Source organism: Kovacikia sp. CALU 1929 (genome assembly GCF_056784235.1).
Genome location: NZ_JBXBCF010000092.1, coordinates 1 through 47,544, shown reverse-complemented (window position 1 = coordinate 47,544; position 47,544 = coordinate 1). Strand labels below are relative to the sequence as shown.

Below are 47,544 nucleotides of genomic sequence, written 5' to 3'. Positions count from 1 at the left end.
AATCGTGTGACTAATTTTGATGACCGTTCGATGTTGACCGCAACGGGGCTATGGAACTTCTATTTGATGGCGGCTTAACTTCGATGGAACTGACAAGGGAAGAATTTCCCTTAAAAATTCTTATTCCGCAACAAGTCTATTTTTTAGCAAGTGGACGATCGCACATCGACTGAGGTTATCTTCAGCAGAAGCGTAAGCTTCAAATAACAAATCAGATAATTTGCGTTTAGTCTTTGAACGCTCATTTTTGTCGTTTTCATCACTACTGTTCTTGTGATCTACTTTTTGGGTTGTAGTATCCTGTGTTCCCTGTGAGCGAAGTTGAGCAACTGTTTTAGCCAAAATTTCGTTTGCTCTAACCTGAATTTGGCAAGGCGAGCTTCGTAGAAGATTTTGACGGTGGCTTTGTCGTCTACGGCTCGTTGGATGTCGTAGATGTCGATATAGTCGCCAAAGATTTGTTTGGTGTTCTTATCGGTGGCTTCGATCGGAGTTCCGGTAAAGCCGATGAAGGAGGCGTTGGGCAGGGCATCGCGCAGATATTTGGCGAACCCATAGGCGGTGTATGCTCCCTGTTCCCCAGTTTCCTTGTCTTTGGTTTTGATGACTCGTGCCGATAGCCCGTACTGGGAACGGTGGGCTTCGTCGGCAATGAAGACGATGTTGCGGCGAGGGGAGATGACTTCGTATGCGCCACCGGGTTTGTCTGGGGCAAATTTCTGGATGGTGGTAAAGACGACTCCACCGGAGGCGACGTTGAGTTTGTCTTTGAGGTCAGCCCGGTCTACTGCCTGGACAGGTTGCTGGCGCAGCAGTTCGTGGCATTTGGAGAAGGTGGTGAAAAGCTGCTCGTCGAGGTCGTTGCGATCGGTCAGCACAACCAGGGTGGGGTTTGCCATTGCCGGATGCTAGATGATTTTTCCGGCATAGAATGCCATCGATAAGCTTTTACCAGACCCCTGGGTATGCCAGATGATGCCTACCTTCTTATCGCCTTCGGGGGCGGTGGCTGTGACGGTTTCGGTAACGGCTTTGTTGACGGCGTGGTATTGGTGATAGCCTGCCATCTTTTTGACTAGAGCTTAGCCATCCACTTCAAACACGACAAAGTAGCGGATCAGGTCGAGAAAGTGCGATCGCTCAAACACATCGCTGATTAGAACTTCCAGTTCAGGCGCATTGGGTGAAACGCTGACGGCATAGGTTCCACCAGATTCAGCGGCTTTGGGTTGGGAGGGAAAAGGCAAAACTTCTGCCTGAGAACGGGGTGGAATGCGCCAGGGCATGAAGCGATCGCGATCGCTCGTAAGGGAGCCAATGCGGGCGGTAATGCCATCGGAAACCACCAGCATTTCGTTAGTGGTGAAGAGGCTGGGAATGTTACTTTTGTAGGTCTGGAGTTGGTTAAAGGCTTTGTCGATGTCGGCGTTTTCGTCTGCGGCGTTTTTGAGTTCGATGACGGCGAGGGGGAGTCCGTTGACAAAGACCACGACATCGGGGCGATGATGGCTGTTTTGGCGACCAGCGTGGTTTTCGATGACGGTGAACTGGTTAACGACGAGCCAGTCGTTATGGTCAGGGTTGTTCCAGTCGATCAGCCATACCTGGTCGTGTTGAGTGCGTCCATCTATGCCAGGGTAGGAAACGGGAACGCCTTCGGTCAGGAGCCGATGGAAGCGTTGGTTGTTGTCGTAGAGGTTGTGAGTTTCGGGGCGGAGGACTTGCTGAATCGCCGATTGGATTTCGTCGGGTGGGACTTGAGGGTTGAGCCGAATCAGGGCAGAGCGGAGGCGATCGACCAGCACGACATCGGCATAGCTGCTTTGTTCGGTACAGGGTTCACCAGGGGCAATATCAGGACCACCCAGAACGGTATAGCTCAACTGATCAAAGTAATAGAGGGCAGCTTCTTCAACGTCTGATTCGGTAAACTTGCTCATGTGCCGTCCTGGTGAACCTATTTCTTTCTACAAGGATTCCCATATCTTCCAGCACGGTTCTAAACGATCGCCCAGTTGTCAGCAATTGGGAATTTATCGGACTTGCAGCCAACCAATCAGTTGTTCCAGAGGCTAGACCCTGTCCTTTTGAAAGTTTCATTAGGTTTGAGTTTGAGCGTATACGGGTAAAGGTCGCTGGGCAACAAGGGCATACAACACATCTGGATCGAGGTCTGCGCCGTTTTCCCAGCAGATAGTGCCGAGTTCTGGGTTGACGGTGACTTGGGCAAAGTAAGCTGGATTGCTGAGCGGTTCAAAGACACCTGTAAACTAGATCAACTCAGAAATGTCAACCACCCCTTCAACGTCATCTTCAAATTTCAAATAGAGTTTGTAGTCTTCTAAAGGATTGACCGCAACAATATCATTCAACATGGCATCAAAATCCAAATATCATGCGATTTGGGGTAGGGGAGCATAGTAGAGTTGCATTAACTGCTGGGCATTTAGGGTTTCTAAAGCATAGGTTTTGCCCTTGAGGTCAACAAATTCGACTTCAAAGACGTTAGGTTCATAGACTTCGACGATCGTACCCACCTGCCCCTTGTATAGGTTGAGATCGGGTAAATCTTCGGTTAGAGCAACTGCGTCTAGGAGCTTCATTCTATGATGCCTGAGCTAAGCGACGGATTGACAAAATATCGTTGGGTTGCAGGGCATCCAGGCTGGAAACAGGAACCGTGACCACTGAAACAGATTCTCCCAGAGCATTGAATATCTCCAAAACGGCTCCTTCTTCACCCCCTGATGGATGGGGCACATAGTCAATTAGAGTGGCAATATCACCCCGATGTAAGTTGTATTCAGAAAAGTCTCGATTGAGGGCAATTTCCTGGTATAGCTCTAGTTTCATGAATCTGCCTCCTTGTTGGGAATCAGGGTAATGAATTGAAATTGCTGGTCTATCATCCGTTGTAGCCAAACTGTGACGACATTGAGAGAAATACCATTAGCACCTTGCAAAATGCCTTTAACTTGATAGTAAGTGCCATATTCATCAGTACGGTCTTCCAACGCATCATTCAATCGTATGAGTTGGCGCAATGCCGCCATCAGGTCTTGAGGGTTTTCGGCGGTAAATCCTGCTTGAGCCAAAAATTTAGACTTGTCATTACGAGGACGCAGCACCAGCAAATAGCGGGTCAGCTTGGCAGCAGGAATGATGGCATTCTCTGGAATCTTCACGCCACCTCCTCGACAACTTTCTCAGCATCCTTGACGCGGATCTCGCCAGAGAGCAGTTTTGGCAGTAGGGCATCACGGATTGAAGTAAGAGTTAATGTTTGGTGCTCTTGGTTCTCTATACGTTGATCTAGCAGAAATGCTGATTGCTCGAATGCACTTATGATTACTGCTGGAGGAATAAAGCAAGGAATGGAAAGAAAGTCTTTTTTATTCATTGAGCCAAACACAGTTCCCTCTGCTTCAAAACGGGCAAAGTGTTCATTGAGTCCGTGCATTGTGTAGTAGGTGTAGGATCGGCTACCCTGTTTGTGCCTAGCCGCAGCAACTCCCCGACCAATAGAGCACTTCTCATTTGCCATATTGATACTTCCAACCGGGGCACGAACACTAATTAAGGTATCTCCTGAATCTGCAAAGCGTGTCGGAGCATTGCAATAAACTCGAACCGACGGATAGCGAAAGCCAAAATCTGTACACCCTTGATAAAAAGGCAATCCATCAGTTTCTTTGTTGTAGGTTGAGCCTGGAGGCGACTGCCCCATTGTGATTTGGAACTCATCCTCCATCACTCCAACCTTCCAACCCTTCGGGATTTTGCCGATCGCTGAATCCTCAAACTCATCAGGAAATAGAGAAGCAGTTTCAGCATCCATGCCATAGGGTTGTCGTCCATCTATCTTGGCGCGGACGAGATCAAAGTCGATGAACCAGGATTTGAAGAGGGCACGGGCAATGCTCTCTAGCGTGTGGTTCATCTGCTGGTTGAGTTCGATTTTGTCGTCGAGGGTGCCGAGAATGTGGGCGATCGCCTTCTGCTCATCAAGTGGTGGCAGTAGGATCTCTAACTTTTGAATCGCATCAGTCGCTAACCGTCCAGTACCATGACTCGCCTCATCTACAAATCCCAAAATTTCCTCAGCCTTTGCTCTTAAAACATTTGCCAAGAAAAGCGGGTCAACACCGTCTTTTGCAACCAGTGCTTTGCAATCTTGCCCAAATGCCATTGGACGACGAGTGATGCCCACACGGAATTCTGTTTTAAGACTCATGCCTCGAACTACAAACAGAATCGTATCTTTAGGCATTAAGCGAGTACCATTAGCCATACCCAAAGATGTTATACGGCGCTCAGAATCCTTGATGTAGAAGTCGTGTAGGCTGCTTGCTGTGATCCAAGGAATATCACCATTCCAGTACTCTACAACTGAAGTACTTGGAGTTCCCCCAGAATACCAATCAGCGCAATCCTTTAGTGTTGTGACTGACCAGTTATCGTCTCTACCTGCGATATCTTAACCTTCCCAGGTTCAGACGAATTTCTTTCTCCAGTCGTGATGACTCCCTAAACTGCTCCTCCAACTTTGCTGTTAACCGCTGCATCTTCTCCTCACGCGCCCCCAAACTCCTGAACCATCCTTTCCACTGTCGCCTTCAACGCTGGCAAATTATTCTGCACGATCGCCCAGATTAAATTCAGCGATACCCGGAAATATTCATGCACCACAATATTTCTAAACGCTACAATCTGCGCCCACGGCACCTCTGCGTACTGATTCATCAAGTCAGCCGATAACGAATTTGCCGCTTCTCCAATGATTTGGAGATGATGCACCACCCAAACCTGAATCAACTCTTGCTCATCAAACGCCTGCCGTCCCTGACTGGTCTATCGCTCGATCGCCTCGATGGCATCCAACATGTCTTGCAGCCGTTCCGCCTCACGCCTCATAGCGCCACAGCCTCACCCAACACGCGATCGCGAATCCGCTCCTTCAACATATCCACCGTCGCGATATCCACCTTGCGGTTTAGGAGCTGTTCTAAATCCAGCAACAACCCACCCGGAAACCAGGGCGTGATTTTCTCCAAATCATAATCCACCAAAAAATCAATATCGCTTTCCTCTGTCGCTTCCCCCCGTGCTACCGAGCCAAACACCCGCACATTGTAAGCACCATGCTTGGCAGCGATCGCTAGAATCTGCTCCCGCTTGGGCTTGACTAAATCATCCATTCCCAGGTCAACTTGAGCTTCCATCTTCTCAGGCTGCCTGTAACGTTTGCGGTTGGGGTAAAGCTCTCCCTTCCACCTGGTAGCTTTCAATCAGCAATTCCAGCACCTCTTGAGCATTCTGAAGAGCTTCCTCGTAGGTATCGCCATCAGTAAAATAGCGCTGAATTTCAGTCGCAAATTCAGGCAACTCCACCAGGTAAGCCTGATCTGTCTCAGACCAAATAATATTCATCCGATACTTAAGTTGACTCATCTTCTTCCTGCTCCTTGGCTTCTAGCTGTTGCAACGCATCATTCACTAGCTTTTCTAGATAAGGCTTAGCATCCTTCCCATCTTTACCCGCCAGCGTAACTGGTAATTCTGGCAACTTCGGATGAACCCACCTTCATGACTGCCTCGAATGCGAACACATTCAAAGCCTACCTTCCGCAGCATTGCCTTCAACTCTCTCACTTTTTTAGGCATTCTTGCTCCAGCTTTACAGGCTCCTCCTACATCCCCAACGCTTTCAGGTTTTGTCGGATGGCTGCTTCTAGTCTGGCACTCTCAGCAAACTGCTCCTCTAACTTCTGCGTCAACCGTTGCATCTTCTCTTCAAACGGCTCATCGTCATCCTCCACTTCCTCCGCCCCCACATAACGCCCTGGAGTCAGCACATACCCGTGCGACTGGATCTCCTTCAACGTCGCACTCTTGCAGAACCCCGGCACATCTGCATACTCACCCGATCCCGCTTCCCCACGCCATGCATGATAGGTGTTTGCAATCCGGGCAATCTCGCCTCCATCAGGCTTATCTGTCAACTCCCGGTGGGTGCGATCGACCAGATAACCCAGCTTTCGGGCATCAATAAACAGCGTCTCACCCCGGCGATCGCGCAAAGTGGTAAAGCCCTTTGTCCCCACCATTCCCTTCTTATTGCGCGTCACAAACCACAAACACGCGGGAATCTGCGTCGTGTAAAACAATTGCCCCGGCAGCGCAATCATGCAATCCACCAGATCTGCCTCCGCGATCGCCCTGCGGATTTCCCCCTCTCCTGACTGGTTAGAACTCATCGAGCCATTCGCCAACACAAACCCGGCAATTCCATTCGGCGCGAGGTGATGGATCATGTGCTCCACCCAGCCATAGTTGGCGTTACCCTTGGGCGGTGTGCCATACTGCCAGCGCACATCGTCGGAGAGCGAGTTATTCCACCAATCGCTGATGTTAAACGGCGGATTTGCCAGAATGTAGTCTGCCTTCAAGTCCTTGTGCAGGTCATTGATGAAGCTGTCTGCTTGGCGATCGCCAATGTTGCCATCAATCCCCCGAATTGCCAGGTTCATCAAACACAGTCGCCGCGTGGTCGGATTCGACTCCTGTCCATAGATGGCAATATCACCCTTGCGTCCGCCGTGCGCCTCCACAAACTTCTCCGACTGCACAAACATACCACCTGAACCACAGCAGGGGTCATAGATCCGTCCCTTGTACGGCTCAATCATGGCGACCAGCAGCTTCACTACCGACTGAGGCGTATAGAACTCTCCACCGCCCTTGCCTTCCTTCTCAGCAAACTGCCCCAGGAAATACTCATATACCCGTCCCAGAATGTCCTTCGATCGACTAGAAGAATCTCCCAAAGCAATCTTGCTGATCAGGTCAATCAGTTCCCCCAACCGCTGCTTATCCAGATCCGGTCGGGCATACTGAATCGGCAACACTCCCTTGAGTCGCGGGTTCTCCTTCTCGATCGCCAGCATCGCCTCATCAATCAACTTGCCGATCGTCGGTTGCTTCGCGTTCGCCTGAATGTGCGACCACCGCGCCTCCTTCGGCACCCAGAAAACATTCACCCCCAGATACTCATCCCGATCTTCCGGGTCGGTGTAGTCCGTCTCCTGCCGCGCCGCTAGGTCATCGTAGAGTTCCTGGAACGCATCCGAGATGTACTTGAGGAAAATCAGCCCCAGGGCAACGTGCTTGTATTCCGCAGCATCCATGTGACCGCGCATCTTGTCTGCTGCTGCCCACAAGGTTTGCTCAAACCCCAGGTTTGCCCCATTGCCGTTCTTACCGTTGGTCTCGTTTTTTTTTCGTGCCATGCTTCCGGTTCACACTCTCAGACTGCTGCCTGTTTCCAGTTTGAATACCTGGCTCCTGCCGCAACCAGAGATTATAGTTGTTCCATAGCGTAACTCACTCATCTTTACAGAATGCCCCGCCTTGGCAAACGCTACATCGAATATTTAAACGTCAGGGTGCCGACTTTAGAGATGGCACTCCTCAGACAGTACTGCGAAGCAACTCATCGCTCTCAGTCAGATGTGATTCGCGAATTTATTCGGAGCCTGAAGGCGGCAGTGCCAACGGCATCGGAGCAACCCTAACAACGTCGATGTGGCAACTCAAGCGAGGAGATGAAGAACATGACCTTTGCCGAATCCCGTAGCGAAACTGTGCCGGTGCAGCTTCCCAATGGAGCAATCGTCAAAGTTGAGGTGACAAATACCGGGCGAGAGGATGTCAGTTTTGACACGAAGCAATTTCAGCCGGTTGCCGATGCGATCGAGGGTGTGGTGCAGATGATTGCTGCCCCGATTCAAAAGGTGAGACCGAAGAAGGCGACAGTAAAGTTTGGCATGGAACTGGCGATCGAGGCGGGGCAACTGACCGCAATTATTGTCAAAGGCTCCGGTAAAGCCAACCTGGAAATTACGTTGGAATGGGAAACCCAGCCGAAGCCTGAACCATGAGTCAGCTAGAGGATTTACTACAACAGTGCACAGTGAAGCTTTCCGTGTCCGGCCGCATGGGCTGGGGCACGGGCTTCTTTGTGGCTCCTAGCTGGATTCTCACCTGTGCTCATGTGGTGCAGGAGGCAAAAGGTGAGTCTGTTCAGGTGTGGTGGCAGAAGGAGGAACTGGAAGCAGTAGTGGAGCGATCGCTACCGAACCCCTACGATTTAGCACTGTTGCAAGTAGCCCGTCCGTCCGATGTCAATGCCCCTTGTGTCTACCTGGATGAAGAAATTCGCTCTCGTGACCCGCTGTATCTGTTTGGCTATCCAGATGAAGGCGATCGCCAGGGAGAGCCGCGCACGTTTAACTGCGATGGCATTACGGGTAGTGAGATTGCCTCGATTTTGTTTAACCTGGGGCAGGTGCGACCGGGGATGAGTGGGTCGCCCCTGCTGAACCAACGGACGGGTAAGGTTTGTGGGATTGTGAAATTTACCCGCGATCGCTCTTTTGACTTGGGTGGAGGTGCGATTCCGACTCGTGTGATCCTGGAGCAGTTTCCTGAATTGCGATCGCTCCAGCAGGCGTTTCATGGGGGCGATCGGCGCTGGGTCAATCTGATTAACAAGCAACCTGAAATTGACGTTCAGCCCTACTTGAATTCCATCGCCACCACCTACGCAAAGTGGCAGCGATATTACACGCTGACCGATGCGGAAGGCAAGCAACGGCAGGTAGAGGAATCAGCCCCGCTGTTTGACTTTGTTGGGTTGATGGTGCAGACGGTGCCAAAGCAGGAGCGAGAACAGCCGCAACAAGAGCAGCCAGCGCAAGAAAAGGTCGAACGGTTTTCGGTATTGGACGGGTTGCGGAAGTATGCGCTGGGGGAGAAGCCGGAGTCTGTGTTGTTGGTTGGGCGACCGGGTTCGGGCAAGTCTACCGCCTTAGCAAAGCTGCTGTTAGAAGAAGCGCGTTCCCAGACCTCGGAGGTTTCCAAAACCTCCGAGGTCTTAACCCACTCGCCTCGCATCCCGGTGTTGGTGGAATTGCGTTATTGGCAAGGATCGATCGCCGACCTGATTCACAATGCCATTGCCCGCCACGACCCGACCCTCAAGGCTGTGCCCCTGGATCGGTTGCTGACCCATGCGTTGCTTCTGTTTGATGGGGTGAATGAATTGCCCTCAGAACCAGCGCGAACCGAACTGATCGCCTTTCGCCACAACCATCCCAAACTCCCAATGATCTTCACCACGCGGGATTTGAGCTTGGGCGGCGATCTGGGGATTGAGCGCAAGCTGGAAATGTTGCCGCTGACGGAACCGCAGATGCAAGCGTTCATCCGAGCCTATATTCCAGCGCAGGCGGAGGCGATGCTGCGGCAATTCAAGGATCGGTTGCGGGAGTTTGGGCAAACACCGCTTTTGCTATGGATGTTATGTGAAGTCTTTAAGCAATCGCCCGTACAGCAGTTACCCAATAATTTGGGTGGCATATTTCAAGTTTTTACTCGTACCTATGAAGAGAGCAGTGTGCGGAAGCACGAAGTCGCAGCCCTAAAGGGAGACGTTAAACCACTGACAGATCGCCGCCTGTGGAAAAAAGCATTGATGGCGATCGCAGCCATTATGATGCAGGGAAAAACACCCGTTGATTTTCGAGTGGCAATTCACCGAGATGAAGTCGAAAGCGAACTCAGCCGAGTCTTTCCAAATGAGCCATTCCCAGTTCGAGACATCTTGGATGACTTGCTCAAATATCACCTACTGCAAAATCAAACCACCGACCAAATCGAGTTTCGTCACCAACTGCTTCAGGAATATTACGCGGCGGAATCTCTCCTCAAGTTATTGCCAACCCTGACCGATGAGCAACTGAAGCGAGACTACCTCAACTACCTGAAGTGGACAGAACCCATTTCATTAATGCTGGCGTTGGTGGATGAGGAAAACCAAGCCCTGCGCGTAGACAAGCTGGCAATGGACGAAGTGGACTTGATGCTGGGGGCAAGGTTAGCAGGGGAAGTAAAACCCACTTGGCAAGCTACCACCGTCGGCTGGATTGATGCGAAACTCCTACCCATCAACCTTAAAGTTCAATGCTGGGAAACCAGTCATTCTGATAAAGCTGTGGCGGGGTTGCTCACTGCTCTTCAAAACTCAGACTACCAGGTGCGTAAGAGGGCAGCAAAGGCGTTGGGGACAATCGGCAGTGACCAAGCCGTGGAGGGATTGCTCCGTGCCCTACAAGACTCAAACGACTCTGTGCGTCAGAGTGTAGCAGATGCATTGAGAGCAATCGGCAGTGACCAAGCCGTGGATGGGTTGCTCCGTGCCCTACAAGACTCAGACAAATTTGTGCGTGAGAAGGCATTCTGGCGTGTGCGTGAGAGGGCAGCAGGCCATGTGCGTGAGAGGGCAGCAGGGGCGTTGGGGGCAATCGGCAGTGACCCAACCGTGGCAGGATTGCTCCGTGCCCTCCAGCACTCAAATTACGATGTGCGTAGGAGGGCAGCAGAGGCTTTGGGGAAAATCGGCAGTGAACAAGCTGTAACGGGGTTACTCACTGCTCTCCAGGATTCAGATTACCGTGTGCGTGGGAGTGCAGCAGATGCGTTGAGGGTAATCGACAATAAACAAACCATAGCAGAGTTACTCACTGCTCTCCGGGATTCAGATTACCGTGTGCGTGAGAGTGCAGCAACGGCGTTGGGGAACATCGGCAGTGAAAACGCCGTAACGGGTTTGCTCACTACCCTCCAAGACTCAAACGACTCTGTGCGTGAGAGTGCAGCAACGGCGTTGGGGGAAATTGGCAGTGAAAACGCCGTGGCGGGTTTGCTCACTGCCCTCCAAGACTCAAATTACCATGTGCGTTGGAGAGCAGCAGATGCGCTGGGGAACATCGGTAGTGATCAAGCCGTGGTAGGGCTACTCACTGCCCTCCAAGACCCAGACACTGCTGTGCGTTGGAGTGCAGCAGATGCGCTAGGGAACATTGGTAGTGAACAAGCTGTGGTAGGGCTACTCACTGCTCTCCAAGACTTAGATGACTTTGTGCGTGAGAGTACAGCAGAGATGTTGGGGAACATCGGTGGTGAACAAGCTGTGGCGGGTTTGCTCACTGCCCTCCAAGATTCAGACAACTCTGTACGTAGAAAGGCAGCAGAGGCTTTGGGGAACATCGGCAGTGAACAAGCCGTGGCAGGGCTGCTTGATGCCCTCCAGGACTCAGACACTGCTGTGCGTGAGAGGGCAGCAGAGGCTTTGGGGAACATCGGCAGTGAACAAGCTGTAGCGGGGTTGCTCGCTGCTCTCCAGGACTCAGGCATATCGGTGCCTGAGAGGGTCGCAGAGGCTTTGGGAAATATTGGTGGTGAACAAGCTGTGGAGGGTTTGCTCGCTACCCTCCACGATTCAAGCGGGGTTAGGCGTTTTTGTGCAGCAAAGGCGGTGAGCAAAATCGGCAATCCCCTATCATTGGCTGATCTGTGGCAATTATGTCACCAGCATGGCGAGGATTATTTTTGGAATGCTATTTCTGCTATCCAAAACCGTTGCAAGTTCTACAACTACGAAATCTTTCAAGCTCATCTAGCAGCACAGAAAGCCGATCGCCCAACCCACCCAAACCGCGATCGCCCCGACCAATCCAATTATCTATGATCTAAGAGGAGCCGCGATCGCCAACCTTGCCCATACAGTCCACGGCAACCAAATTACCCAACCAGAGGAACTCTCATGAAGATCCCCCTCCCCGAAGACCTGGAACACCGTTTTCAGTCCCATCTCCCCCAACTCTGCCAACGTGCCCTCGAAGCGATCGCGATCGAAGCCTACACAAATCGCCTCATGAGTGCTGCCGAAGTCCAAGCTCTGCTGCAACTTCCCTCCCATCTTGCTACCGATGCCTTTCTCAAACAGCACGGAGTCATTCGCTCTCTCACCTTAGAAGACGTTCAGCAAGAGATTCAAACCCTCGATCAAGTTCTCCATGATCGTTCTTTGTGACACCTCTCCGATTTGCTATCTCATTCTCATTGGTCAGATTGACCTACTCCCGCAACTCTTTCGATCAGTCACCATTCCAGTTGCAGTGTGTAATGAGCTTTTGAATGAAGAGGCTGGCGACTCCATTCATGAGTGGATTATGAATCCTCCTACATGGTTGAATATTCAGACTGTTCCTCAACCCCTGCTCTCATTGCCCAATTATCTCGGTGCTGGAGAATGCGAAGCAATCTCTCTCGCAGTCTTACTTCAAGCCGATTTAGTCATCATCGACGATCTGGATGCTCGAACTGCCGCTCAACAACTCAATCTCCCGATCATTGGCACACTTGGCATTCTATACCGTGCCGGAATTACGGGACTGATCGACTTTCCGACAGCGATCGCTCAACTTCAACAAACCTCCTTTCACGTTTCCCAAACTCTCGTCCAGCAACTTCTTCAAGACTATTACCGCAATGTCCAACGCCCCTAAATTTGATCTCCGTGGTGCAAACATTGGCAACCTTGCCGAAACCGTTCAAGGCGACCAGATTGCTCACCTTCAAAATGTGTCTGAGCAAAATCTTGAGATTCTATTGACAGACTACAAGCAATTTATTGAGCAACTTCAGCAGAAATACCCCACCCTGGCAGATGCGACCACCGTTCCGCAAATAATTGAAGTCGAAGCAAAACTGCTCGAAGCCCAAGATCAACAGCGGTGGCAAAATTTCCTCAATCTCAAACGACTTTGGCACAGCAGCAAGAAAGCAGGCATCAAAGTTGGCGAACACTTTGCTGAAAACAATGTCTGGGCAAAAGGTGCGTTGGCGTTCGCCTGTGCGGTAGCACGTATCGCCTTTCTCGAAGGTGTCAGTGAAGATGGGAAGTAACAACCATTGAACTAAGCAAACTCAAACTATGCAAATCACGATCGACCTTCCTGATGAATATGTTTAGCGTCTAGAGCCAACTCTGGCTAATTTCCCCCAGCGATGCCGACCTGCAAATCCAACTCGGCAACCACCTTAATCTGCTAGAACAGCAAAAATTATTACCAGTTGGCACCACCGCCAAATCCTTCCCGGCGACGAACGCGCTCAGGTCATCAACGATCGCCTCAACAGCGCCGACATTATATTGCTACTCATCAGTGCCGACTCGATCGCTGACCACACCTGCTACAACATCGAAATTAACCGGGCAATGGAACGCCATCAAGCAGGCGAAGCCCGCGTCATCCCGATTTTGCTGCGTCCGGTAGATTGGCAAGGTGCGCCCTTTAGCCAGTTGCCTGTGTTACCCAGGAATCATCAGTCTGTGACCAGTTGGGGCGATCGTGATGCCGCTTTTCAAGAGATTGCGGAAGGGATTCGAGCAGTGGCGATCGAGTTGAGACGAACGAAAAGTGCTGGAGCTTAAGCCTCATCCTCATCCTCCAAAAGCTTGCCAAGATTGTGCGTCTCCATTAAACCCTTATAGCGCTGAGGCAGACCGTCCCTGAGCGTGTCCTCAACAATACTGCTGACCGTTTGATCACTCAGACCAGAGAGCGTCTTCAGCAGCCGATCCAGGTTAGGCGTGACGTACAGGCGCAATTCGGTTTTCTTTTTTCTAGCCATCAAACGTTCTTGGTGCCTGCTCAGCTTCAGCGACCTAGCGATCGTAACCAGCTTTTAGGCTAATTCTTAAATTTTGGTAATTCTATATTGTACGAATTGCCGAATTTATCCCATATTGAAGTCACCTTGAAAACACTCAGATTCTCTAAGGCTTCTGCGTTGGCTTCCCATGCAACTTCAACATCCTATAAACAGTTCGCTCAGTTGGCGGAGTCCCACAACCCTTGCGGTACTCAAAACTATCGATCTCACCTGAATCAATGAGCCTAAGCTTCTCTTGGTATCTTGCCTCTTTACGCTCTTTGTAAGGTAACCCAGCACACGATTCAATTAGCTCAGGTCTTTTTTGCTTTAGCTCTTTCTCAAACAATTCATCGTCACGTGTTTCAACCTGAATTGCGACCTGGCGTCGCGTACGACGCTTTCCCTCTTTAGTAACTTGCTTGTATTGATTGAGGACAAATTCTTGCCAATAATCACTAACACGTGTTTTACCTTTATCTACACGATTTCTGTAAAAGCAGCGATGCCCTTCTCTTCCCAATCCTTCACCTTGCGCTCAATGGTCTTCAGACTGGCACCAAATTGTTTAGCGATTGCCCTCTTCCTCTGACCATAGGTTTTGCGATCGCATGGCTCACGCAATTTCGTAATCGCCTCCACCCAACGTCTCGACTCTTGTGAAAGCTCAAGATGGATAACATTGGATTCACGGGGCGTATCTACCAGTTCTTCAGAACTATGATCTTCTGGCGACTCTGATAACTCCTCTTCTAAGGAAGGCTTTAAGGACATGATAAGCAGTACAAAATTACTATAAACCTCTAATAAACGGCAGTCAACTTGGCAAACTTAGTTGAGAGGAACTGGTTGGCAGAGTTCTAAAAAACGTCACCAAACGTGACAAAAATTTGATAGGCGACAACCACTGTGTCAAACTTTTTCAGAGCGAAAATTCAGCTAAAATCGCTAGAAACCTTGTGATACAAGCGAAACGAGCCTCAGTTGATTGAACGACAAAGTTCTGTCAAAACGACAATTACTGAGTCAAATGACAAAATCAGTAAAGGCACAGTGGGAGGCTGGCAATGCTCGGCTTTGTTGCCTTAATTGCACTTGAAATTCTGACTGGGCATGGAATGTTGGATATTTTGGCAAACCTTTAAGCTTTTAGGTTAAAAGTTTCTCGGCTAAGACGCAGTTAGGAAAGTGAAAGCTCCAGTCCATCACCGAACTGGAGCTTTCACTTTTTCAGATCCCCAGAATCTTGAAAATTCTAATGGTCTGTCAAAAATTATTTTTTGGGTTGAAAATCCCAAGATAATCACCCTTTTCCTATCCCAGACTCACAAACACAAAAAGTCTGTGGAGGCTGTGGGGGCAGACTTTACTTGTGCAGGCGTGTTTAACCGCCGGAAACACTCTTTATAACATCCTCTTAAACCAGGAAGATTGGAGAATAAGGGTGATACCGAGTTAAACGAATTCGTAGGCACATCAAAGTTCAGGAGGGGCTTGGCAGTGCCAAGCCCGTAACGGGATCTGTTGTGGTTGCAATTCAAATTGGTATGAGTTAAGGGAGGAGTAGGAGATGAAATTGAGCCTTTGCATGATTGTGAAGGATGAGGAAGAAGCACTACCCCAATGCCTGGAAAGCGTTCAGGAAGTTGTGGATGAAATAGTGGTCGTTGATACTGGCTCCACCGATCGCACCGTTGAAGTTGCCAGCCATTACGGAGCCAGGGTTTATTCATTTACCTGGGGCAACGACTTTGCGGCTGCCCGGAATGAGTCCCTGCAATACGTCAAAGGTGAATGGGTGCTGGTTCTGGATGCCGACGAGATCTTAGAACCGGGGATGGGTTCTCGATTAAAACAGGCGATTGAGCACAAAGATGCACTGGTCGTTACTCTCCTCAGGCGGGAGGTCGGCAACCATCCCAATTCGCTGATTTCACGGGTATTTCGCAATCGTCCCGATATCCGATTTTCTCGCCCTTATCACGAGTTGATCGATGACAGCGTGGCAACCATTTTAAACCAGGAACCCCACTGGCAGGTGGTGGAACTACCAGGAGTGGCGATCGCCCATACGGGTTACGGCACTGATGCAATTACCCATCGTCGTAAGCTAGACCGTGCCCGCACCACAATGGAACACTATCTCACTACTCATCCAGATGATGCCTATATTTGCAACAAACTGGGAGCGCTGTATCTTGACTGCGGTAACTTCTCCCAGGGACTAAAACTGCTGGAACAGGGGTTGGCATCCTCTCTGGTTGAACCTCCGGTTCTGTGTGAGTTGCATTATCATCTCGGCAGTGCCTACCGTCAGTTGCAAGCAATGCCCCAAGCAGAACACCACTACCGGATGGCAACCGAGCAACCCGTTTCGCCCCGTTTAAAGTTAGGAGCATACACCAACTGGGGCAGCTTGCGTCAGGAGCAGGGAGATTCCGCTGGTGCCACAGCCCTTTTTCAACAGGCTGTAGACATTGACCCATCATTTGCCATTGGACAGTTCAATCTGGGGTTGGCACTAAAAGCAACCGGAGATCTGGAGGGAGCGATCGCCCGTTACCAGCAGGCAATTGCTCTGAATCCCAGCTATGCCGATGCCTATCAAAACCTGGGTGTGGTGCTATTGAAAATTGGCAGGGTAGGAGAAAGTGTCAAAGCCTTTCAACAGGCGATCGCGCTTCATGCCCAGCAGAGTTCCCCTGAAGCAGAACGGTTACGGCAGACTCTCAAGGGAATGGGGATTCTGTGAGGGGTGAGGGGTGAGGGGTAAGTAGTGGGGGAAGGGGGAAGGGAAGAGTTAAAAACTCCTAACTCTCAACTCTCAACTTTCAACTCTCAACGTTCCCTGCCCCTACTCTGGTGGCAATTCGAGGGCGATCGCGCCTAAAGTACCTTTGCGAAAGTCATGGAGAAATTCGCGGGCAGTGCGTTCTACATTCCCCTGATGGCGAACTTCTGCCAGACTGTGCAGGTAATCTTCGCCGGTCATAGATGTAGCATCCAGTTGATAACGGTTCTGCAATAGGGAGGAAACTTGAAGCTCCTTCAATAGATCGACAAGCGCAGCGGCAACTCGCTGATTGTCGTAGCCCGCCTCGCCGATGTCGTCACAAATGGCTAGTTTTATTGCGGCTTGCTGGTCATCCAAGCGAGAAGGCAAAACACCAGGGGCATCCAGCAATTCAATCTGCTCAGAAATTCTGACCCATCGTAGTTGGCGGGTCACACCCGCACGGCGGGCACTTTCCACCACGCGCCGCTTGAGTAATCGATTAATCAGGGCAGATTTGCCCACATTGGGAAAGCCAATCACCACAGCACGGACAGGACGGGGCAGCATCCCGCGATCGTGCCGCCGCTGATTCATCTGTAACCCCGCTGCTTGCGCGGCTTTCGTGACAGCTTCGATCCCCTTGCCATGCTGGGCATCGGTGAAATAGGGTTCTTCTCCCTGCGCCCTAAACCAGGTAGTCCATTGCTCCCGCACTGGTACCGGAATCATATCCAGCCGGTTCAGAACCAGTACCCGTTCTTTACTGCCAAGCCATTCCTTAACCTGAGGGTGCTCAGTCGATAACGGAATGCGGGCATCTCGCACTTCCAGCACGACATCAACCAGCTTAAGCTGCTCCCGTAGAGCCTTCTCAGCCTTGGCAATGTGACCGGGATACCACTGAATTGGAGGGGAAGACATTAGAAATAGGGGAAGGGGAAGGGGGAAGAGTTGAGAGTGGAGAGTTTTGAGTTGAGGGTTGGGCGTTATACCAATTTCATTTCAGGATGAGCAGAATTAACCTATGTCAGGCAAGGGGCTTAAGCCTCTTGTTCAGTGGAGCCGCATAAAGAATTGGTATTAGGTGCAGGTAACCAAGTAGTGGGGGTAAAGAGTTAAAAGTAAACGCGCTGTGTTACTGACCGTTTGGCTGAGGCTCACAGCCAAGCCATAACTATAGACATTAACACCAGACATCGAACACCTCCCTTCTGCAACAACCAACAACTGGCATTTCTCTCCCCTACGACCCACGATCTACCACCCTAAAAGCCTATCCGAAAACTTCCTGGGGTTTAGTGTTGGGCTTTAGCGGTTAAGGCTTTTTGGATAGGCTTTAAGGCACAATCAACACTGGACAGGGAGATAGGTTAATCACCCGGTTGGTCACGCTATCGGAAACCCCTTCGTCCGTTAGCCCCAACCCCCGACAGCCCATCACAATTAAATCGGCTTCAACTTCATCCGCAACGTCGCAAATGGTGAAGGCGGGTTTGCCTTCGCGTTCAACCGCTTCAGCTTCAAGCCCTTGTTGGGAAAAAAGAGTTTTGGCACTTTCCAGGAGTTCAGCGATCGCCTCTGGCGAGGTCATCACATCCCCCGGCACCTCCCCATCCGGCACCTCTACAACCGACAGTAAAATCAGACGGCTACCGTGGATTTTGGCAAGCTTGGCAACTGTTTCAGCCGCCTGCCGCGACTCACGGCTCTGATCAATCGGAAAAAGAATGGTCTTAAACATCAGCGATCGCTCCTTGGTTGTTGGTCACTTGGCGCTAGTTGTTAGTTTTTAGTGGTTGATTGTTCTATAACACCTGACACCCGACCCTGCTCCCCCTAACAAATGACCCATAACCAAAATGACAAATTTTGTTAAGTTCATGAGAAGATGACAATAGGTAAAAAAACTTATTAATTCAGTTAGGAGGTTGGTCCGGTGCCCAAAAAGACTGTAGCAAATTTATCGTCCTCTGATTTATCAGGTAAGCGGGTTTTGGTCAGGGTTGATTTTAATGTGCCGCTGGACGATCAGGGCAGCATTACAGACGATACGCGCATTCGGGCTGCCCTGCCAACAATTCAAGAGCTTACGTCCAAGGGTGCAAAGGTCATTTTAACCAGTCACTTTGGGCGTCCCAAGGGTGATGACTTTGCTGCCCGTTCCCAGGATAAGTTTCGTTTAACTCCCGTTGCAAAGCGGCTCTCAGAACTATTGGGTAAGCCGGTTGCAAAACCCAGCGATTGTATTGGGGATGAGGTGACAACAGCGGTCTCGGCGTTGCAAAACGGGGATGTGCTTTTGTTAGAAAATGTCCGTTTCCATCCTGGGGAAGAAAAGAATGATCCGGCATTTGCCAAACAGTTGGCATCGGTGGCTGATCTATATGTCAATGATGCGTTTGGCACCGCCCACCGCGCCCACGCCTCCACAGAAGGGGTGACTCATTACCTTAGCCCGTCGGTGGCTGGCTTTCTAATTGAGAAAGAACTGAAATATTTGCAGGCGGCGATCGATAATCCGCAGCGTCCCCTGGCAGCAATCATTGGTGGTTCCAAAGTTTCCAGCAAGATTACCGTAATTGAGAGCCTGCTGGAAAAGGTAGACAAACTGCTGATCGGCGGTGGCATGATCTTCACCTTCTACAAAGCTCGTGGTCTGAGTGTGGGTAAATCCCTGGTTGAGGATGAATTCCTGGATCTGGCGAAGTCGCTGGAAGCAAAGGCGAAGGAAAAAGGCGTAGCCCTTCTGCTACCGACGGATGTCGTTGTAGCTGACAACTTCTCTCCCGATGCCAATGCCCAGACGGTCAGTGTCGAAAGCATTCCCGATGGTTGGATGGGTCTGGATATCGGTCCTGACTCAATCAAGGTTTTCCAGCAAGCATTGGCAGACTGCAAATCAGTGATCTGGAATGGACCAATGGGCGTGTTTGAGTTTGATAAATTTGCGGCAGGGACAGAGGCGATCGCCCATACCCTGGCAGACTTGACCAAAACCGGAACCACGACCATCATTGGGGGTGGAGATTCTGTCGCAGCAGTTGAAAAGGTCGGTGTTGCCGATCAAATGAGCCACATTTCTACCGGCGGTGGTGCCAGCCTGGAACTGCTGGAAGGCAAAGAACTTCCCGGCATTGCAGCCCTGAACGACGCTTAGGGTTTTGCCTTTTGCCTTGCCCCTTCCTCACACCCTCAGCCCTCACCCTTTCTCCCTTGTTTGGGGAGTCGATAATTCGGGTGGGGGTGTTTTTTTCCAAACTCCGCCCAAGTTCTCTAGAAGCTAACAGGGCTACCTCACCAAAAACTTAAGCAGAACAACGTTCCTAATCACCCGCCGCACATAGACCTGAGATCTAACCGATAACCTCTCGGCGGTCGGGTGCATTGGGGTTTATGTTATGCTTCCATCGCTTCTCTACAAGCTCAAGGCAAGGGAATTCCTGCGGAACGAATAGCCAATTTAACAGCCCCTTTGACGACATCACTCACTGTTGCATCCCCCAATGATTGCCCCCACTTTAACAACTTTGCTTTGACTGTCGAATTTGTTTGGGACTGAGTTGCGATGTCTTCCGCTACTTGCTCTTGAGCCACATCGACTGTCACACCTCTCTTTTGCAACTGCTCAATCAAGTCTTGAATTTGCATTGCTGCGCTGCTTAAGTCGTTACTCATATTAATGTAATTACCCTGAACATATGTCCCGGTGTTAGATTCAATATAATTGCCACCACCTGTATCGATGTGTCGGTCTCCACACACTATCTGATTCTCCACTGTTGCCTTTGTTTCCACATTAATTGGTCTACTCGCCATTAGTCTGGCAATCTCCATCAAATTAGCATTTTGGTATCGATAAGCTTCGATTTCCCGATCTTTCGCCTGTAGTTGATACCGATATTTTTCGCTGATAGACTTGAGAGCTGTTTCATATTTCTGTTTCAGAGATTTTTCTAATTTTGCTTTATCTGCTCCTAGGGGCACATTCACTCGAACGACAAATGCCCCATCTTTTTTATTTTCAATCGCCTGAATTGATAACTCCCTGCCTTCTGCTTCAACTCTTAGTTTCTCTAAAGAAATCAGTAAGGCATTCCAATCTACTCCACTTCTGAAAATTAGATCGACTGTACCTAAAGCTTTTTGGAAAAGCTTGTTGAAATCACCGGGAGCAAAAGCTCCACTACTGGGACGGCGCTCTTGATTTCCCGATTTCAAATAGACATACTGGCAATCAGTATCATCTAAAATAGTGCCGGTATTGATATTCCAATCTTCTAAACAAGTAGCTGTAAAAATTGCTCCTGTGAAATCTGTTCCTAATGCTTGAGTTCTGCTTAAGTTGGCACCAGTCAGATCAGCATTAACAAAGTCAGAATCATTAATATTAGCTCCACTTAAATTAGTTTGGCGTAGGTTTGCTCCGCTAAGGGTGGCGTCACTTAAATTTACTCCTCGTAAAATAGTTCTACTAAGATCAGCTTGACTTAGAATACTTTTGTTTAAATTTGCTTCACCCAAATTAGCTCCTCTAAGATTAGCGCCGAAAAGAACTGCCTTACTTAAAATCGCTCCAATCAAAACCACTCCACTGAGATCAGCACCTGTGAAATCAGCTTCACTTAAAATTACTCCACTTAGAATTGCTCCATTAAGGTTACTACCAAAAAAATTCGCTTTACTTAAAACTGCCCCGCTTAAAATTACGCCACTTAAATCAGGCACAATGTTTGGATTTTCACCTGTCCAGTCATTCCAAATTTCAATACCCTGGCTAAGAATTTCTAAGTGTTCCTCGTTCGCCATCACAGATTTCCTTAAGGGTTTATCAACTGGCGAAGTGATAACTCTAATGAAACAAGGTCTTCTTGAATCGTGTGCCAGATGATAGATAGATTCACCTGAAAATATTCATGAATCACAATATTTCGCATTCCACGTGCATCGTCCCAGGGAATTTCAGGGTGTGAAGCCTCCACATCGGGTGGTATGCTACGAACTGCTTCACCAATGATTGCAAGGTTATACAAGACTGCCCTGATCGTTTTTCGATCGCCTTGAAACTCCTCAAAGGTTATTTCGTTTGTGAAGTCCCGAATCTCCGCGATCCCGGCGAGCACGTCTCTTACTCTATTCTGCCAATCTCTAGAAGGCACGAATCGCCTCCCGGAAAACGGGTTCTTGTAGATAAGGTTTGAGGGAGTCGGGCGTACCCAGATCAACCGAACTTTCTAAAATTTCCTCTAGGTAACGTTTTAAGCGTACAAACGTGAACAACCCAACCGGACGATCAAACTCTACTAGCAGATCGACATCGCTGTCTTTTCGCGCTTCATCCCTTGCCACGGAGCCAAATAGGATCAAAGACTTCACGCCAAAAGTCTTCAGCGTGTTCTGATGGTTTGTTAGTACTGCAAGGGCTTCCTGTTGCCTCATTACTCAACCTGTAACGCAAAGAAGAACCTATTGGGGATTGTATCTCACCAATCACCTCCCAATTACTTCTCCACGAAAGATTCATAGCGATTTGGTCATCGCACCCCACCAGACAGGTTTCCGCTTGCGCCCCCACCGATATTTAAAGCTACATAACGTTCCCAATCACCCGCCGCCAGTAACCTTCAACGCTCCGCAGCTAGCCTCTCGGCGATCGGTGTGCATTGGGGTTGTTATGCAGCCATGATCAATATGTTGTCTACTTGCGAAACTCAGACGATTTGATTCCTCTACAGCACGGGTCATCGCTCATCCATGGCGTGTCCCCTTGAACGATAGTTTCATCAATACCGTAAGGTTGACTATCTTTGTAACTCAGGACAATTGACCAACAATCTTGACATAGATTTGCGATTTTACTCACAAAAGTATTGTATGTAGGGGTAGATGAAGGAGTTGAGACATACTTCGAGGGATTGGACTTAACAACTGAAACCAAACTTTCCGTATACATCGTTAAGCTAATTCGATCTGATTTAGATAGTTTTTGCCATCTTGTCTGAGGAATAATGACTCTAACGACAGGTGTATCAGTAGCTTCTCCAGCAGTTTGATAAATCCCTTTAAGGCTTGTGAAAACTTTTTCCCCACGGATAATCTGAGCTTTTTGGATTTTCATCTGCCCTTGTTGCAATGGATTAGCATTTTGTTGAGCATAAGCCAAATTCTTCTGATATGCCTCTGCTCTCTGTCTTGCAGCCTCATAATTTGAGCTTGATGAGGGTACAGACTGCATGAAACTAATAGAAGATCGCCATTCTGCCGCCACTTGACTCCATTCGCCTGAAGACTTTGCTGTTTGAGCAAGCTTTGCTGCATTAGTAGCTTTATTTACTCCATCAGCGAATGAGTCAACCTGTTTTGTTGGGGCTTCAGGAGTAACTGGAGAACTGGAAGGACTTGCAGGTGATGACTGGCTTGCATTTTGACTGCTTGAATTTGAGCAACTAGCTAAAAATAGCAAGATAGTTAAGATGGCTGCGTGTTTCATAAAGTGAGTAAATCGCATATTAACTAAATCTCTAAAGCTATAAACCTTCACTTACTTGGACTTAGGAATCTAGGGACGGGTTTTCAGGTACGCCAATAGATCGCCTTTGCCGTCAGATTGTGAATGAATGGGTAGATTCAGTGCGGTTACTTGGAGATGCTCTTAAATCCCAGTCTGGAGGTCGATTTGATCTGGGTCACCAGGATCTGATCCTTCACGATCTCAAATTTCATGGAGGCATCGGAGGAAGAGACAATAGTTCCCGGTTGGCTTTTGATAGTGACTTCCTCATTCAGCACGTAGGTGGCGATCGCCGCTTTTCGATTGGGCATCACCTGGATTTTCAGGTCAGAGTAGGTGCCTTTATAGTTTTCTGTAATATAAAAGCCCTGTTGCAAGTACTGGTAATACTGCGATCGCGTCAAGTTCATGGTTTGCGATTGCCCCATCCCCTCGATGGTCATGAGTACTGTTGCATTGGGAGCCAGAAAGTTCAGGATGGTTTTGGTATCCCGCTTGTTACTGGCAACCTGCATTTGCTCCAGAATAGTGCGGATCTGACCTTCGCTGATAGTGGTCGCTTTCTGGGTGGCAGCAAGGGTTGAGCGATGGGTCACAGGGGCAACAACAACAATGCCCACGGCAACCAATCCAGCCGCAACACCTGCGGCGATTGGGTTTGTCCAACGGTTTGAGGGAGCAAAAAGGTTCCTGATCATGGTTCTCTAAATTCAGAGCAAAGGGATAACTGGCTCAATTCTAGGGCATTGCTGATTTTGGTTATGAATTGAGAGTTGTATTCATTGAAACTTCGTGCCAATTCATTTTGCTATTCAGCACCCCCTAACTGGCTCAATTCTGGAGAGAGTAAATTACAGCGGTTATTGAATGAGTAAGCCCCAATTTGGCAGGCTAAGCAAGCCCGGCAAGATAGAAAATAGCCGCTCATGCCTGCCCCTCTGCCTGAGGATTTACGGCAACGAATTCTCGCCGCCTATGAGGCGAAAGAAGGATCCCAACGGCAATTAGCAAAGCGTTTCAAGGTGAGCTTGGCTTTCATCCGAGAACTGAGGCGACACCAGCGTGAAACAGGTTTGGTGCAGGCTAAACCACATGGGGGAGGAGCCGTTGCCAAGTTGGGCAAACAACACTTACCCATCGTTGAAGCCCTGGTCACGGCTCAACCGGAGCCTCTGCTCGAAGAGTTGTGTGAGCGCTTTGCCCAACAAACCGGAGGGGAGGGGAGCTTTAACCAAGATTATCAATAAATCTATTTCCGATGATGATGTGCTTGGTTAGTTGGCTCACTCTGGCTTATTCATCTGAGAATCGCTGTAAGACCAATGCTTACTCGCAAAAGGTAGAAAACGCAAATTGGAGGCACAACAATACTGCACTCTCATTAGTACCCCTTAATCCACTAAACTTCAATCAGGGTTGAGTCTTGAAAATAAAGGGAAACTATGTCTGAAGTACATACCTCTCTTGAAAACAAACAGCTTGCGGCTAAAGCATTGCGAAGGGGCGGCTGGATTGCCTTTTGGGTACAACTTGTACTGGTCGTTTCCAGTACGATTATTCTACTTTTTGCCTTTGCTGACCCCGGTTTCAACATTAGTTTGAAATCAATCTTTCGTTTGGTTCCTACGATCGCGGGCTTAGCATTTCTTGCCTATGGAATCTACTGGTCGTGGCATTACGTGGTTCTCTCGAAACAGTTGCTTTCTCACGTTTCCCATCAGCATCCCAGCCGTGCCTCTGTAACCCAAGCCTTAGAAAGGGGAGTGAGTGCAAACTTAATCGGTTTATTGTTGATCCTGATTGCTGCCCAAACAGTGGTAACTGCCTTGCTGATCAAAACGTTGACCACGCCTGCGGGAATTGCGATCGCTCAACCCGGGCAGTTAATTGATGCGTTAGACATATTTGTGGTGCAGGCTTGCCTTTTCTTAGTGATTGCTGGGGTAATTGGAATCGCAATCCCCTTTCGACTATTGAAGCAACTTCATCACTATGGTTAAGGCACGGAACTTTATCAGGGTACCCTCAGCAACTGCACTCTTAACCATCGTCGTCTGACTTGATACCGAACCTAAAAAAGTAATGTTCAAGCCACTATCGTGCAGGCAAACTCAAACTAGCTAACTATTCTTCACCGATAATGGCACTGCGATCGAGCAGCAGCAGGTTACGCAAGTTATCGGTATCCAGTTCAGTCAGCCAATTTTCACCCGCGCCCACGACGTTTTCTGCTAACGCTTTTTTGCTCTCAATCAAGTCGTGGATCTTCTCTTCCAGCGTGCCATTGCAGACAAATTTGTGAACCTGCACATTGCGAGTTTGCCCGATGCGGAAGACCCGATCGGTTGCCTGATTTTCCACTGCCGGGTTCCACCAGCGATCGAAGTGAAACACATGGTTGGCGCGAGTCAGGTTTAAGCCTACCCCACCCGCCTTGAGAGAAAGAATAAAGATTCGGGGTGCCTGGGGGTCATGCTGAAAGCGATCGACCATTTCTTCCCGTTGTTTCTTGGGAGTGCTGCCATAGAGGAACAACACTTCCTGTCCCATCTGGCGTTCCAGGTGCACTTTCAGCAGCTTCCCCCACTCGGCAAATTGGGTAAAGATCAGGGCGCGATCGCCCTCCAGCACCAGTTCTTCCAGCATCGCCTCCAGTCGTTGCAACTTCCCAGAACGACTTTGAAAGGCTGAAGGCTGAAGGCTGAAGGCTGAATTACTCTCTTCCTCCTTCCTCCTTCCTCCTTCCTCCTTCAAGAAAAGTGCCGGATGGTTACAGACTTGCTTCAACTTGACCAGCAGTGCCAGGATGATGCCCTTGCGCTGGATGCCTTCGGCGGCTTCGATCTGCTCCATCGATTTTTCAACGATGTTCTGATAGAGTGTTGCCTGTTCTGACGTGAGTCCACAGAAGACAGCCATTTCCTGCTTTTCGGGCAGATCCTGAATGATGGCGCGATCGGTTTTAAGCCGACGTAGGATGAAGGGTTGAACCAGCGATCGCAATGTTTTTAAGGAATCCGTATCGCCATAGCGCTCGATTGGGGTGGCAAACCGGCGCTGAAAGAAATTTTTTGGTCCCAGGTAGCCTGGATTGAGGAAATCCATAATTGACCACAGTTCCGACAAGCGGTTTTCAACGGGAGTTCCCGTCAGGGCAATCCGAAACTGGGTTTCCAGTTGCCTCGCTGCTTGAGACTGTTTCGCGTCGGGATTCTTAATATTCTGCGCTTCATCCAGCACCACACCCTGCCAGGGAATGGTTTGCAAATCCTGTAAATCCCGGTGAATCAGCGCATAGCTGGTAATCACTAAATCCTTGCCCTGAATTGCCTTTGCAAAGGATTTACCTCGAGCACGACCATCGCCATGATGTTGTACCACCTTCAAATTGGGACCAAATTTTTTCACTTCTCGCTCCCAGTTACCCAAAACCGAAGTCGGACAGACCAGCAGAGTCGGGGCTTCCAGGGCATCCTGCTGCTTTAGATGAAGCAGAAATGCAATTAGCTGAATGGTCTTACCCAAACCCATGTCATCCGCAAGGCAAGCTCCCAAGCCCCATTGCTCCAGGAAAGCCAGCCAACCGACGCCGCGTGACTGGTAGGGGCGTAACTCTCCCCGAAAAGTTTCTGGAGTTGTAATCGGCTCCAGAGTGCGTTTGCCGCTGATTGTGTTGATCAGATCTTGCAGGGAACCCGATGCTTCAAAACTGACAACCGGCAGCTTTTCGATCATCTGAGTATCGCCCGTGCTGATCCGCAACGCATCTTCTAAGGAGAGGGCAGTCTGGTCTTTGCGGCTGGCAAAGAAAGCCTGGGCAGCGCGGATGTCTTGGGGACGCAGTTCAACCCATTCACCATTAATTTCAACCAGGGGCATGTTGAGGGCAACCAGGCGATCGAACTCTTCTTTGGATAGGGTTTGCCCACCAATAGAAAGCTCCCAGCGGAAGTTCAGTAAACTTTGCAGACCCAAGCGATCGCCCTTTTTTGCCTTTCCCGTCTGTGCCTGAATCTTTAGCCCCAAACGGCTTGCCCAGCCACCCTGATTTGCCAGACTAGGGGGCATCACCACACCCAATCCGCTATCCTGCAAACGCCATGCAACAGACCGGAGAAAGTCGTAAGCCTGAAGGGGTTCCAGGGGGCAGAACTGGGGACGAGCTTCCTGAAGGCTTGGCTCAATTAGTGGGTAAAGGCGCGATGCCAACCCCAATCCCATCAGGAAAGTCTCTTGAGGGCGCGTGATCGCCCGTCCCCGATGCATCAGTCGCTCCACTGGATTGCTCCAGATAGTTGAGGCACTGACCAGAAACTCTGGATCATCCACTGCTTGTAGAAAATATTCTAACGTCCAGCTTGATTGCCCCGACTGGGGAGGATGCAAATAGAGACAGGTGCGAAATAGACTTTGCTCAAACCCATGCTGCTGCAAGGGAGCCGTCCAGGTTTTAAGCGCAGTTTGCAGCGATGCCAGATGGTTTTCGAGTAAAATCCCTGCCCCTCCCAAGGACTGCAACCACTCCCGCACGGCAGCGTTAATAACCGTTCCTTTGCTGGAACCCCTTGCCGCTGCCCGCTCCAAAGTTTGTAGGGGATAGCCCTCAACGACTGCCCGCACCTGCGTATCCAGGATCTTGCTGAGAAAGTGTTGTAGCAGCGCAGGTGGGTCCGTTGGTAGATTGATGACTGCTAGCGAGTGGGAGGAGGGAGTTGTTAGCGGTTGGTTGTTGGAGGCTAATGGTTCCTGATTATCTTCCGTGCCCTGCACGCTGTACCCTTTACCCTGTTCTTCCTCTCCCGCTTCTCCTCGGCTCCGCTTCTCCTCGGCTCCGCTTCTCCCTTGCCCCTCTGCCCCCTGCGCTCCTCCGCTACCCGTTACCCCATCCCCCGTACCCTGTTCATAAAACCGACACGCCGCAGGCATCTGTTCAAGAAACCGATTCAGTCGGGACTGATCCAGACCACTATCCAACAAGGGTTGCCAGCCAGTCCATAATTTGCGATCGGCATCTGGGGAGTCCCCTGGGTTCAAAGGCTCAAGTGCGGGAAGGAATTTGGAGCGTGCCATCAAGTCCAGGCTCCAGCGGGCGACGTGAGACCAGTAACGCAAGTCTCCAGCCAGAAAGGAGTCTCCATCGTTGATCCCACCTAGTGGTAAGGAATTGAGCAACGAAACGGCTGCAATGGGAGCCAGGCAAATACCTTCAACAGACCAAGGGTAAAGAAATGAGGCATCATCCGGAGCAGAGGCGGCTGAAAGCTGGGGAATGATTGCCGTTGAAATAGAATCCTCTGCGGTTTGATCTCCCTTGTGCGAGGGGATAGCAAGTGTTTGGCTAGACCAGCACCAGGAATTGGCTCCATAAGCAGTCACTGGAGTTGGCATGGCTTCAGCGGCAATCGAGAGTGTACCGCGCGATCGCTTACCCGGTTTTCCAGAGGATGCCACTGGAGCCTCGAAAAGTGTTTCAGGCAGTTTTAGACTACCGGACTGTTGCAGCGATCGCAAAAAACTGAGCAATTCAGCCGCTGTCATAGCAAACAGATGGGGCAAAACTCCCCCGCTCTCTGCAAGAGCAGGACTGTCTTTAAAACCAGCCTGGATCATTTCCGGCGTAATTCTGCGCCAGGTCTCTCCCCAAATAAATAAGTAGCCTGAGGAGAAAGCAGACAAAGTCTCTGCTGCGGTTTCTTCTCTATTACTTGTTTTTATATCTACTGTCTGCGTCCCGCCATCGCTGCCTTTAGCATCAGACCTGTTCTGTGGGGGATGAAGTAACCAGCTTCCGTGTAATATTGCCATTTGGATTACGGTTTCTCAAATTGTGCTGCAAAGCCAGCAGTTAGTCAGAATCAGGAGGATAATTCCCTGGCAGCATTGAGTATCTACTAAAATTGGGAACCTTTGGCGACTCATCCTTAGCGACTAATTTTAATAAGTTACTCAGTGAGGTAATGCGGCACAAGCATTCCTTTTCCAATCGAGTTCCACTTCCAATCCTGAATTTCTTACTTTTTTGCCCATCAATGACGCAATTCAAATATCAGCCTGAACAAAGTTCCTATAAATAGAACACTAAAAACAGGCTCAGAATAAAAACTTCAAAAAATAGATATTGGTTAAATTCGAGCTTTTGCTAACCATCTCTACAAAAGATCTGCTGACAGAAAACCTGATTGATGGCATCACACCGACCTTATAGGTTTCTCAACCTTGGCTCCTACCTGTTCGGTTTAGCCAATTGATTACAACAGGCACTAAATAGATCAATATATTAAAAATATTTCCAGCTTAAGGTTTTCTCCCCAAACTGTAGCAGCAACGAAGATTCTGACTGCGTCAGTACTGCTATTGTACAACCTCGAATACTGGGTGAGGGAGCAGAACTTAGGAGAACAATGTCAAAATTTTTTAAAAAAATAAACAGTCATGGCGGAAAAGTTGATTAAATACAACTTCTATTTGCCCCCTGTCCCTATCTATCCAGTACCCCCGGTATCTCTACTTTCTTGCCTGCTACTCTCCATATTTGCTCACCTTCGGCAATCACTGGGACAAAAAAGCCGTATCCGTTTATCAATGTTAGGATTGCGACAGAACAAAAAGAGAGAAAGAAGAGGATAACACATTACATGGAAGAGTTCGAGAAGTCGATATCCTTCGATGGAAGGGATATTCGACTGAAAGTTGGTTTGCTTGCTCCACAGGCGGGCGGCGCAGTTTTGCTCGAATCAGAAGAAACGGCTGTTTTGGTTGCCGCGACTCGCTCTACGGGTAGGGAAGGAATTGATTTCCTGCCTCTATTGGTGGACTATGAAGAGCGCATGTATGCGGCAGGGCGTATTCCAGGGGGCTTCTTACGTCGAGAAGGTCGTCCTCCAGAAAAAGCAACGCTCACCTGCCGCTTGATTGATCGCCCCCTGCGTCCATTATTCCCAAGCTGGTTACGAGATGATATTCAGGTCGTTGCGACGACTTTATCGATGGATGAGCGGGTGCCTCCTGATGTGCTGGCAGTGACCGGAGCATCGATCGCAGTTCTGCTGGCAAAAATTCCCTTTAATGGACCAATGGCAGCCGTGCGCGTAGGTCTGGTTGGGGATGACTTTATCATTAATCCGACTTACAAGGAAATCGAAGAAGGCGACCTGGATCTGGTGGTGGCAGGTTCTCCTGAAGGCATCATCATGGTGGAAGCAGGCGCGAACCAGTTGCCTGAGCATGACATGATTGAAGCGATCGACTTTGGTTATGAAGCTGTGCGCGATTTGATCCAGGCTCAGCGAGATCTGCTTCAGGAAATGGGCATCGAAATGGTTCAGGAAGAGCCACCTGTGGTTGATATGACCCTGGAAAACTTCATCCGGGAGCGGGCAACGGCTCCAGTGAAAGAAATTCTGGGGCAGTTTGAAACCGACAAAAAAGTACGGGATGCTGCTTTAGACAAGGTGAAAGACGCGATCGCCACCGAGATCGCCGAACTACCCGACGAAGACTCGGTAAAAGTTGCTGCTACCAGCAACGACAAGGCGTTGAGCAATGTCTTCAAAGATGTCACTAAAAAGTTGATGCGTCGTCAGGTGGTTGAAGATGGCGTGCGTGTGGATGGGCGGAAGCTGGATGAGGTACGCCCTATTTCTTGCCAGGTTGGGGTGCTGCCCCGAAGAGTGCATGGCAGTGGTTTATTTAACCGGGGGCAAACCCAGGTCATGTCTGCGGTAACCCTTGGTACACCGGGAGAGGCGCAGGAATTAGATGACCTGCACCCAGATGAACAAAAGCGCTATTTGCATCATTACAACATGCCCCCCTACTCAGTAGGTGAAACCAAACCGATGCGATCGCCCGGTCGCCGTGAAATTGGTCACGGTGCTCTAGCGGAACGGGCACTTGTTCCTGTCCTGCCTAAAAAAGAAGACTTCCCCTATGTCATCCGGGTTGTATCTGAAGTCTTATCCTCTAATGGTTCCACCTCAATGGGTTCGGTTTCGGGGTCTACCCTGGCGCTGATGGATGCTGGAGTACCCATCATTAAACCCGTCAGTGGTGCTGCCATGGGGTTAATTCGGGAAGGAGACGAAATTCGGATTCTGACTGATATTCAGGGCATTGAAGACTTCCTGGGCGATATGGATTTTAAGGTTGCTGGAACTGAAACTGGCATTACCGCCCTCCAGCTCGACATGAAGATTAATGGGTTGCCAATGGACGTAATTGCCAAGGCAATCACCGAGGCAAAACCTGCCCGTCTGCACATTCTCTCCAAAATGCTGGAGGCGATTAACAGTCCCCGCTCAGAGATGTCGCCCTATGCCCCTCGCCTGCTAACAATCAAGATTGACCCCGATCTGATTGGGATGATCATTGGTCCTGGAGGCAAGACGATCAAGGGCATTACCGAAGAAACGGGAGCAAAAATCGACATCGAAGACGATGGAACGGTTACTATCTCCTCCATTGATGGTGAAAGTGCAAAACGTGCCCGGTCGATTATTCAGGGTATGACTCGCAAGCTCAATGCCGGCGATGTTTACGCTGGAAAGGTCACGCGCATCATTCCCATTGGTGCCTTTGTGGAATTCTTACCTGGAAAAGAAGGAATGATCCACATCTCCCAACTGGCGGACTACCGGGTGGGCAAAGTCGAAGATGAAGTCACCGTGGGTGATGAGGTGATTGTCAAAGTCCGCGAAATTGACAACCGGGGACGGGTTAACCTGACTCGTCTGGGTATTCATCCAGATGAAGCAGCAGCAGCCCGCGAGGCGGCAGCGGTGGGATAGTTTAAATGATCTCCAACTTCTCAGGGAAGTTGGAGATCTGAGCGGCACACTCGAATCCCTATATGATAGAGATATTACAAAATGTAAACTATCTCCTATGGTGCTGGATAGGGCTGGAAATCGAGTATCCGCTCGAATTGTCGTAATCGGAGCCGGAATTGGTGGGTTGACTGCCGCTGCACTGCTGGCGCACCGGGGCTACTCGGTGCTGGTACTGGATCAGGCAATTGTGCCCGGTGGGTGTGCTTCTACCTTTCAGCGTAAGGGCTTTACCTTTGATGTGGGGGCAACTCAGGTTGCGGGACTGGAACCTGGCGGTATTCACCATCGCATCTTCTCAGAACTAGAAATTGATTTGCCTGCCGCAACCCCCTGCGATCCTGCCTGTGCCGTCTATTTGCCGGGGGAAACAGAACCCATTAAGGTCTGGCGGGATCCAGAAAAATGGCAGGCAGAACGGCAACGGCAGTTTCCTGGTAGTGAGCCTTTCTGGAAGCTGTTGTCCGATCTGTTTCGTGCCAGTTGGGCATTTCAGTCCCGCGATCCGGTGCTACCCCCCCGCAATCTGTGGGATTTATGGCAACTGGCTCAAGCAGTCCGTCCCGATACATTAATGACTCTGCCCCACACCTTTTCAACGGTTGGGGATGCTTTGCGAGGTTATCGTCTGGCAGACAACCGACGACTAAAGACGTTTTTGGATATGCAGTTAAAGCTGTATTCCCAGGTAGATGCAGAGGAAACGGCGTTGCTTTATGCTGCAACCGCATTAAGTGTTTCTCAACAGCCTCAGGGACTTTACCATCTACACGGGAGTATGCAGGCGTTGAGCGATCGCCTCGTGGCCGCGTTGGAACGTGATGGCGGTAAGCTCCTGATGCGTCACACCGTTGAACAGATTGACACTGAAACTGGAAACGGGATGAGTGTCAGAATCCATAATCAAAAAACGGGTGAAACCTGGATAGAGTCTGCGGATCAAGTCGTGGCAAACGTAACGGTGCAAAATTTGGTGCGGCTTTTGGGTGATCAAGCTCCGAAGGGATATCAGCATCGGGTTGAGAAACTACCTGCGGCATCGGGTGCCTTCGTCGTTTACCTGGGGGTAGACAGCGATGCTCTGCCGTCTAACTGCCCAGCCCATCTTCAGTTTCTCTACGACTACGATGGTCCCATTGCTGAGAATAACTCTCTCTTTGTTTCCGTGAGTCAACCGGGTGATGGACGTGCTCCGACGGGGAAAGCAACCGTGATTGCGTCGTCGTTTACGGATGTTGCGCTGTGGGGGGGAGCGGAGGAAGTAGAGGGGCGGCGGGGCAGAGCAGTGGAGGAGCATAACAGTGGAGGAGCAGAGCAGTATGTTCCAGATCTAACCTTTGAACCTACCCCCTACCGCCTACCCCCCACTCCCTACTCCTCCCTCAAACAACGCTATACCAACGAAGCGATCGCCCGTCTCAGCCAGTTCTTCAACCTGAACGAACAAACCCTGCTTTATGTTGAAGCCGCCACTCCTCGCACTTTTGCGCGTTACACAGGGCGCGATCGGGGAATTGTAGGCGGTATTGGTCAGCGGATCTCCACTTTTGGACCCTTTGGCTTTGCTAACCGCACGCCCATTCAAAACCTCTGGTTGGTGGGCGACTCCACTCATCCAGGCGAAGGTACAGCAGGTGTTAGCTATTCGGCACTAACTGTAGTCAGGCAGATTGAGGTGGGTTGAAGTATTTACCGTTCAACTGGATGATCTATTAACCAGCTTTGAAGATCGTCCAAGTGTTGGAAGTCAAGAATTGCTTCGCCCAGTTCTTCCAATAATGTAAGGGGCAAGTTAGAGACTTGCATTTTGATGGCTTCTTCCAGTGTCCCAAACCGCCGGATTAATAGACGTAGGACTAATGCTAACTCCCCTTCCTGTCTGCCTTCCTGTCTGCCTTCTTCAAGAATTTCTTGATAAATGACCGACTCCCGCATCATGCCCTCCTGAAATACCTGACGGATTATATCTTTCCTAAATTTTAGTCCTGCCATTAGCTGGGTGTAACCAGAAACTTCCTGCCGCTGTTGTATTGATTCTATTCTGCTGACCTGCTGGGCGACACGATTTAATAGCTGGGCGGGGGCAGAGGTCTTTGCCAGGGAAGCAAGGGGGAGCAGTGCTATGTCATTAAGAAAAATGGTGGGGTCTTGCTCCCACATATATAGGATGCGGTATTCGTGGCGAGTTGATTCCAATGCAAATACGGTTTCAATTACGGTATTGTCTGGAGGAGGGAGCAGAAGAATCACAACCTGGGTAATCGGCAAACGGTAGAGGCGATGTAACCTCACCCAGTAGTCCAGCATTCTGAATGGCAGTGGCGGATCAGATTGTAATTTAACCTGAAACTCCAAGTGTAAGATGCGCTCATGGGTCTGCAAAAAGGTGACTGAGTCGGCTCGGATCGGTTCGATGCTCAACTCCGTTTTTAGGACATTGACTGATGCCAATGGTTCACCCAAAATCCAGGCGGCATAACGGTCTGGATACTTTTCTGAAAGTAGTTTGCAAAGATTATCAAAGGACATTGAGGACTACTTTTAAGGAGAAGTTTTTCCAGCCTACCAATACAAGTGACCTAAATCCAGCTATGCCAAAAAAGATGTCCGAACGCCCTTACACTGTGATGTTGATTGTGCCAACTGGGGTTGGAGCGGCGATTGGAGGATATGCCGGAGATGCTTTGCCTGTGGCGCGGGCGATCGCCCCCATCGCCGATGTCTTGATTACCCATCCCAATGTCCTGAATGGGGCACAGTTGTATTGGAATTTGCCCAATGCCCTGTATGTAGAAGGTTACGGACTGGATCAATTCGCGGCTGGCAAGTGGGGATTGCGTCCAGTGCATCAAAATCGGCTTGGGCTGGTGCTAGATCAGGGAATTGAGCCGGAGTTGAGACTGCGGCAGCTTCAGGCAGCGGATGCAACCCGGTCAACGCTAGGATTAAACCTGACGGGCTATATTGTCACAGATACTCCGTTGGAAGTCAGTCTGAAAACAGCCGCATCGGGAGCCACCTGGGGTACGATTCAAAATCCTGATAGCCTGTTACGGGCAGTTGCAGCATTGATCCAAAAAGCGGGGGCAGAGGCGATCGCGGTGGTTGCTCGTTTCCCCGATGACTCTGGCAGTGAAGCGCTCCAAAACTACCGGCATGGTCAGGGAGTTGACCCGCTAGCTGGGGCAGAAGCAGTCATCAGTCATCTGGTGGTGCGGCACTTTCAAATTCCCTGTGCCCATGCCCCTGCTTTGTCACCTCTGCCGCTCGATCCTGCCCTATCTCCCCGCTCAGCGGCAGAGGAGTTAGGCTATACCTTTTTGCCCTGTGTGCTGGTAGGGCTGAGCCGTGCTCCCCAGTTCGCGGTGCGATCGCATTCAGAAGTCCATCCTCAGATGGGTGATATCTGGTCAAATCAGATCGATGCTGTGGTAGTGCCTGCCACAGCCTGTGGTGGCAGTGCAATCTTGAGTCTGAGCCAGACCCGCACTCGTATCATTGCAGTGAATGAAAATACGACAGTCATGCAGGTTCAGCCGGAGGCACTGAAAATTCCTGCTGTTCGGGTCAACTCCTACCTGGAAGCGCTGGGACTTCTTGTGGCTGATCGGGCGGGAATTAGCCCAGAGGCGCTTAAGCCATCCTTCGTCTCTCTACAAAACTATGCTCAGGAGTAATGCTGGAAGAATGGGAATATTCTGCATTTCTCAAACCATTCTTTCAACCTTACCTCTGAACAGAATTACCTACTGCCTGAGTGGTCTGAAGACTGGTAGGATTGAGAGACTTTCAAGTTTAATTTTGATCTGATAGACGTTTATTCATCTAAGTTTTTCGTGGCAGAACAGTTTCCTGACAACCCTGAATTTGAACCCCTCAGCCGCACCCAAGTTTTGATTGCAATGGGGGTAACTGCGATTGTATTACTAATGGTCGCTAAACTGTGGATGCAATTTGGCTCGGTTCCCTTAATGGCTTTCCGGTGGTCAGCGATCGCGGTATTGCAGGGAGTAGGGTTGGGGGTTGCGATTACGGCTGCCAGTTCCCTGGTGTATTACATCTGGCGTGCCTACCGTCAGAGTGCAGATTATTATCTGGAACTGGTGTTAAAGCCCCTGGTATTGCCTGATTTGATCTGGTTAGGGCTATTGCCAGGTCTAAGTGAGGAGCTACTATTTCGTGGCGTGATGCTACCCGCTTTTGGTCTCAATATGGAGGGATTGCTGCTATCCAGTCTATGCTTTGGAGTGTTGCATTTAAGCAGCTTGAAGCAGTGTCCCTACGTCGTTTGGGCTACGGTAATTGGGGTAGCTCTAGGGGCAAGTGCGATCGCAACCGGCAATTTGCTGGTACCAATTGTGGCACATATTTCAACCAATTGGATTTCAAGCAGTCTGTGGAAGTGGGGAGAGAGGAATCGGGGATAGTTAGGGCAATGGGTTAAGGATGAAGGATAAAGGCTAACAACCAACTGCCAATAGCTAACAACCAGCAACCAACAGCCCTCTTTCAGCTTGCTTGCAAAATTGTCTGGCGCTGGTTTGAATAATCAGAGGCTTTGGCATAGTCACCCAGGGCATAGTAAGCGATTTTAAGACTACCCAAGACTTGCTCTTCAATCCGATGGTCTTGCATCATACGGGCGATCGCGAGCCGCTGTTCGTAGTAATCGATTGCTTTTGTATAGTTGCCGAGGGCATCGTAGGCAACGCCAATACTGCCGAGTGCCTGTTCTTCACCCCGACGATCTTGCATTTCACGGGATACGGCTAACCACTGGCGGCTGTATTCAATGGACTGGGGGTAGTCTGCCAGGGCGTAGCAGGTATTTCCCAGGTTCCGCAAAATCTGTCCTTCAGTGCGGCGATCATGAATTTCCCGTGCCAGCACCAGTCGTTGCTGATAGTAGGAAATCGCCCGTACATAATCTCCCAAAGCGTAGCAGGCGTTTCCCAGATTTTTTAGAATTTGTTCCTCTATCTGGTCATCTCCCAGTTCTCGAACAATTTCCAGGCTCTGCTCTTCATAGCGAATGGCAGTTTCGTGTTCGCCTAACGCTTTGTAAGCCAGTCCCAAATTATTCAGGGCTGCCATTTCACCCCGGCGGTCTTCAATTTCCTGGGCAATCGCCAGACTTTGCTGCTGGCATTCAATTGCTTTTGCCTGATCCTTTAAATGTCGGTAGGCATTGCCTAGTGTGCTTAAAATCTTGACGATACTGCGCCGATCAAGCAATTTTTGGGCATATTCCAGACCTTGCTGGGAATACTCAATCGCCTTGGAATAGTGCTTCAGATTGTAATAGGTCAATCCCAGGTTGCTCAGGGCTTTTCCCTGTCCCTGCTCGTTGCCAATCTCGCGATAGGTACGATAAGCCTCCTGCAAGGATTTAATCGCTGCCTCAAACTGACCTGTCTGATGTTGCTCTAGCCCCTGTTTTAGAAGCCGATCTGCCAAAATATTCGGGGCTTCTAATTCGGGGGTCCCTGGTTCGGGGCTGTCTTGGCTTAAGGTATCGTTGTCCGCTGAATCCTTCTCAGAAGGAAAGATTGTCTCCCGTGAAGGGATGGAGACTGGATGAAGTTCGCCATTAGGTGGTTCACCTGTGGGGTACTGTGATTGGCTATACATCCTTTGTGCCTCACTGATGTTGGCTCAACTGAGTTTGGGTCTACAGCTCTGAACGATATTTCTATCGCCGGTACTGGTAGTACTTTTAGAGCTGCTGGTTAAACCGGGTGCAGATTGCTTTAATAGATAGGGCGATCGCTGCCAATAAATTTTTGCTGGTCAGAAATTGATCCCGAAGGTATTCTGTGACACCTGCAAAATTGGCTCCCGGATAGAGCAGTCCTCTGATACAGTTCAGGCTATCGCTTCTGAGCAACCGAAAACTCGGTGATCCTTCTATGTTTACCGATAGGTAGCTTACGGATTAATCCGTGTTTTTCACAGGGGGTTAGCTAACCCCTTGACAATCGCGGAAGGACCGACCAAAGAAACGTAGGGTAAAGTCAGATATTTCATCGCAATCTCGTAAGCATCTTCAGGAGAAACGGCGGTCACCTGTTCCTGAAAGTGAGTATCAAATTCAATTCCCAAGCCCAGGGTCTCGTACCATCCATAAATTTGAGCGATTTGGGCATTGGTCTGTTTGCCCAGGGCATATTGTCCTAGCACCTTGTTTTTAGCTGCTTGCAAATCTTCAGGATCGAGCGGCTGGGTTCGCAGGCGATCCACCTCCGCCTGTAATCCCTCCAAGGCAATTGCAGTATTTTCGGGTGCGGTTCCCATGTAGACCACAAACTGAGCCGGATCTAGCCTTGTGGGGTAAAAAGCAGACACTTCGTATGCCAATCCCCGTTTTTCTCGCAGCTCTACAAACAGGCGGCTAGAAAGTCCATTCCCCAGGTAGCTGTTAAGCAATTTGAGGGCGACGTAATCTTTGATGGAGTGGGCGTTGGGGGTGAAATTATTAGTGGTTAGTTTTTGGCTGTTGGTTGTGATGGGGTTTAGTGTGTCCCCTGTCTCCCCCCCGATATCCCCTGCCCCTCTGCTCCTCTGCCCCTCTGCCCCTCTGCGCCCCATCTCCTCTACTTCTCTAACTCCTACCGCTGGTGCCAGATAACCTATCATCACAATCGACTGTTGGGTTTCCTGGGCGATCGCCGCCCGAACTGGGTCCGATATCAGCACGGGCAGGTTAAGCCAAGGCAGCGGTTCTGAAGGAGGTTGCCAGTTGCCAAAAACGTTGTTTACTAGAGCGATCGCGGTTTCTGGATCGATTCGCCCAGACAGACTGACTACCATGTTGTCGGGGCGAAAGTGAGTCTGGTGATAGTTCACCAGGTGTTCTCGACTTAACTGGGCAACCGATTCCTCCGTTCCTAGTCCGGACAGGGCATAGGGATGATCCCGATACATAATCTGCCGCAATTGGTCAAAGGCAACGGTAAAGGGTTGCTCTTGCTGAGAGCGGATTGCCTGAATCGTGAGTCGCCGCTCCAGTTCAATCTCCTGGGCAGGGAAGCTGGGCGATCGCAGCAAATCTCCTGCCAGATGCAGCAATTCCTCAAAATCGGAGGAGACTGTCTTGATGCTAAGGAGAAAATAATCTGTAGTGGAATCAGCGCTCAGACTTGCGCCCAAAGACTCTACCTGCTCCGCGATTTCTAAGGAAGAGAGTTTTCCTGTGCCCTTTGTTAGAACGGCGGACAGTAAATGGGAGAGTCCTGCCTCGTGCTTTTGTTCCCATCGACTGCCCACCCGAATAAAAATGCGGGCGGCAATAATATCAGCGGCTGGGTTTTCCCAGGTCAGTACAGTCATGCCATTGTCCAAAACTGTCCGTACCTGGGGGGAATAAACTGAACTTTGATTCACGAAATTGTCCTTACTATAGTCGCGGTTTTAACCGCCAGACAGTTTTCAAACAGCCTCCTAGGGAGATTTACCTTTTCACAGGTCACGCTCACCCTTAACGACTTCCCCTTCTCCTTGCACCTCTAACCCCCATTACTCCTCCATTGGCTTCATCACAGTTACTGCATAGTGATAGGGAGAAAGATAATGACTGGCAAGGCGTTGTAGATCTTTTGCTTGAACTGCCTGAATGCGTTGAGGATAGGTGGTGGCAATCTCAGGTTTAGCAAGAATGCTGTAATAGCCGTAAAGCCCTGCCAATTGGCTGGGAGTTTCGGTTGAAAAGGCATAGTCATTGCAGAGTAGGCGTTTGCAGCGCGCCAGTTCGGCATCGGAGACAGGAACTTGTGTCAGTTCGGAAAGGCGATCGCAGATGATTGCCTCCACCCGCTCCAGGTTATCTGCATCTAACCAGGCACTAATGGTGAATAAGCCAGACTCTCGCTGGAGTGAAAAGCTACTGCTAACTGCCTGTACCAAGTTGCGTTCTTCCCGCAGTTCCCTTACCAGGCGGGATGTCCGCCCTTCTGCCAGAAGTACCGATAAAATGTCCAGCCCGTAGGCATCTTGCAATTGATCATCCAATCCCTGGAGGGGAGAGTCAATACCCGGTCCCAACCATCCCATCATCAAGCGTGCCTGCTCTAACCGGGGAAGCCAGAGTTCCTGGCGGCGAATATCGGTAATAGGCGGTTCTGCTTCTGAGATACAGCGGGGACAGGCGACCGAACCAGAGGTTGCCTGAAAAGCCTGACTCACCAGGCTTAAAGCCGCATCTTGAGTAATATCACCAACAATCACGACTGCCATATTCTCTGGCTGGTAATGTGCCCGATGAAACTGCCGCATTTCTGCGGGCGATCGCCCCAGCAAAATCTCTTCAGTACCCAGAATGGGTCTGCCGTAGGGATGTTTTTGATAAACACTCTCAGTTAATGCCTGAAATGCAACCCAGTCGGGGTTGTCGTATGCCTGACGAATTTCTTCCACTACCACGCAACGCTCCCGTTCAAACTCGCCATCGGGAATTGCCGCATTCATTAGCAGTTCTGCCAGATAGGGTAGGCATTCCTCCAGGTGTTGAGCAGCCGTTGTAATAAAGAAGTGAGCATAGTCATGACTGGTCGCCGCATTGGTCATGCCACCCTGGCTTTCAATCACCAGGTCAAACACTCCAGGCGGCAACACTTCCGTACCCTTGAAAATCATGTGTTCCAAAAAGTGAGCCATCCCCGACCACTCATCCGGTTCTGCGATCGCACCTGCCTTGACCCACACATCAACCGCAACGACAGGAGTAGCGGGCGTATGTTGGTGGATGAGGGTTAGCCCATTGTCCAGCCGCAGCAGGTTTGCTGGAAAGTGAAGGGAAGCAGGGGCTATGGATAAATTAGCTAGGTTCAAACGGGTAGTCCGGTAAATTTAAGAACGGCATTAGAGCAATTATAGATAACTTGAACTGGATATAATCACGACTTGATGACTCTTGCGAAGCAAACAGCCTCCAAAGCCCTCGATAGTGGACATTATGACGGTAAACTTTAGACGAGAGAGGGAGGTAGGGAAGAGGAGAGCAAGGGGGCAGGAGGGGGGCAGAGGAGAGGAGCATTAGCCATCCCTGGTACACCCCACTTTTACAGATCTCAAAACTCAAAACTCTCAACCCAAAACTCCTGTCCCTTCTACTTATGACGAAGCTAATTATTCAGATTCCCTGCTACAACGAGGAGGCAACTTTAGGGTTGACTCTTTCAGAACTGCCGCGTCAAGTGCCGGGGATGGATACGGTTGAGTGGTTGGTTATTAACGATGGCAGCGTGGACAGGACGGTAGAGGTGGCGAGATCGCTGGGTGTCAATCATATTGTTAGCTTTGAGCATAACCAGGGGCTTGCCAAAGCCTTCATGGCAGGACTGGAAGCCAGCCTCAAAGCTGGAGCCGATATCATCGTGAACACGGATGCAGATAACCAGTACTGCGCTGCTGACATTCCCTTACTGCTAGAGCCAATCCTATTGGGGCAGGCAGAAATCGTAATTGGCGCACGCCCGATTCGTCAGATCAAGCATTTCTCGCCCACTAAGAAATTTCTTCAAGAGTTCGGTAGTTGGATTGTGCGAATGGTGAGCAACACCAATATCCCGGATGCACCCAGCGGATTCCGTGCCATCAGCCGCAATGCCGCATTCCAAATCAACGTGTTTAATCCGTACACCTATACTCTGGAAATGATTATTCAGGCAGGGCAAAGAGGGATGGCAATTACGTCTGTTCCCATTCGTACCAATGGTTACCTGCGCCCCTCCCGGTTGGTAAAAAGTGTTCCGGTTTATGTGCAGCGATCGATCTTGACGATCCTACGCATCTTCATGACCTACAAGCCACTCAAGTTCTTTTTCTTGCTGGGCAGTCTGCCATTTGCCCTGGGAACACTGCTGGGAGTCCGGTGGCTAATTTTGTTTTTTATGGAAGAGTCCCTGAGGGCAAGGGTTCCCAGCCTTGTACTGGCAGCCATCTTGATTCTGATTGGCTTTCAACTCTGGATCTTTGGTCTGGTCGCCGATCTGATGTCCGTTAACCGCAGAATTTTGGAAGACATTCAGCTTCGGTTACGGCGGGCAGAAGTTGAGCAGGGGGGAAGATGCCCTAATGACTAGAGATCTATTTGCCAGAGAAGCGATCGCCCAAATTCCTAAAATCCTCACCCTGCTGGATCGCAATCCCCATAGCCCAACCTATGGTTGCTTTGACCGAAATTTCTGGCAATACAAAATCATTGATTTTCCCAGTGGGATGGCACAGGAGTTTGTGCTGCCCCTGGCACTGGCATACCAGACTGATTTACCAGATAATCCCTTCTACCAGCAGTCAGTATTACGGGATTGGGTAGAAGCTGGCATTCTCTATGCCGCTCGCAGTGCTCACATTGATGGCTCCTGTGATGATTACTTCCCATTTGAGCGGGCAGGCGGAGCTGCTGCTTTTTCCCTACTTGCCTGCATCGATAGTTTTTTAATGCTGGAACTCAAGCATGAGGAAATCCTGCGTTTCTTAGTTCAACGAGCAGAATGGCTCGCCCACCACCATGAAAGTGGACAACTGACAAACCATCAAGCATTAATCGTCCTCTGTCTGGATTTACTGGGAAAGTTACTGCAAACTTCCCGCTGGGAAAGATTCCGCACTGAGCGATTAGAGCGAGTACTTTCCTGGCAAAATCCAGAGGGCTGGTTTCAAGAGTACGAGGGGTGTGATCCTGGCTATCACACGCTAACCATTTCCTGTCTGGCGCGAATTTATCAGCAAAGACCCGATCCTGCGATTGAAGAAGCACTTGTCAAAGCTGTAGAACTGGCAGCCCATTTTATCCATCCCGATGGTTCCTACGGCGGAGAATACGGTAGCCGCAACACCTACAACTTTTTTCCCCACGGCTTTGAACTGGTCGGACGCTGGCTACCCGCCGCGTTAAGCATCAACGACCAATTTCTGATTGGGCTGAAAAATGGGCTGGCTCCCTGTTATGCTGACGACCATATCATCGGTCACCATACCTGGAACTACTTGCTGGCATGGCGAGACTTTGTTCCAGAACGCCCCACACCTGCCCCTCGCACGACAGGTCGCCTCTGGCTCAAGAATGCTGGAATTTTGATAGACCGACGCAACGGGACTGAACTTTACCTGGCACTGAACAAAGGAGGAGTTTTCAAGCTATTTCATGGCTCTCAACTAGTTACCTCGGACACCCAATTCTCAGTTCAAGTCTCAGAAGGCAGGAAGATTAGGAATGCCGTTGCCCACCTGATTAGTGATTACAAGCTTTGTATAGATAAAAACGAGATTTCGGTCCAGGGGAAACTGGGCTGGGCAAAGCAAAAGCAGATGACTCCCTTCAATCTAATCATTCTGCGGATGGTGATGCTTACTTTTGGACGCTTTTTTCCAAACCTGATCCGCAAATTGCTCCAGAAAATACTGATTACCGGCAAAAAAGCCGCCCCTTTCCACTTCCATCGTCGCCTGAGCTGGCAGGAGGGTCACTGGGCTGTGACGGACGATTTACAAGCTAACTCCTGGGCATCCGTTCAAAGCATAGGAATTGGTTGTGACCAGACTTCCATCTACGTCGTCATGAGCCGCACTTTTCAAAAAGGACAATTGCAACCCTGGCTAGATTTGACAGATCAGGTAAAAATTCTCCCTGAAGGGCAGGCGCTCCATCTAGAGCGGCGGCTTTAGGCAAAGAGAGGGAGGAGAAGTGGAAAGTTGAGCGTGAAAAATTAAAAGTTTTGAGTTTTGAGTTGGGTAGTTCACACCAATTCAAGATGAACTTGAGCAAAATGCTTAGCCTACGCCTACTGGTTTATCAAATTGATGGGCGGGCGATCGATGACCCCCCAGCCTAGTAGGATTGGATTGTGAACAAATTCTAAAAATGCAATCCGTAACGGGCACCCCATGACTCATCCAGACAGCATCACCCCCCACGGTGGAACCCTGATCAACCGCATCGCTACCTCACAGCAGCAAGCAGAATTTCTCGATAAAGCCGAGTACCTGCCCAGAGTGCAACTGGATGAACGGGCTGTTTCTGACCTCGATTTGATTGCGATCGGTGGATTCAGTCCCCTGACCGGCTTTATGGAGCAGGCAGACTACGATCGCGTCGTCAACGAGATGCATCTAGCAAACGGCTTGCCCTGGTCAATTCCCGTCACCCTTTCCGTTTCAGCAGAGGTCGCAGAACCCCTGAAAGAGGGAACCCTGGTGCGCCTGGACAATCCCCAGGGGCGTTTCATAGGTGTGCTGCAACTGACTCAAAAATATCCATACGACAAGCGCCACGAAGCGCTAATGGTTTATCGCACCAACGAAGAGAAACATCCTGGGGTTGCGGTTGTTTACCGTCAAGGAGCCGTTAATCTGGCAGGAGACATCTGGCTGCTCCAACGGGACATGGACCCCCGCTTTCCGACTTACCAGATTGATCCCGCCGAATCCCGCAAGCTATTTCAAGACAAAGGCTGGAAAACAATTGTCGGCTTCCAGACCCGTAACCCAATTCATCGGGCACACGAATATATTATTAAATGTGCGCTGGAAATCGTAGACGGCTTGTTCCTTCACCCGCTGGTCGGTGCGACCAAAGAAGACGACATTCCGGCTGATGTCCGGATGCGGTGCTACGAGATCATGCTGGAGCATTACTTTCCCAAGGAACGGGTTATCCTGGCAATTAACCCAGCAGCGATGCGCTATGCCGGTCCTAGAGAAGCCATTTTCCATGCTCTGGTACGGAAAAACTATGGCTGTACCCATTTCATTGTCGGACGGGATCATGCGGGTGTAGGTGATTATTACGGTACCTACGATGCCCAGCATATTTTCGATGAATTTAATCCAGAGGAACTGGGTATCACTCCCCTAAAATTTGAGCACGCCTTTTACTGCCTCCGCACCAGACAAATGGCAACGACGAAGACCAGTCCTAGTACGCGGGAAGAACGGATTCATCTATCCGGAACAAAAGTTCGGGAAATGCTACGTCGGGGTGAACTGCCGCCACCAGAGTTTTCTCGCCCAGAAGTTGCGGCTGAACTCACCAAAGCAATGAAGATTCAGGAAATTTCCTACGAAATCTAACACCACTTTAAAGAATAGGAGATGCGGCAGATGAAGACTAAAACCACTGCTAAACCTACTCTAAAGTTAAGAAGTGGAGATTTTTCCCAGAAAAAACTATGGGTTTCTAAGTTGGTGAGGTTTAGATAGGCTTCTGCAAGCCAAAATCTACAATCCAAAATGGTTAAGCACCAGAGAGGAGGCTTTATCAGTTACCCTGGTAGCTATAGCAAATCCTTTTTGGATCGAGAGAAGCTTTTCCAGTAAAAGAACTTCTCAGATAATCTTGAATTAATGAACCTTATTGGGGATGCTACAGCAGTAACGGGCGATCGCAAACAGCCAACATGAAGCGGCGAGCGTTTTTACAGCAAACAAGTTTGGCAGTGGCAGCATGGGGGCTGAGTGAAGCCAGCCTATCCGTGCTCTCATCTCGCTATCATCAGGTGCTTGCTGCACCCACTAACCGAAAACTGGCACTCCTTGTTGGTATCAACCAATATCACACGGCTCCCCTGAGTGGTTGTGTAACGGATGTTGAACTTCAGCGGGAGCTTCTGATACACCGCTTTGGGTTTCACCCTCAAGACATTCTGACCCTGACCGACCAGCAAGCGACCCGAGAAGCAATCGAGTCCGCTTTCGTTTCCCACCTGATTCACCAGGCTCAGTCGGGTGATGTGGTCGTTTTTCACTTCAGTGGCTATGGCGGAAATGTTGCCCTGGGAACCTCACCGGAATTCACTCAAACCAGTTTAGTGCCAGTAGATGGGAAAATTGCCGAGAGTGAACCAACCATGACCAATGATGTTCTGGAAGATACTCTCTGGCTCCTCGTGCGATCGCTGGCGACCAATAAAGTCACCACAATCTTGGATAGCAGTCCCATTTACCCCGGCAAGTCCCTTCAAGGTAACCTGCGGATTCGTGCCCGCCCTAGTCTGCTTCCCCTTCAGCCTGATGAAGCAGAGTTTGCCTTTCAGCAACAGCTAGCAGGTAAAAATTCCCCCCACCCCCGCATTCCAACGTCCCCTCACCCGACGCTCCCCGGCATTTTGCTCTCTGCTGCTGCTCCCGGTCAAATGGCAACAGAGGCACACTGGAACGGCTTCAGCGCTGGATTGTTTACCTATGCCTTAACCCGCAACCTATGGGAAGCTGCACCAGCCACTACATTACAGGTGGTTTTTAGCCGCACAAAAAGGCATGTTGAACAATTGGCAAGCCAGGAGCAACAGCCCCAACTGGGTGGTCAGAAAAGCCAATTGTCACAGCCCTATTACCTCCCTTTAACCGTTGCTGGAGCTAACGGAGCCATCATTGAAGGGGAAGATGGTAGCAAAACCGTTCAAATCTGGTTAGCCGGATTGCCCACCGTTGTCTTAGAGCAATACGGCGTCAACTCCCTGCTAACTTTGGTTGATGACAGCACTTCCTTAGAGACCGATTCATCCATTTATCTCCAAATCCTCTCCAGGGAAGGGCTAACTGCCAAAGCAAAGGTGCTTCGGGTTAGCTCTACTTTGGAACCATCAGAAACTACACCAGTTCTCAAAGTTGGTCAGTTTGTCCGAGAACGGGTGCGGGTGCTGCCCCATAATATTGGGCTAACCATAGCACTCGATAGTAGTTTGGGGCGGATTGAGCGGGTAGATGCCATCAGTGCCTTTACAGCGATTCCACGAGTGTCGTCTGCGATCGCCGGAGAGCAAGCCGCCGACTATCTGTTCAGCAAAATTCAGGCAATCGCACCTACCCAGATTGCATCTTCGACGAACCTGAACGCCATTGTCAACAATCCCCCTCCCATCCAAAGTAGCTATGGACTATTTTCTCTGGGACAGGATGCTATTCCCAACACAACTGGAGATGGCGAAGAAGCTGTCAAGTTTGCAGTTCGTCGTCTGGTTCCCAAACTACAAACCCTGTTAGCAGCCAAATTGCTAAACCTAACGGCTAATGAAACCTCTTCCCAACTGGCAGTTCGGATCACCCTGGAAAAACTTGATCCTCAACCTCAAGCATTGGTGCACCATGAAACCTGGGGTATGCAACGAGGCGATCGCTCAGAAACATCCTCCTCGAAAAGAAATGGAAATCCGGCTCCAGTTGTAACCGATGGGCTGCTTAGCTTGCCAATCGGCAGCCAAATCCAATATCGACTAGAAAACCACAATACTCAGCCCCTTTACTGCATTCTGCTGAGCTTGGATACTAGTGGCAACCTGATTGTCCTTTATCCTTCCTCTACCCAACCAGATCAAAATTCGTCCACTAAACCGGCATCAACAGTCCTCATTCCCTCTCCAGAGGAAGCTCCAACCACTCCACCCTTCTCCTTTCCTACAAGCATCCAACCTGGTGGAATCGTCACGCTTCCCCGTTCCTTGCCCTCAGTTCAGTGGACTTTGAACGGTCCCCCTGGCATTGCCGAAACTTATCTCATCTGCTGCCGTACCCCCTTCACCCAAACTCAAACTCTGCTTGAAGTCTCAATACATACAGCAAGCAACAATCCAGCCTTTTACCCTTTATCCAACCCATTAGAAGTTGCTCAAGCAGTTTTGCAAGACCTACATCAGACAAGCGACACAGCAGCGAAAGTCGTTGGCACCTCCCCTGAGTCATTTGCTCTAGATGTAAACACCTGGGCAAGCTTTCGTTTCGTTTATCAAGTGGTTTAATTCCAAACAGAGACCCCCGCTCCTCAGTGGAGCGGGGGTCTGGAAGGTTAACCTGGCATCGAGCTATTTTTGCGGGACGCTACCGTCCGACTATCTTCGCCGCGGATGCGTTTCACCACTCAGTTCGGGATGGATGAGCGTGGG

At 49.9% G+C, this 47,544-nt stretch carries 44 protein-coding genes and 3 pseudogenes; 19 read left to right on the top strand and 28 right to left on the bottom strand.

The features are described 5' to 3' along the window. Positions 1-278 precede the first annotated feature (278 nt). From AC1S52_RS25905 to AC1S52_RS25850, 12 genes and pseudogenes are all read right to left on the bottom strand, one after another. Positions 279-1,067, bottom strand: a pseudogene (locus tag AC1S52_RS25905) (DEAD/DEAH box helicase family protein). Between the two features lie 15 nt (positions 1,068-1,082). After that, positions 1,083-1,940: a type I restriction endonuclease gene (locus AC1S52_RS25900; RefSeq protein ID WP_482031932.1), complete on the bottom strand. Its 858-nt coding sequence runs from the start codon at positions 1,938-1,940 to the stop codon at positions 1,083-1,085. A gap of 159 nt (positions 1,941-2,099) precedes the next feature. Then, positions 2,100-2,252, bottom strand: a pseudogene (locus AC1S52_RS25895) (DUF2442 domain-containing protein); the annotation flags it as partial. 141 nt (positions 2,253-2,393) lie between these two features. After that, positions 2,394-2,603, bottom strand: a complete 210-nt coding sequence (locus AC1S52_RS25890) for a DUF4926 domain-containing protein (protein ID WP_482031931.1) — start codon at positions 2,601-2,603, stop codon at positions 2,394-2,396. Between the two features lies 1 nt (position 2,604). Then, on the bottom strand, positions 2,605-2,853 hold the full coding sequence (locus AC1S52_RS25885; RefSeq protein ID WP_482031930.1) for a DUF4926 domain-containing protein: 249 nt from the start codon (positions 2,851-2,853) through the stop codon (positions 2,605-2,607). Then, positions 2,850-3,185, bottom strand: coding sequence for a DUF6883 domain-containing protein (locus tag AC1S52_RS25880; RefSeq protein WP_482031929.1), 336 nt, complete (start codon positions 3,183-3,185; stop codon positions 2,850-2,852). Before AC1S52_RS25880 ends, AC1S52_RS25885 begins: the two co-directional genes overlap by 4 nt. After that, positions 3,182-4,474 (bottom strand): restriction endonuclease subunit S, encoded by a 1,293-nt coding sequence (locus AC1S52_RS25875; RefSeq protein ID WP_482031934.1) that lies wholly within the window; start codon positions 4,472-4,474, stop codon positions 3,182-3,184. The genes AC1S52_RS25880 and AC1S52_RS25875 overlap by 4 nt, the downstream gene beginning before the upstream one ends. A gap of 98 nt (positions 4,475-4,572) precedes the next feature. Continuing rightward, positions 4,573-4,830: pseudogene (locus AC1S52_RS25870) on the bottom strand (HepT-like ribonuclease domain-containing protein); the annotation flags it as partial. 80 nt (positions 4,831-4,910) lie between these two features. Continuing rightward, a complete protein-coding gene (locus tag AC1S52_RS25865) occupies positions 4,911-5,222 on the bottom strand; it encodes a nucleotidyltransferase family protein (protein ID WP_482031928.1) in 312 nt (103 codons plus the stop codon). A gap of 4 nt (positions 5,223-5,226) precedes the next feature. After that, positions 5,227-5,451, bottom strand: a complete 225-nt coding sequence (locus tag AC1S52_RS25860) for a type II toxin-antitoxin system HicB family antitoxin (RefSeq protein WP_482031927.1) — start codon at positions 5,449-5,451, stop codon at positions 5,227-5,229. Next, positions 5,438-5,566 (bottom strand): hypothetical protein, encoded by a 129-nt coding sequence (locus AC1S52_RS25855; RefSeq protein ID WP_482031926.1) that lies wholly within the window; start codon positions 5,564-5,566, stop codon positions 5,438-5,440. The genes AC1S52_RS25860 and AC1S52_RS25855 overlap by 14 nt, the downstream gene beginning before the upstream one ends. Positions 5,567-5,690: 124 nt before the next feature. Continuing rightward, positions 5,691-7,289 (bottom strand): class I SAM-dependent DNA methyltransferase, encoded by a 1,599-nt coding sequence (locus AC1S52_RS25850; RefSeq protein ID WP_482031925.1) that lies wholly within the window; start codon positions 7,287-7,289, stop codon positions 5,691-5,693. Positions 7,290-7,400: 111 nt separating this feature from the next. Between AC1S52_RS25850 and AC1S52_RS25845 the strand changes: the two genes are divergently transcribed. The 7 genes from AC1S52_RS25845 to AC1S52_RS25815 all read left to right on the top strand — a co-directional run bounded on the left by AC1S52_RS25845 (position 7,401) and on the right by AC1S52_RS25815 (position 13,339). Then, entirely contained in the window at positions 7,401-7,574 is a 174-nt protein-coding gene (locus AC1S52_RS25845) for a hypothetical protein (RefSeq protein ID WP_482031924.1), read from the top strand. Between the two features lie 39 nt (positions 7,575-7,613). Continuing rightward, on the top strand, positions 7,614-7,940 hold the full coding sequence (locus AC1S52_RS25840) for a CU044_2847 family protein (RefSeq protein WP_482031923.1): 327 nt from the start codon (positions 7,614-7,616) through the stop codon (positions 7,938-7,940). Next, positions 7,937-11,590 carry a HEAT repeat domain-containing protein gene (locus AC1S52_RS25835; RefSeq protein ID WP_482031922.1) on the top strand — a complete coding sequence of 1,218 codons (3,654 nt, stop codon included), beginning with the start codon at positions 7,937-7,939 and terminating at the stop codon, positions 11,588-11,590. The genes AC1S52_RS25840 and AC1S52_RS25835 overlap by 4 nt, the downstream gene beginning before the upstream one ends. A gap of 75 nt (positions 11,591-11,665) precedes the next feature. Further along, the gene (locus tag AC1S52_RS25830) at positions 11,666-11,935 is read left to right on the top strand and encodes a UPF0175 family protein (protein ID WP_482031921.1); all 270 of its coding nucleotides are present in this window, start codon (positions 11,666-11,668) and stop codon (positions 11,933-11,935) included. Beyond that, positions 11,919-12,410: a PIN domain-containing protein gene (locus AC1S52_RS25825; RefSeq protein WP_482031920.1), complete on the top strand. Its 492-nt coding sequence runs from the start codon at positions 11,919-11,921 to the stop codon at positions 12,408-12,410. The genes AC1S52_RS25830 and AC1S52_RS25825 overlap by 17 nt, the downstream gene beginning before the upstream one ends. Next, complete coding sequence (locus AC1S52_RS25820) at positions 12,394-12,810, top strand: hypothetical protein (RefSeq protein ID WP_482031919.1); 417 nt, start codon at positions 12,394-12,396, stop codon at positions 12,808-12,810. Before AC1S52_RS25825 ends, AC1S52_RS25820 begins: the two co-directional genes overlap by 17 nt. A gap of 157 nt (positions 12,811-12,967) precedes the next feature. Beyond that, entirely contained in the window at positions 12,968-13,339 is a 372-nt protein-coding gene (locus tag AC1S52_RS25815; RefSeq protein ID WP_482031933.1) for a toll/interleukin-1 receptor domain-containing protein, read from the top strand. Here AC1S52_RS25815 and AC1S52_RS25810 read toward each other — a convergent pair. From AC1S52_RS25810 to AC1S52_RS25800, 3 genes are all read right to left on the bottom strand, one after another. Beyond that, positions 13,336-13,539 (bottom strand): hypothetical protein, encoded by a 204-nt coding sequence (locus tag AC1S52_RS25810; protein WP_482031918.1) that lies wholly within the window; start codon positions 13,537-13,539, stop codon positions 13,336-13,338. The genes AC1S52_RS25815 and AC1S52_RS25810 overlap by 4 nt on opposite strands. A 145-nt stretch (positions 13,540-13,684) precedes the next feature. Then, a complete protein-coding gene (locus tag AC1S52_RS25805; protein ID WP_482031917.1) occupies positions 13,685-14,083 on the bottom strand; it encodes a hypothetical protein in 399 nt (132 codons plus the stop codon). Then, positions 14,041-14,334: a hypothetical protein gene (locus AC1S52_RS25800; protein WP_482031916.1), complete on the bottom strand. Its 294-nt coding sequence runs from the start codon at positions 14,332-14,334 to the stop codon at positions 14,041-14,043. The genes AC1S52_RS25805 and AC1S52_RS25800 overlap by 43 nt, the downstream gene beginning before the upstream one ends. Positions 14,335-15,130: 796 nt before the next feature. Here AC1S52_RS25800 and AC1S52_RS25795 point away from each other — a divergent pair. Continuing rightward, a complete protein-coding gene (locus AC1S52_RS25795; protein ID WP_482031914.1) occupies positions 15,131-16,312 on the top strand; it encodes a glycosyltransferase in 1,182 nt (393 codons plus the stop codon). 102 nt (positions 16,313-16,414) lie between these two features. Here AC1S52_RS25795 and ylqF read toward each other — a convergent pair whose 3' ends face one another. After that, complete coding sequence (gene ylqF, locus AC1S52_RS25790; RefSeq protein ID WP_482031913.1) at positions 16,415-17,257, bottom strand: ribosome biogenesis GTPase YlqF; 843 nt, start codon at positions 17,255-17,257, stop codon at positions 16,415-16,417. A 415-nt stretch (positions 17,258-17,672) separates the two neighbouring features. Then, positions 17,673-18,077 carry a universal stress protein gene (locus tag AC1S52_RS25785; RefSeq protein WP_482031912.1) on the bottom strand — a complete coding sequence of 135 codons (405 nt, stop codon included), beginning with the start codon at positions 18,075-18,077 and terminating at the stop codon, positions 17,673-17,675. Positions 18,078-18,272: 195 nt separating this feature from the next. Between AC1S52_RS25785 and AC1S52_RS25780 the strand changes: the two genes are divergently transcribed. Then, positions 18,273-19,493 carry a phosphoglycerate kinase gene (locus AC1S52_RS25780; protein WP_482031911.1) on the top strand — a complete coding sequence of 407 codons (1,221 nt, stop codon included), beginning with the start codon at positions 18,273-18,275 and terminating at the stop codon, positions 19,491-19,493. 266 nt (positions 19,494-19,759) lie between these two features. Here AC1S52_RS25780 and AC1S52_RS25775 read toward each other — a convergent pair whose 3' ends face one another. The 5 genes from AC1S52_RS25775 to AC1S52_RS25755 form a co-directional block, all read right to left on the bottom strand. Then, on the bottom strand, positions 19,760-21,142 hold the full coding sequence (locus tag AC1S52_RS25775) for a pentapeptide repeat-containing protein (protein ID WP_482031910.1): 1,383 nt from the start codon (positions 21,140-21,142) through the stop codon (positions 19,760-19,762). An 11-nt stretch (positions 21,143-21,153) separates the two neighbouring features. After that, a complete protein-coding gene (locus tag AC1S52_RS25770) occupies positions 21,154-21,492 on the bottom strand; it encodes a HepT-like ribonuclease domain-containing protein (protein WP_482031909.1) in 339 nt (112 codons plus the stop codon). Next, positions 21,482-21,772 carry a nucleotidyltransferase family protein gene (locus AC1S52_RS25765; RefSeq protein WP_482031908.1) on the bottom strand — a complete coding sequence of 97 codons (291 nt, stop codon included), beginning with the start codon at positions 21,770-21,772 and terminating at the stop codon, positions 21,482-21,484. The genes AC1S52_RS25770 and AC1S52_RS25765 overlap by 11 nt, the downstream gene beginning before the upstream one ends. A gap of 259 nt (positions 21,773-22,031) precedes the next feature. Continuing rightward, the gene (locus AC1S52_RS25760) at positions 22,032-22,841 is read right to left on the bottom strand and encodes a hypothetical protein (RefSeq protein WP_482031907.1); all 810 of its coding nucleotides are present in this window, start codon (positions 22,839-22,841) and stop codon (positions 22,032-22,034) included. Between the two features lie 128 nt (positions 22,842-22,969). Further along, positions 22,970-23,542 carry a nuclear transport factor 2 family protein gene (locus AC1S52_RS25755; RefSeq protein ID WP_482031906.1) on the bottom strand — a complete coding sequence of 191 codons (573 nt, stop codon included), beginning with the start codon at positions 23,540-23,542 and terminating at the stop codon, positions 22,970-22,972. A gap of 228 nt (positions 23,543-23,770) precedes the next feature. Here AC1S52_RS25755 and AC1S52_RS25750 point away from each other — a divergent pair, with 228 nt between their 5' ends. After that, on the top strand, positions 23,771-24,091 hold the full coding sequence (locus tag AC1S52_RS25750) for a helix-turn-helix domain-containing protein (RefSeq protein ID WP_482031905.1): 321 nt from the start codon (positions 23,771-23,773) through the stop codon (positions 24,089-24,091). 195 nt (positions 24,092-24,286) lie between these two features. Continuing rightward, on the top strand, positions 24,287-24,844 hold the full coding sequence (locus AC1S52_RS25745; protein WP_482031904.1) for a DUF3611 family protein: 558 nt from the start codon (positions 24,287-24,289) through the stop codon (positions 24,842-24,844). Between the two features lie 124 nt (positions 24,845-24,968). Here AC1S52_RS25745 and AC1S52_RS25740 read toward each other — a convergent pair whose 3' ends face one another. Beyond that, complete coding sequence (locus AC1S52_RS25740) at positions 24,969-28,520, bottom strand: DEAD/DEAH box helicase (RefSeq protein WP_482031903.1); 3,552 nt, start codon at positions 28,518-28,520, stop codon at positions 24,969-24,971. 959 nt (positions 28,521-29,479) lie between these two features. Here AC1S52_RS25740 and AC1S52_RS25735 point away from each other — a divergent pair. Together AC1S52_RS25735 and crtD are read left to right on the top strand one after the other, a co-directional pair. After that, positions 29,480-31,630 carry a polyribonucleotide nucleotidyltransferase gene (locus AC1S52_RS25735; RefSeq protein ID WP_482031902.1) on the top strand — a complete coding sequence of 717 codons (2,151 nt, stop codon included), beginning with the start codon at positions 29,480-29,482 and terminating at the stop codon, positions 31,628-31,630. A gap of 97 nt (positions 31,631-31,727) precedes the next feature. After that, positions 31,728-33,353, top strand: a complete 1,626-nt coding sequence (crtD, locus tag AC1S52_RS25730; RefSeq protein ID WP_482031900.1) for a C-3',4' desaturase CrtD — start codon at positions 31,728-31,730, stop codon at positions 33,351-33,353. Positions 33,354-33,358: 5 nt separating this feature from the next. On the opposite strand, the gene AC1S52_RS25725 is transcribed toward crtD, so the two are convergent. After that, on the bottom strand, positions 33,359-34,198 hold the full coding sequence (locus AC1S52_RS25725) for an Rpn family recombination-promoting nuclease/putative transposase (RefSeq protein WP_482031899.1): 840 nt from the start codon (positions 34,196-34,198) through the stop codon (positions 33,359-33,361). Between the two features lie 74 nt (positions 34,199-34,272). Between AC1S52_RS25725 and AC1S52_RS25720 the strand changes: the two genes are divergently transcribed. Next, on the top strand, positions 34,273-35,346 hold the full coding sequence (locus tag AC1S52_RS25720) for a DUF3326 domain-containing protein (RefSeq protein WP_482031898.1): 1,074 nt from the start codon (positions 34,273-34,275) through the stop codon (positions 35,344-35,346). A gap of 159 nt (positions 35,347-35,505) precedes the next feature. Further along, positions 35,506-36,096 carry a CPBP family intramembrane glutamic endopeptidase gene (locus AC1S52_RS25715; RefSeq protein ID WP_482031897.1) on the top strand — a complete coding sequence of 197 codons (591 nt, stop codon included), beginning with the start codon at positions 35,506-35,508 and terminating at the stop codon, positions 36,094-36,096. A gap of 82 nt (positions 36,097-36,178) precedes the next feature. Here the strand turns inward: AC1S52_RS25715 and AC1S52_RS25710 are convergent, their stop codons facing one another. The 4 genes from AC1S52_RS25710 to AC1S52_RS25695 form a co-directional block, all read right to left on the bottom strand. Further along, the gene (locus tag AC1S52_RS25710; RefSeq protein WP_482031896.1) at positions 36,179-37,300 is read right to left on the bottom strand and encodes a tetratricopeptide repeat protein; all 1,122 of its coding nucleotides are present in this window, start codon (positions 37,298-37,300) and stop codon (positions 36,179-36,181) included. Positions 37,301-37,385: 85 nt separating this feature from the next. Continuing rightward, positions 37,386-37,556 (bottom strand): hypothetical protein, encoded by a 171-nt coding sequence (locus AC1S52_RS25705; protein ID WP_482031895.1) that lies wholly within the window; start codon positions 37,554-37,556, stop codon positions 37,386-37,388. 62 nt (positions 37,557-37,618) lie between these two features. Beyond that, entirely contained in the window at positions 37,619-39,052 is a 1,434-nt protein-coding gene (locus AC1S52_RS25700) for a M16 family metallopeptidase (RefSeq protein WP_482031894.1), read from the bottom strand. Positions 39,053-39,184: 132 nt separating this feature from the next. Beyond that, a complete protein-coding gene (locus AC1S52_RS25695; protein ID WP_482031893.1) occupies positions 39,185-40,495 on the bottom strand; it encodes a M16 family metallopeptidase in 1,311 nt (436 codons plus the stop codon). A gap of 284 nt (positions 40,496-40,779) precedes the next feature. On the opposite strand from AC1S52_RS25695, the gene AC1S52_RS25690 reads away from it, so the two are divergent. The 4 genes from AC1S52_RS25690 (at position 40,780) to AC1S52_RS25675 (ending at position 47,400) form a co-directional block, all read left to right on the top strand. Continuing rightward, positions 40,780-41,748: a glycosyltransferase family 2 protein gene (locus AC1S52_RS25690; protein WP_482031892.1), complete on the top strand. Its 969-nt coding sequence runs from the start codon at positions 40,780-40,782 to the stop codon at positions 41,746-41,748. Beyond that, a complete protein-coding gene (locus AC1S52_RS25685) occupies positions 41,741-43,333 on the top strand; it encodes a hypothetical protein (RefSeq protein ID WP_482031891.1) in 1,593 nt (530 codons plus the stop codon). Before AC1S52_RS25690 ends, AC1S52_RS25685 begins: the two co-directional genes overlap by 8 nt. Positions 43,334-43,552: 219 nt before the next feature. Beyond that, positions 43,553-44,737 (top strand): sulfate adenylyltransferase, encoded by a 1,185-nt coding sequence (gene sat / locus AC1S52_RS25680; RefSeq protein WP_482031890.1) that lies wholly within the window; start codon positions 43,553-43,555, stop codon positions 44,735-44,737. Positions 44,738-45,063: 326 nt separating this feature from the next. After that, the gene (locus AC1S52_RS25675; protein WP_482031889.1) at positions 45,064-47,400 is read left to right on the top strand and encodes a caspase family protein; all 2,337 of its coding nucleotides are present in this window, start codon (positions 45,064-45,066) and stop codon (positions 47,398-47,400) included. Positions 47,401-47,544 lie beyond the last annotated feature (144 nt).

What these genes read in the sequence shown, in the direction of transcription:
- AC1S52_RS25845 (WP_482031924.1), top strand. Translation starts at nt 7,401, where the DNA reads ATGCCCCGCCTTGGCAAACGCTACATCGAATATTTAAACGTCAGGGTG.
- AC1S52_RS25690 (WP_482031892.1), top strand. Translation starts at nt 40,780, where the DNA reads ATGACGAAGCTAATTATTCAGATTCCCTGCTACAACGAGGAGGCAACT.
- AC1S52_RS25725 (WP_482031899.1), bottom strand. Translation starts at nt 34,198, where the DNA reads ATGTCCTTTGATAATCTTTGCAAACTACTTTCAGAAAAGTATCCAGAC.
- AC1S52_RS25865 (WP_482031928.1), bottom strand. Translation starts at nt 5,222, where the DNA reads ATGGAAGCTCAAGTTGACCTGGGAATGGATGATTTAGTCAAGCCCAAG.
- AC1S52_RS25720 (WP_482031898.1), top strand. Translation starts at nt 34,273, where the DNA reads ATGTCCGAACGCCCTTACACTGTGATGTTGATTGTGCCAACTGGGGTT.
- AC1S52_RS25750 (WP_482031905.1), top strand. Translation starts at nt 23,771, where the DNA reads ATGCCTGCCCCTCTGCCTGAGGATTTACGGCAACGAATTCTCGCCGCC.
- AC1S52_RS25685 (WP_482031891.1), top strand. Translation starts at nt 41,741, where the DNA reads ATGACTAGAGATCTATTTGCCAGAGAAGCGATCGCCCAAATTCCTAAA.
- AC1S52_RS25745 (WP_482031904.1), top strand. Translation starts at nt 24,287, where the DNA reads ATGTCTGAAGTACATACCTCTCTTGAAAACAAACAGCTTGCGGCTAAA.
- ylqF (WP_482031913.1), bottom strand. Translation starts at nt 17,257, where the DNA reads ATGTCTTCCCCTCCAATTCAGTGGTATCCCGGTCACATTGCCAAGGCT.
- AC1S52_RS25835 (WP_482031922.1), top strand. Translation starts at nt 7,937, where the DNA reads ATGAGTCAGCTAGAGGATTTACTACAACAGTGCACAGTGAAGCTTTCC.
- AC1S52_RS25810 (WP_482031918.1), bottom strand. Translation starts at nt 13,539, where the DNA reads ATGGCTAGAAAAAAGAAAACCGAATTGCGCCTGTACGTCACGCCTAAC.
- AC1S52_RS25755 (WP_482031906.1), bottom strand. Translation starts at nt 23,542, where the DNA reads ATGATCAGGAACCTTTTTGCTCCCTCAAACCGTTGGACAAACCCAATC.
- AC1S52_RS25760 (WP_482031907.1), bottom strand. Translation starts at nt 22,841, where the DNA reads ATGCGATTTACTCACTTTATGAAACACGCAGCCATCTTAACTATCTTG.
- crtD (WP_482031900.1), top strand. Translation starts at nt 31,728, where the DNA reads ATGGTGCTGGATAGGGCTGGAAATCGAGTATCCGCTCGAATTGTCGTA.
- AC1S52_RS25825 (WP_482031920.1), top strand. Translation starts at nt 11,919, where the DNA reads ATGATCGTTCTTTGTGACACCTCTCCGATTTGCTATCTCATTCTCATT.
- AC1S52_RS25795 (WP_482031914.1), top strand. Translation starts at nt 15,131, where the DNA reads ATGAAATTGAGCCTTTGCATGATTGTGAAGGATGAGGAAGAAGCACTA.
- AC1S52_RS25710 (WP_482031896.1), bottom strand. Translation starts at nt 37,300, where the DNA reads ATGTATAGCCAATCACAGTACCCCACAGGTGAACCACCTAATGGCGAA.
- AC1S52_RS25900 (WP_482031932.1), bottom strand. Translation starts at nt 1,940, where the DNA reads ATGAGCAAGTTTACCGAATCAGACGTTGAAGAAGCTGCCCTCTATTAC.
- AC1S52_RS25820 (WP_482031919.1), top strand. Translation starts at nt 12,394, where the DNA reads ATGTCCAACGCCCCTAAATTTGATCTCCGTGGTGCAAACATTGGCAAC.
- AC1S52_RS25860 (WP_482031927.1), bottom strand. Translation starts at nt 5,451, where the DNA reads ATGAGTCAACTTAAGTATCGGATGAATATTATTTGGTCTGAGACAGAT.
- AC1S52_RS25785 (WP_482031912.1), bottom strand. Translation starts at nt 18,077, where the DNA reads ATGTTTAAGACCATTCTTTTTCCGATTGATCAGAGCCGTGAGTCGCGG.
- AC1S52_RS25830 (WP_482031921.1), top strand. Translation starts at nt 11,666, where the DNA reads ATGAAGATCCCCCTCCCCGAAGACCTGGAACACCGTTTTCAGTCCCAT.
- AC1S52_RS25775 (WP_482031910.1), bottom strand. Translation starts at nt 21,142, where the DNA reads ATGGCGAACGAGGAACACTTAGAAATTCTTAGCCAGGGTATTGAAATT.
- AC1S52_RS25800 (WP_482031916.1), bottom strand. Translation starts at nt 14,334, where the DNA reads ATGTCCTTAAAGCCTTCCTTAGAAGAGGAGTTATCAGAGTCGCCAGAA.
- sat (WP_482031890.1), top strand. Translation starts at nt 43,553, where the DNA reads ATGACTCATCCAGACAGCATCACCCCCCACGGTGGAACCCTGATCAAC.
- AC1S52_RS25850 (WP_482031925.1), bottom strand. Translation starts at nt 7,289, where the DNA reads ATGGCACGAAAAAAAAACGAGACCAACGGTAAGAACGGCAATGGGGCA.
- AC1S52_RS25840 (WP_482031923.1), top strand. Translation starts at nt 7,614, where the DNA reads ATGACCTTTGCCGAATCCCGTAGCGAAACTGTGCCGGTGCAGCTTCCC.
- AC1S52_RS25735 (WP_482031902.1), top strand. Translation starts at nt 29,480, where the DNA reads ATGGAAGAGTTCGAGAAGTCGATATCCTTCGATGGAAGGGATATTCGA.
- AC1S52_RS25885 (WP_482031930.1), bottom strand. Translation starts at nt 2,853, where the DNA reads ATGAAACTAGAGCTATACCAGGAAATTGCCCTCAATCGAGACTTTTCT.
- AC1S52_RS25765 (WP_482031908.1), bottom strand. Translation starts at nt 21,772, where the DNA reads ATGAGGCAACAGGAAGCCCTTGCAGTACTAACAAACCATCAGAACACG.
- AC1S52_RS25675 (WP_482031889.1), top strand. Translation starts at nt 45,064, where the DNA reads ATGAAGCGGCGAGCGTTTTTACAGCAAACAAGTTTGGCAGTGGCAGCA.
- AC1S52_RS25890 (WP_482031931.1), bottom strand. Translation starts at nt 2,603, where the DNA reads ATGAAGCTCCTAGACGCAGTTGCTCTAACCGAAGATTTACCCGATCTC.